General features: G+C 69.7%; 48 protein-coding genes and 1 pseudogene (1 of these 49 cut by a window edge). 20 read left to right on the forward strand and 29 right to left on the reverse strand.

Translation table 11 applies throughout. The features are described 5' to 3' along the window. Window positions 1-630 carry the 3' portion of a serine hydrolase domain-containing protein gene (locus tag ACIBG8_RS46040; RefSeq protein ID WP_397349608.1) on the forward strand. 225 nt of this gene lie to the left of the window's left edge, so only the last 630 of its 855 coding nucleotides appear in the window; its start codon lies beyond the left edge, outside the window; it ends in the stop codon at window positions 628-630. Here ACIBG8_RS46040 and ACIBG8_RS46045 read toward each other — a convergent pair. Next, window positions 576-1,448 carry a LysR substrate-binding domain-containing protein gene (locus ACIBG8_RS46045; RefSeq protein WP_397349609.1) on the reverse strand — a complete coding sequence of 291 codons (873 nt, stop codon included), beginning with the start codon at window positions 1,446-1,448 and terminating at the stop codon, window positions 576-578. The genes ACIBG8_RS46040 and ACIBG8_RS46045 overlap by 55 nt on opposite strands. A gap of 72 nt (window positions 1,449-1,520) precedes the next feature. On the opposite strand from ACIBG8_RS46045, the gene ACIBG8_RS46050 reads away from it, so the two are divergent. Further along, entirely contained in the window at window positions 1,521-2,375 is an 855-nt protein-coding gene (locus tag ACIBG8_RS46050; RefSeq protein WP_397349610.1) for a dihydrodipicolinate synthase family protein, read from the forward strand. Here ACIBG8_RS46050 and ACIBG8_RS46055 read toward each other — a convergent pair. Beyond that, window positions 2,304-2,990: an HAD family hydrolase gene (locus ACIBG8_RS46055; RefSeq protein WP_397349611.1), complete on the reverse strand. Its 687-nt coding sequence runs from the start codon at window positions 2,988-2,990 to the stop codon at window positions 2,304-2,306. The two genes, ACIBG8_RS46050 and ACIBG8_RS46055, sit on opposite strands and share 72 nt — an antisense overlap. 12 nt (window positions 2,991-3,002) lie before the next feature. Next, window positions 3,003-4,133 carry an FAD-dependent oxidoreductase gene (locus tag ACIBG8_RS46060; RefSeq protein ID WP_397349612.1) on the reverse strand — a complete coding sequence of 377 codons (1,131 nt, stop codon included), beginning with the start codon at window positions 4,131-4,133 and terminating at the stop codon, window positions 3,003-3,005. Window positions 4,134-4,189: 56 nt separating this feature from the next. Between ACIBG8_RS46060 and ACIBG8_RS46065 the strand changes: the two genes are divergently transcribed. The 6 genes and pseudogenes from ACIBG8_RS46065 (at window position 4,190) to ACIBG8_RS46090 (ending at window position 9,482) form a co-directional block, all read left to right on the forward strand. Next, a complete protein-coding gene (locus ACIBG8_RS46065; protein ID WP_397349613.1) occupies window positions 4,190-4,654 on the forward strand; it encodes a MarR family winged helix-turn-helix transcriptional regulator in 465 nt (154 codons plus the stop codon). 278 nt (window positions 4,655-4,932) lie between these two features. Then, the gene (locus ACIBG8_RS46070; RefSeq protein ID WP_397349264.1) at window positions 4,933-5,826 is read left to right on the forward strand and encodes a transposase; all 894 of its coding nucleotides are present in this window, start codon (window positions 4,933-4,935) and stop codon (window positions 5,824-5,826) included. Between the two features lie 315 nt (window positions 5,827-6,141). Next, window positions 6,142-7,155 (forward strand): annotated as a pseudogene (locus tag ACIBG8_RS46075) (ATP-binding cassette domain-containing protein); the annotation flags it as partial. A 261-nt stretch (window positions 7,156-7,416) separates the two neighbouring features. Beyond that, on the forward strand, window positions 7,417-8,169 hold the full coding sequence (locus ACIBG8_RS46080; RefSeq protein ID WP_397349754.1) for an ATP-binding cassette domain-containing protein: 753 nt from the start codon (window positions 7,417-7,419) through the stop codon (window positions 8,167-8,169). 95 nt (window positions 8,170-8,264) lie between these two features. After that, the gene (locus tag ACIBG8_RS46085) at window positions 8,265-8,819 is read left to right on the forward strand and encodes a hypothetical protein (protein ID WP_397349614.1); all 555 of its coding nucleotides are present in this window, start codon (window positions 8,265-8,267) and stop codon (window positions 8,817-8,819) included. 225 nt (window positions 8,820-9,044) lie between these two features. After that, on the forward strand, window positions 9,045-9,482 hold the full coding sequence (locus ACIBG8_RS46090; protein WP_397349615.1) for a hypothetical protein: 438 nt from the start codon (window positions 9,045-9,047) through the stop codon (window positions 9,480-9,482). 207 nt (window positions 9,483-9,689) lie between these two features. On the opposite strand, the gene ACIBG8_RS46095 is transcribed toward ACIBG8_RS46090, so the two are convergent. From ACIBG8_RS46095 to ACIBG8_RS46145, 11 genes are all read right to left on the reverse strand, one after another. Beyond that, complete coding sequence (locus ACIBG8_RS46095) at window positions 9,690-14,492, reverse strand: DNA repair ATPase (protein ID WP_397349616.1); 4,803 nt, start codon at window positions 14,490-14,492, stop codon at window positions 9,690-9,692. After that, window positions 14,492-16,588: an SPFH domain-containing protein gene (locus ACIBG8_RS46100; protein ID WP_397349617.1), complete on the reverse strand. Its 2,097-nt coding sequence runs from the start codon at window positions 16,586-16,588 to the stop codon at window positions 14,492-14,494. The genes ACIBG8_RS46095 and ACIBG8_RS46100 overlap by 1 nt, the downstream gene beginning before the upstream one ends. Next, window positions 16,588-17,133, reverse strand: coding sequence for a hypothetical protein (locus ACIBG8_RS46105; protein WP_397349618.1), 546 nt, complete (start codon window positions 17,131-17,133; stop codon window positions 16,588-16,590). The genes ACIBG8_RS46100 and ACIBG8_RS46105 overlap by 1 nt, the downstream gene beginning before the upstream one ends. Before the next feature lie 169 nt (window positions 17,134-17,302). Further along, the gene (locus tag ACIBG8_RS46110; RefSeq protein WP_397349620.1) at window positions 17,303-17,779 is read right to left on the reverse strand and encodes a hypothetical protein; all 477 of its coding nucleotides are present in this window, start codon (window positions 17,777-17,779) and stop codon (window positions 17,303-17,305) included. A gap of 52 nt (window positions 17,780-17,831) precedes the next feature. After that, on the reverse strand, window positions 17,832-21,368 hold the full coding sequence (locus ACIBG8_RS46115; RefSeq protein ID WP_397349621.1) for a protein kinase: 3,537 nt from the start codon (window positions 21,366-21,368) through the stop codon (window positions 17,832-17,834). Window positions 21,369-21,395: 27 nt separating this feature from the next. Beyond that, window positions 21,396-21,812, reverse strand: a complete 417-nt coding sequence (locus tag ACIBG8_RS46120) for a nuclear transport factor 2 family protein (protein WP_397349622.1) — start codon at window positions 21,810-21,812, stop codon at window positions 21,396-21,398. Window positions 21,813-21,814: 2 nt separating this feature from the next. Next, window positions 21,815-22,138 (reverse strand): SHOCT domain-containing protein, encoded by a 324-nt coding sequence (locus tag ACIBG8_RS46125; protein ID WP_397349623.1) that lies wholly within the window; start codon window positions 22,136-22,138, stop codon window positions 21,815-21,817. 6 nt (window positions 22,139-22,144) lie between these two features. Beyond that, window positions 22,145-22,639 carry a DUF1269 domain-containing protein gene (locus ACIBG8_RS46130; protein ID WP_397349624.1) on the reverse strand — a complete coding sequence of 165 codons (495 nt, stop codon included), beginning with the start codon at window positions 22,637-22,639 and terminating at the stop codon, window positions 22,145-22,147. A gap of 25 nt (window positions 22,640-22,664) precedes the next feature. Beyond that, on the reverse strand, window positions 22,665-23,291 hold the full coding sequence (locus tag ACIBG8_RS46135; protein WP_397349625.1) for a GAP family protein: 627 nt from the start codon (window positions 23,289-23,291) through the stop codon (window positions 22,665-22,667). Window positions 23,292-23,378: 87 nt separating this feature from the next. After that, entirely contained in the window at window positions 23,379-23,561 is a 183-nt protein-coding gene (locus tag ACIBG8_RS46140; protein WP_397349626.1) for a hypothetical protein, read from the reverse strand. Between the two features lie 58 nt (window positions 23,562-23,619). Further along, the gene (locus ACIBG8_RS46145) at window positions 23,620-27,225 is read right to left on the reverse strand and encodes a WD40 repeat domain-containing serine/threonine protein kinase (RefSeq protein WP_397349627.1); all 3,606 of its coding nucleotides are present in this window, start codon (window positions 27,223-27,225) and stop codon (window positions 23,620-23,622) included. A gap of 76 nt (window positions 27,226-27,301) precedes the next feature. On the opposite strand from ACIBG8_RS46145, the gene ACIBG8_RS46150 reads away from it, so the two are divergent. Continuing rightward, the gene (locus ACIBG8_RS46150; RefSeq protein ID WP_397349628.1) at window positions 27,302-28,177 is read left to right on the forward strand and encodes an NADP-dependent oxidoreductase; all 876 of its coding nucleotides are present in this window, start codon (window positions 27,302-27,304) and stop codon (window positions 28,175-28,177) included. 64 nt (window positions 28,178-28,241) lie between these two features. Continuing rightward, window positions 28,242-28,700, forward strand: coding sequence for a rhodanese-like domain-containing protein (locus ACIBG8_RS46155; protein WP_397349629.1), 459 nt, complete (start codon window positions 28,242-28,244; stop codon window positions 28,698-28,700). Window positions 28,701-28,768: 68 nt separating this feature from the next. Here the strand turns inward: ACIBG8_RS46155 and ACIBG8_RS46160 are convergent, their stop codons facing one another. Beyond that, window positions 28,769-29,260 carry a CGNR zinc finger domain-containing protein gene (locus ACIBG8_RS46160; RefSeq protein ID WP_397349630.1) on the reverse strand — a complete coding sequence of 164 codons (492 nt, stop codon included), beginning with the start codon at window positions 29,258-29,260 and terminating at the stop codon, window positions 28,769-28,771. Between the two features lie 93 nt (window positions 29,261-29,353). On the opposite strand from ACIBG8_RS46160, the gene ACIBG8_RS46165 reads away from it, so the two are divergent. Further along, on the forward strand, window positions 29,354-29,839 hold the full coding sequence (locus tag ACIBG8_RS46165) for an HPP family protein (protein ID WP_397349631.1): 486 nt from the start codon (window positions 29,354-29,356) through the stop codon (window positions 29,837-29,839). 96 nt (window positions 29,840-29,935) lie between these two features. Here the strand turns inward: ACIBG8_RS46165 and ACIBG8_RS46170 are convergent, their stop codons facing one another. Genes ACIBG8_RS46170 through ACIBG8_RS46180 form a run of 3 tightly spaced genes read right to left on the reverse strand, consistent with a single transcriptional unit; the run spans window position 29,936 to window position 32,262 of the window. Next, window positions 29,936-30,862, reverse strand: coding sequence for an aminoglycoside phosphotransferase family protein (locus ACIBG8_RS46170; protein ID WP_397349632.1), 927 nt, complete (start codon window positions 30,860-30,862; stop codon window positions 29,936-29,938). Beyond that, window positions 30,862-31,740 (reverse strand): 1,4-dihydroxy-2-naphthoyl-CoA synthase, encoded by an 879-nt coding sequence (locus ACIBG8_RS46175; RefSeq protein ID WP_397349633.1) that lies wholly within the window; start codon window positions 31,738-31,740, stop codon window positions 30,862-30,864. Before ACIBG8_RS46175 ends, ACIBG8_RS46170 begins: the two co-directional genes overlap by 1 nt. A 9-nt stretch (window positions 31,741-31,749) precedes the next feature. Next, window positions 31,750-32,262, reverse strand: a complete 513-nt coding sequence (locus ACIBG8_RS46180; protein ID WP_397349634.1) for a PadR family transcriptional regulator — start codon at window positions 32,260-32,262, stop codon at window positions 31,750-31,752. A gap of 80 nt (window positions 32,263-32,342) precedes the next feature. On the opposite strand from ACIBG8_RS46180, the gene ACIBG8_RS46185 reads away from it, so the two are divergent. Beyond that, window positions 32,343-32,909: a hypothetical protein gene (locus tag ACIBG8_RS46185; protein WP_397349635.1), complete on the forward strand. Its 567-nt coding sequence runs from the start codon at window positions 32,343-32,345 to the stop codon at window positions 32,907-32,909. Here the strand turns inward: ACIBG8_RS46185 and ACIBG8_RS46190 are convergent. Next, window positions 32,899-33,234 (reverse strand): ArsR/SmtB family transcription factor, encoded by a 336-nt coding sequence (locus ACIBG8_RS46190; RefSeq protein WP_397349636.1) that lies wholly within the window; start codon window positions 33,232-33,234, stop codon window positions 32,899-32,901. The two genes, ACIBG8_RS46185 and ACIBG8_RS46190, sit on opposite strands and share 11 nt — an antisense overlap. Before the next feature lie 86 nt (window positions 33,235-33,320). On the opposite strand from ACIBG8_RS46190, the gene ACIBG8_RS46195 reads away from it, so the two are divergent. Beyond that, window positions 33,321-33,491, forward strand: a complete 171-nt coding sequence (locus ACIBG8_RS46195) for a DUF3073 family protein (protein WP_397349637.1) — start codon at window positions 33,321-33,323, stop codon at window positions 33,489-33,491. On the opposite strand, the gene ACIBG8_RS46200 is transcribed toward ACIBG8_RS46195, so the two are convergent. Continuing rightward, window positions 33,484-34,353, reverse strand: a complete 870-nt coding sequence (locus tag ACIBG8_RS46200; RefSeq protein ID WP_397349638.1) for an alpha/beta fold hydrolase — start codon at window positions 34,351-34,353, stop codon at window positions 33,484-33,486. The two genes, ACIBG8_RS46195 and ACIBG8_RS46200, sit on opposite strands and share 8 nt — an antisense overlap. Before the next feature lie 3 nt (window positions 34,354-34,356). Further along, window positions 34,357-36,966, reverse strand: coding sequence for a LuxR C-terminal-related transcriptional regulator (locus tag ACIBG8_RS46205; protein ID WP_397349639.1), 2,610 nt, complete (start codon window positions 36,964-36,966; stop codon window positions 34,357-34,359). Window positions 36,967-37,008: 42 nt separating this feature from the next. Between ACIBG8_RS46205 and ACIBG8_RS46210 the strand changes: the two genes are divergently transcribed. Beyond that, window positions 37,009-39,249: an ATP-binding cassette domain-containing protein gene (locus ACIBG8_RS46210; RefSeq protein ID WP_397349640.1), complete on the forward strand. Its 2,241-nt coding sequence runs from the start codon at window positions 37,009-37,011 to the stop codon at window positions 39,247-39,249. Window positions 39,250-39,268: 19 nt separating this feature from the next. Here the strand turns inward: ACIBG8_RS46210 and ACIBG8_RS46215 are convergent, their stop codons facing one another. Further along, on the reverse strand, window positions 39,269-40,414 hold the full coding sequence (locus ACIBG8_RS46215; RefSeq protein WP_397349641.1) for a serine hydrolase domain-containing protein: 1,146 nt from the start codon (window positions 40,412-40,414) through the stop codon (window positions 39,269-39,271). Window positions 40,415-40,529: 115 nt separating this feature from the next. Here ACIBG8_RS46215 and ACIBG8_RS46220 point away from each other — a divergent pair, with 115 nt between their 5' ends. Further along, a complete protein-coding gene (locus ACIBG8_RS46220) occupies window positions 40,530-43,610 on the forward strand; it encodes a BTAD domain-containing putative transcriptional regulator (RefSeq protein WP_397349642.1) in 3,081 nt (1,026 codons plus the stop codon). Here ACIBG8_RS46220 and ACIBG8_RS46225 read toward each other — a convergent pair. Next, window positions 43,576-44,304 (reverse strand): ThuA domain-containing protein, encoded by a 729-nt coding sequence (locus tag ACIBG8_RS46225; RefSeq protein ID WP_397349643.1) that lies wholly within the window; start codon window positions 44,302-44,304, stop codon window positions 43,576-43,578. The genes ACIBG8_RS46220 and ACIBG8_RS46225 overlap by 35 nt on opposite strands. Window positions 44,305-44,354: 50 nt before the next feature. Here ACIBG8_RS46225 and ACIBG8_RS46230 point away from each other — a divergent pair, with 50 nt between their 5' ends. Together ACIBG8_RS46230 and ACIBG8_RS46235 are read left to right on the forward strand one after the other, a co-directional pair. Next, window positions 44,355-44,846, forward strand: coding sequence for a hypothetical protein (locus ACIBG8_RS46230; protein ID WP_397349645.1), 492 nt, complete (start codon window positions 44,355-44,357; stop codon window positions 44,844-44,846). 82 nt (window positions 44,847-44,928) lie between these two features. Further along, entirely contained in the window at window positions 44,929-46,089 is a 1,161-nt protein-coding gene (locus ACIBG8_RS46235) for an acyltransferase family protein (protein WP_397349646.1), read from the forward strand. Here the strand turns inward: ACIBG8_RS46235 and ACIBG8_RS46240 are convergent. The 5 genes from ACIBG8_RS46240 to ACIBG8_RS46260 form a co-directional block, all read right to left on the reverse strand. Then, complete coding sequence (locus ACIBG8_RS46240) at window positions 46,077-47,894, reverse strand: GTP-binding protein (protein ID WP_397349647.1); 1,818 nt, start codon at window positions 47,892-47,894, stop codon at window positions 46,077-46,079. The two genes, ACIBG8_RS46235 and ACIBG8_RS46240, sit on opposite strands and share 13 nt — an antisense overlap. Before the next feature lie 114 nt (window positions 47,895-48,008). Next, entirely contained in the window at window positions 48,009-48,782 is a 774-nt protein-coding gene (locus ACIBG8_RS46245; protein WP_397349648.1) for a CDP-alcohol phosphatidyltransferase family protein, read from the reverse strand. A 1-nt stretch (window position 48,783) separates the two neighbouring features. Continuing rightward, on the reverse strand, window positions 48,784-49,806 hold the full coding sequence (locus ACIBG8_RS46250; protein ID WP_397349650.1) for a CU044_5270 family protein: 1,023 nt from the start codon (window positions 49,804-49,806) through the stop codon (window positions 48,784-48,786). Beyond that, entirely contained in the window at window positions 49,799-50,137 is a 339-nt protein-coding gene (locus tag ACIBG8_RS46255) for an RNA polymerase sigma factor (protein ID WP_397349651.1), read from the reverse strand. The genes ACIBG8_RS46250 and ACIBG8_RS46255 overlap by 8 nt, the downstream gene beginning before the upstream one ends. Next, window positions 50,125-50,346, reverse strand: a complete 222-nt coding sequence (locus ACIBG8_RS46260) for an RNA polymerase sigma factor (protein ID WP_397349652.1) — start codon at window positions 50,344-50,346, stop codon at window positions 50,125-50,127. The genes ACIBG8_RS46255 and ACIBG8_RS46260 overlap by 13 nt, the downstream gene beginning before the upstream one ends. 107 nt (window positions 50,347-50,453) lie before the next feature. On the opposite strand from ACIBG8_RS46260, the gene ACIBG8_RS46265 reads away from it, so the two are divergent. Next, window positions 50,454-50,948, forward strand: coding sequence for a GNAT family N-acetyltransferase (locus ACIBG8_RS46265; RefSeq protein WP_397349654.1), 495 nt, complete (start codon window positions 50,454-50,456; stop codon window positions 50,946-50,948). On the opposite strand, the gene ACIBG8_RS46270 is transcribed toward ACIBG8_RS46265, so the two are convergent. Beyond that, complete coding sequence (locus tag ACIBG8_RS46270; protein WP_397349655.1) at window positions 50,917-51,987, reverse strand: LLM class flavin-dependent oxidoreductase; 1,071 nt, start codon at window positions 51,985-51,987, stop codon at window positions 50,917-50,919. The two genes, ACIBG8_RS46265 and ACIBG8_RS46270, sit on opposite strands and share 32 nt — an antisense overlap. 119 nt (window positions 51,988-52,106) lie before the next feature. Between ACIBG8_RS46270 and ACIBG8_RS46275 the strand changes: the two genes are divergently transcribed. Together ACIBG8_RS46275 and ACIBG8_RS46280 are read left to right on the forward strand one after the other, a co-directional pair. After that, entirely contained in the window at window positions 52,107-53,459 is a 1,353-nt protein-coding gene (locus tag ACIBG8_RS46275; RefSeq protein ID WP_397349657.1) for a hypothetical protein, read from the forward strand. A gap of 156 nt (window positions 53,460-53,615) precedes the next feature. Next, on the forward strand, window positions 53,616-53,898 hold a 283-nt coding region (locus ACIBG8_RS46280; RefSeq protein ID WP_397349659.1), incomplete at its 3' end, for a hypothetical protein.

Raw genomic sequence — 53,898 nt, forward strand, 5'->3', positions numbered from 1 at the left:
AGGCCTGAGCTGCTGGTCAGGCATGCCCTGACGATGACGCTGGGCATCGAGTGGGACGAGAGCGTGCCGTACACCAGCACGGCCAACAGCGAGATCGCCATGGAGATGGCCGACGACCGGTACGAGTTCATCCTGTCGCGGCCGCTGGTCGAGGAACCCGGGACGAGCTGGCACTACTGCGGCGGCGCGACCGCGCTGATCGGCAAGCTCATCGCCGACGGGACCGGGCTGACTTTGGAGGAGTTCGCCCGGTCACGGCTCTTCGCGCCGCTGGGCATTTCCGACTTTGTCTGGATGGCCGGGGACGACGGCATCGCCTCGCCCGCCTCCGGGCTGCGGCTACGCCCGCGCGACCTGGCGGCGATCGGGCAGCTCGTGCTCGACCAGGGGCGCGACATCGTCCCCGCCTCGTGGATCGCGGAGGCCACGCAGCCGAAGGTGGCCATCGACGAGGGGACTTCGTACGGTTACCAGTGGTGGGTCTGCGACGACTGGGTCGGCGGGTTCGGCAACGGCGGGCAGCGGCTCGTCGTGGTGCCGGGTAAGAGCCTGGTCATCGCGGTCAACGACGGCGCCTACGACGGGGACACCTCCGCCTCCCAATCGGTGATCGACGCCATACTGTCGTGAAATGCCCGGATCGCGGGATGCTCGCCGTACCCTCGCCTGAAGGCCATGAGGGTGCGGCGGCTGATCGGCAGCGCGGTCAGGGTGACGCCCCGGTGCGGCCGGGCGGCCAGTTTCGGGATCAGCGCCACGCCGAGGCCGTGCGCGGCGAAGGCGAGGACGGCGTCGAAGTCGTCCACGTGGTGGGCGACGCGCGGCTCGAACCCCGCCGCCTGGCAGGCCCTGATCGCCATGGTGTGGCAGAGGGTGCCCGGTTTGCTGAGGATCCAGGCGTCGTCCCTGGCCGCGTCGAGGCTGGGCCGGTTCGTCAGGTAGATCGGCTCGGTGAACAGCGCCTCGGTCTCGACGCTGCCGTCGGTCACGGCTGGCACGAAGTCGTACTCGTGGACCAGCGCGACGTCGAGCTCGCCCGCGCGTAGCGCCGCCGAGACGTCGGCGGGGTCGATCTCGTCGACCATCGGCTCCAGGCCCTGCCTGGCCAGCTCCCTGAGCGCGGGCGGGAGCAGCGTGCGCGCCGCCGTCGGGAAGGCGCCGATCCTGAACGGGCCGGACAGGTGGGTCTTCGTGGCGGCCATCGCGGCCGACGCGCGGTCGAGCTGTTCGAGTACGGCTCGCGCGTGCTCGACCAGCAGGTGCCCGGCCGGGGTCATGGTGACCGTGCGGCCGGTGCGCTCCAGCAGGGGGACGCCCGCCTCGCGTTCCAGGGCGGCGAGCTGCTGGGAGACGGCCGACGGGGTGAACGCCATCGCCTCGGCGACGGCGGCGATGGTCTTTCTCGCTGCCAGCTCGCGGAGGAGGCGGAGCTTGCGGGGGTCGAGCATCAGATCATCTTACGCTCGAAGTCAGAAATCGTCGCTGGACCTTCATGATGGGGGTGGGTCAGGCTGGGTCGCATGCTGACTGGGATCTACGTACCGCTGATCACGCCGTTCTCCCCCTCTGGATCGGTGGACCTTTCCGCTGTGGAGAAGCTGGCCCACCACGCGCTCGACGAGGGGGCTGCCGGGCTGGTGGCGCTCGGGACGACGGGCGAGGTCGGGGCGCTGACGTTCGACGAGCGGGCCTCGGTGATCTCCGTGTGCGAGCAGGTCTCGCGCGAGCGGGGCACGCCGTTGATCGTGGGCGCGCCCTTGCCGGAGGTTCCGGTTTCTGCCACTGCTCTGGTGACGGTGCCTGCTTTCGTGCGTCCTGGTGAGCGGGGGGTCGTGGCGCACTTCCAGGCGATGGCCGCGTCCTCGCCGGTGCCGATCGTGATCTACCACATTCCCTATCGGACCGGGCAGGCGTTGAGCGCTCGTGCGCTGGTGGAGCTGGCCGCGCACCCGCGGATCGTCGGGGTGAAGTACGCGACGGGCGGGGTCGACCAGGACGCCGTCGAGCTGCTGGGCGCCTCGCTTCCGGACTTTTCGGTTATGGGGGGCGACGACGTGGTCATCTCCCCCCTGCTCGGTCTGGGCGCCTCCGGGGGCATTCTCGCCTCGGCGCACCTGCGGACCAGGGACTTCGCCGAGCTGGCCCACGCGTGGCAGGCCGGGGACGTGGCTCGGGCGCGCGCTCTCGGGCACTCGCTGGCGCCGCTGTCCGCCGCGCTGTTCACCGAGCCGAACCCGACGGTGCTCAAGGGGGTGCTGCACGCTCTGGGGCTGATCCCGACGGCTTCCGTACGGCTGCCGCTGCTACCCGCCCAGCCGTCCTCCGTCGAGAAGGTCACCCAGCTGCTCGATCTCGGCGCCGGTCCAGACGCCTGAGTCGAACCGGTGGTTCTCGCCCTGGTCCTGGATCTTCAGCGCGGTCATGCCCGCCTTGGTCGCGCCGGCCAGCTCGTCGCTGCCGCCGTCTCCGACGTACAGGCAGTCTTCCGGCTGGACGCCGAGGGACTGGCAGGCCAGGGCGTAGATGCGCGGGTCCGGCTTCTTGACGCCGGCCACGTAGCTGAAGACCGGGCTGTCGATGTACGGCGCCGCCGGGCAGCCTGGCCACTCCTCCGGGAGGTCGTCGGTGCAGTCGCTGATCAGGCCGACGACCAGGCCTCGCTTCTGGAGGGCTTCCAGCGTGGTCAGCGTGTCCTCGCGCAGTCTCATGAACCTGCGCTCGTTGGCCTGGCGGATCTGTACGGCCTGGCCGACCTGCTCGTGGCTCGGGGTGACGTCGAGGCTCTGGGCCACGGTGCGCAGGGCTTCGGGGAAGGCGCCCATCTCGCCGACGCTCCGCTGGGACCAGCTGCCCCACCAGGCCTCGCGGAACGCGTCCGCCGGAGCGCCGATCGCGGCGGCGAGCTCGCCGACGGCCGTGACCCGGTGTGCGGCGGGGACCGACACGGTCAGGGTGCCGAAGAAGTCGAAAATCACCGCTTTATAGGCCATAAGGGCATTTTCTCAGAGCGCTAGGTGGTGGCGGTACATCCAGGACAGGTCGCTTGCCTCGCGCTTGAGGAAGATCGGCATCATCAGGTCGCGGAAGACCCTCCCGACCGGGCCTGCTGCCTTGCTGTTGCTGATCCTCCTGCTGTACTCCACCACGCGCTCCACCCGCGCGCGGCGCTGCTTCTCGAACTGGGCGAACGGGTCGCGGTCGTCGCGCAGACACCTGGCCAGGACGATCCCGTCCTCGATGGCCAGCGAGGCGCCCTGGCCGGAGCTGGGGGAGGTGGCGTGCGCGGCGTCGCCGGTGAGCACCACCCTGCCGCGGTGCCAGGTGGGGATCGGGGGGAGGTCGTGGATGGGGAGGGCGAGCTCCACCGGGCTGCGCTGGATGAGGTCGGCGGAGAAGTTGTCGTCGTGCTTGAAGGCGTCGACGAGGACGGGCTTCCAGTCGTCTGGGACGTCGCCCTCCTTTCTGGGGAGGTTGGCGAACCACCAGGTCTCGCCGCTCTCGGCGACGGTGTAGCCGAAGAAGGCGCGCTTGCCGAAGACCATGTTGTAGACGCCTGGCTCACCGGTGATGGTGGGGTCCTTGACGATGCCGCCGAAGCTGTAGAGGCCTGAGTACCTGGGTTTGGGGGCGTTCGGGTCGAGTTGGGTCCTGGTGCGGGAGTGGACGCCGTCGGCGGCGATGAGCAGGTCGGCGGTGGCTTCGGTGCCGTCTTCGAAGGTGGCGGTGACGCTCGTTTTGCCGTCGCTTACGGCTTGGAGCCGCTTGCCGTACTTGATAGGGATATTTCGGGATGTGGCCTCGTCGCGGATGATGCGGTAGAGGTCGGAGCGCAGGATCGTGTGGCTGACCGTGCCGTCTTCCAGGGGCATGCCGTTGTCGACCGCGCCCAGGCGCTTGCCTGTGCCGCTCCACATGACCATCTTGGGGGTGGGGATGCCGGCGGCCATGACCTGGCGGTGGGCGCCCAGGGTGCGGAGGGCGTCGAGGCCGTTGGAGGCGATGTTGAGGAACGAGCCGACGCCTTCTGCGGTGTCGTTGTGGGCTTCGTAGATCTCGGCTTCTATGCCGACCTTCTGGAGGGCCATGGCGGTGGCTGGTCCACCGATCCCGCATCCGACAATCAGAGCTTTCATCGTGTTATCCTTTCATTTCGTTCGGTCGAACGAAATATAGGCATGAGGAGGTCGCGGTGTCCAGAGATATTTCGGAGCAGCGAAAGAAACTTCTCGACGAGCTGGCGGTGGTGGGGCGGGAGAACAGCAACGCGGCCGTCATGTTCCACGCCGCGATCGGCGAACGCATCGGCCTGGGTGTGACCGAGGAGAAGACTTTGGACCTCCTCCAGCGCCATGGCCCCTTGACGGCTGGCGAGATCGGCCGCCTGACAGGCCTGGCCCCAGCCTCGGTGAGCGGCCTGATCGACCGGCTGGAGGCCAAGTGGTTCGTCCGCAGACTCCGCGACGTGAAGGACCGGCGGCGGGTGATCGTCGAGATCAACGAGGAGCGCCTGATGGGCTTCGGCGACCTCTTCGGCCCGTTGATGGCCGGTCTGGCGGACTTGTACTCCCGTTATACGGACGCGGAGTTGGAGCTCATCATCGACTTCATGCGCCAAGCCACCGAAATCCAACGCACCGCCACCCTGCACCTCTAAGCCCACGCACCCCCAACCCCACGCACCCCCAACCCCACGCACCCCCAACCCCACGCACCCCCAACCCCGCGCACCCCCAACCCCACGCACCCCCAACCCCGCGCACCCCCAACCCCACGCAGCGCTAACCCGACCAACCCCCGCCTTCTCCCGCGCGCTGCCGCCTCTAGCCCCACCCGCCTCTAGCCCCACGCGCCTCTGGACCACCCACCCCTAGATCGCTGATGTGAAATGCGTGATTGGCTGCGGACATGTCGAAGGGCGTCCATGGTCGGTGTGTGAGAACTGACCTAGACGCCCTTCTGATCGCACTCTACGTGCATCTGGACGATCACGTCATGCCTTCCCGGCAAGGCCCGCGACGGCGGGGCCGGCCGCCGGTGCTGACCCCGGCCGAAGCGGTGGTCGTGGCGGTGGCGCAGGTGCTGCTGCGCTGCGATCAAGAGCGCTACTGGCTGCGGACGGCCGCGGCCCGGATCGGTCATCTGTTCCCGCGGCTGCCGTCCCAGGCCGTCTACAACCGGCAATTGCGCGGCCTGGGCCCGCAGATGTCGGCGGCGGCGTTATGGCTGGCCCGCCAGATCCCGACCTGGCACGAACCACTCAGGCTGATGGACGGTACCCCGGTTCGCTGCGGCGCCTCACGAGTGACGGTCAACCGCTCCGCCCTGGGCGAGATCGCCGGATACGGCATGGACAAGTCCCACCACGCCTTCTACTGGGGCGCCAAACTGATGCTGATCACCACCGCCGACGGCGCGGTGACCGCCTTCAGCCTGGCCTGCCCCAAAGAACTCGACGAACGCAAACAGGCTCTTCACCTGCTGCACATCCACCCAATCGCGCCCGGGCCCTGCCCGATCGTCTGCGACAAGGGCTTCGCCGGCGCCGGCATCGAGAAAGCCGCCGCCGACCTGGGCCACCCGCTGATCCGGCCAACCCGTGACGACGAACCCGCCCATCGTCCGTTCCCCGGCTGGCTACGCCAACGCATCGAAGCGATCATCTGGACCCTGAAGAACCAACTCGGCCTCGAACGCCACAACGCCCGCCACACCGACGGCCTCTGGGCACGTATCAGCCAGCGCATCCTCGCCCTCAACACCGTCATCTGGCACAACTGGAACACCGGCGCACCCGTGAAACGGTCCCTGACCCCCTACGACCACTGACCCGAATTTCACATCAACGATCTAGCCCTCACCCCACCGCTTTTCCTCGCGCTCCCGCCCACCTCTAACCCCACCCCGCCGCGCGCTTCCCTCGCGCTCTCATACACCTCCGCGCCCAACCCCCGCGCCCACGCTCGTCGTGACGGGGTTCCCTTTGAGGTGACGGAGAGAAGACGAGACGGTCCGTCTTGACAGGTGCCACAAGGGCGCCTATCTTCATCCACATGTGCTCCATGTTCCTGTGATCGCCGAACGCGCGTTGAGCCCCGCTCCGCACGTAAGCCCTACTCACCACGAACAGGAGTTGACGCCCTCATGCGTACCGCCCAACTAACCCTCACCGAAGTCACCAAGCGCTACACCGCCGACCGAGTAGTCCTCGACCGCATCTCCCTGACCGTCAAACCAGGCGAAAAGGTAGGCGTGATCGGCGACAACGGCTCAGGCAAGTCCACCCTCCTCAAGCTCATCGCCGGCCGCGAAGCCCCCGACAACGGCGACCTCACAGTGACAGCCCCAGGAGGAACGGGCTACCTGCCCCAAACCCTCGACCTCCCCGGCCACGCCACCGTCCAGGACGCCATCGACCTGGCCATGACCGACCTCCGCGACCTCGAGACCCAGATGCGCACCGCGGAAGCCGACCTGACCGACCTGGAGGCGTACGGCAGGCTGATCGAGGCCTACGAAGCCCGCGGCGGCTACCAGGCGGACACCCGTCTTGAGGTAGCCCTGCACAACCTGGGCCTCCCCACCCTCAACCGCACAAGACGCCTCGACACCCTGTCCGGCGGCGAACGCTCCCGGCTCGCGCTGGCCGCCACCCTGGCGTCGTCCCCAGAACTGCTCCTCCTCGACGAACCCACCAACGACCTGGACGACCAGGCCGTCGGCTGGCTCGAAGACCACCTGCGCAGCCACCGCGGGACCGTGGTCGCCATCACTCACGACCGCGTGTTCCTCGAACGCATCACCTCGACGATCCTCGAGGTCGACCTGGGCAAGGTCCGCAGGTACGGCGACGGCTATCAGGGCTACCTGGCCGCCAAGGCCGCCGAACGCCAGGCCTGGATCCGCTCGTATGAGGAGTTCGTGCAGGAGGTGGGGCGACACGCGTCGCTGGTGACCGCGAACGCCGGACGGCTGGCGGCGATCCCCCGCAAGGTGGCCCAGGCGGGGATGGGCACGGGTGCGTGGCGCGCCCGCTCCTGCTCCCACGGCGCGATGAGCCGCATCAAACAGTCACACGCCCGCTTGGAGGCACTGCACGCCAACCCCATCCCACCCCCACCCACCCCACTGCGCTTCACCATCCCCACCCCGACGTCCGCACGACCCACATCCCCCCACACACCACCCACATCCACGACAACCGCCGCCACTCAAGAACCGACCACATCCACCCACAAGGTCCACGCACCCGCATTGGCACGACCCGCGCCGGGCGTATCCACGGCTGCGCGCGCGTCGGGCGGCCTCGCGTCGGCCGGATCCACGGGTGTGCGCGCGTCGGCCGAACGCGGGGCGGGCGGGTCGACGGGCGCGCTTCTGTCGGACGCGCCCGCGTCGGGCGGATCCGCGGGTGCGCGAATGTCGGGCGGAGGTGGGCCTGCGCGCGTGTCGGGCGGGGCTGCGCCTGCGCTCGTGGCGGGAGGGTCGGGAAGCGAGCACTCGGCCAGTGGAGCTGTGTGGGAAAGGGGCGGGTTGGGTTTGTCCGAGCCTTCTGCAGGGGTGGCTGTGCCGCCCACGGGTGATCGGGCGGTGGTTGCGGAGTTGGTGGGGGTTCGGGTGGAGGGGCGGTTGGTTGTTCCTCGGCTTGAAGTCCGGCAGGGAGAGCGGGTGCTGGTCACGGGGCACAACGGTGCTGGCAAGAGCACGCTCATGCAGGTCCTTGCCGGTGAGCTGGTTCCATCGTCCGGGACCGTACGGTTGCCTGAGCCTGCGCGGGTTGGGCATCTTCGGCAGCACGAGTGGCTGGCTCGGCCATACGAGACCGTCCTGGGGGCCTATGCCTACGGGCGGGAGGGGGCGGCTGAGGAGTATGTGGAGGAGCTTCTGTCGCTCGGGCTGTTCCGGCCTGCGGATCTGATGGTTCAGGTGGCGGATCTGTCGTATGGGCAGCGGCGCCGGGTTGAGTTGGCTCGGTTGGTCACCGCGCCGGTGGATCTGTTGCTGCTCGACGAGCCGACCAACCACTTCTCGCCTGCGCTGGTGGAGCAGTTGGAGGAGGCGCTGACCGTGTTTCAAGGGGCGTTGGTGGTGGTTACGCATGATCGGCGGATGCGGGCCGGTTTCGCTGGTACGCGTCTGGAGCTGTCTGAAGGGCAGGTTGTCCGGCGCTGACCTAGACGGCAGCTTAGGCAAGGTCCATCAATCGTCAACGGCTCGTTGGGATTCTCACCAGGCATCTACATCGTCCCTGGAAGGAATCCCGCATCGTGCGAAGCATCGTGATCACCGTGGCGTTGAGCATCGGCGTCTTGACTGCCTGCGGTGGTGGTCAGACCTCAGGCGCAGCCGTACCCGCTGGCCAACCCACCGCGCTTGCAGCTCAGTCCAGTTCCCCAGCTGACGCCAAGCCGTCAGCTGGGGGTGACGAGCAGTCGGACGCCGACGCCAAGACGACCTCGATGTTCGGCAAGGTCACCCTGATGGCTCCGGGGAAGCTCATGATCGACGAGGTGAAGACCGTCAAGGACGACAAGAGCGCCACCGGACCCGGCATCAAGCTGGTGCCGACCGGCGAGGCGCAGGCCGTCCTGATCTCAGAGGAGTCCAAGGTGCTCAGCTCGGGCTCGGGGTTGTGCCCGTCGAAGGACGGGGCGATCACCGCGGATGACGACGGTGCGGGCACGGGGCCGTGCACCATCGAGCAGCTCGAGTCGTACCTCGGGGACAAGAAGGGGCCGAAGGCCATCCTCGCCGAGGTGAGTTACGACGACGGCGGCATCGTCACGACGATCGTCGAGCACTATTCGGATGGCATTCTCTGACCCCGCGCGGGCGCTGCTGGAAGGGTTTGAGTGGTCAGGGCCTCTGGTGACGCGATGCCGGTCCGTGCGCGGGGCCTGATCGAGGCGCGCGGCTCTGGATCCAAAGGGGCCGCGGGAGGAGGTACGGCCGGGCGTCGGGTGATCTCGGCGGATCCTCAACGTAACCTCAACACGCCTGCGCCTACGTTCCTCGCATCGACTCGATGTTCGACGAAGGAGGAGCAGATGCGCACCCTGTCCACGCTCGTGCTGGCCGCCGCGGTCGCTGGTGGTGTCCTCGTCCCCGGCCTTCCGGCCGCCGCGGCCACCGGGCCGCTGCCGTGTGGCACCCAGGCCAAGTCCCCAGGTTCGCTCCACCTCAGCATGAAGTACTCCATCACCACGGTCATCGGCCGCAACGGCAACGGGCACCTCTTCAGCGGGACGACGCAGAAGGGGCGCGAGTACCTCTGGACGAAGGGCACCGGGTTGCGGGCGGACGATCAGATCTCGATCGACTGGTCGAAGGACCAGGGGGAGACGTACCACTCCTGCCGGGTCACGCTCGATTACGGTCGCAGCGTCGCCACCACCAAGGCCGTGGTGAGCAGGAAGGGGTACTACTACCGCTCGTGCGTGAAGACCGACAAGTGGGAGTGCAGTGAGTGGGTGGAGATCGGCTAGCGCCCGTCACCGTGGCTAGGAAGAGGAGCGTGACCAGGGATTCCGGGGGGTGACGGCGAGACGGCGAGCGAGGCAAAGAGGGGCTCAGGACAGTACGGCAAAGACCGTCGAGCTGGTGAGCGCGGCGCGGGGAGGGCAGCGTGTTCGGCGCCGCGAAGGCGTTGCGAGGGGGTGCCTCGCCCAGGGGGGCCTGGGCGAGGGTGGGGGTCAGCGTTCTGCGTGGCGGATGGCGGTGCCGATGTCGCTGACGCGGTCGGCCAGCAGGCCGATGGCGCCGACGGCGCGGGTCATCGGGTCGTCCTCCGCGCCGCCCAGCGCCCGCGTCCGCAGGTAGGCGGTCTTGACCTCCGCCCACCGGGCCTGCTGCTCCGGCGTCATCCTCCCGCGCAGCTCCGCGAGCTTGAGAAGGTTCGCCTCGGCCCCCGAGGTGAGCGTCTGGGCCTCACCCGTGTAGTGGTCGTCGATCACCGCCTCCAGCTCCTCGTCGTTCATCGCCGGAACGATGCGCTCGGCCAGCTTGTTCATGTTCCGATAAGACCCCTGCAGCTTGTACGGAGGCTCCGTACGTGAATCCTCCGACTGCGCCGCCGAGGCGATGTAAGCCTGGTTGTTGGCCAGCACCACCTCCTGCACCCTGACGAGCTTGCGCAACACGGCGAGGATCTGCTCCAACTCCACCTTCGAGTAGGGATGTTCCAGCTGGTCGGCCCGGACCGAGGAGTCGCCGCGCGCCAGCCGTACCAGCAGCTCGACGTCCCCACGAGCGCGCGTCGACAGGGGCGCGAGCACGGGGTTGGAGGTCAGCGCGTTGTCGATGTAGCTGAGCGCGAACAGCTCGTCGCGCCCGCTCAGCACGTCGCCCAGGTTCCACACGTCGGCCCGGTTGGCCAGCATGTCCGGGATGCGGAACCGCTGCCCCGACTCGGTGTACGGGTTGCCCGCCATGCACACGGCGAACCGCTTGCCGCGCATGTCGTAGGTGCGGGTGCGCCCGTTCCACACGCCTTCGATGCGCCGTTGCGCGTCGCAGAGCGAGATGAACTTCTGCAGCAGCTCCGGCGAGGTGTGCTGGATGTCGTCGAGGTAGAGCAGCGTGTTGTTGCCGGACTCCAGCGCGAACGAGATCTTCTCCACCTCCTGCCTGGCGGTCGCGTCGGGCGCCTCCTCAGGGTCGAGCGAGGTGACGCCGTGCCCCAGGGCGGGCCCGTTGACCTTGACGAAGACCAGGCCGAGGCGGCTGGCGACGTATTCCATCAGCGTGGTCTTGCCGTAGCCGGGCGGCGAGATGAGCAGCAGCAGGCCCATCTGGTCGGTGCGCTTGCCCTCACCTGCCGCGCCGACCTGCTTGGCCAGGTTGTCGCCGATGAGCGGCAGGTAGACCTCGTCGAGCAGGCGGTTGCGGACGAAGGCGCTCATGACCTTGGGCTTGTACTCGTCCAGCCGCAGCCGGGACCGCTCAGCGGCCACCAGCTCGCCGCGCTGCTTCTGGTAGGCGCGGTAGGCGGGCACCTGGTCCTCCGCGAACGAGCGGGTCCTGGTGAGGAACTCGTCGAGGCGGATCTCCAGCTTCCTGTCGGCGATCCGTGCGTGCGTGCCGAGCAGGCCGTCGACGGTGGCGACGAGCGAGGCGCTGGAGTCGTGGCGCGGCAGGTCACAGAGCTGCAGCGCCACCGCCTCGGGCAGCTCGGGCGCGTCCTCGAAGCCGCCCAGCCAGGCGTGGGCGAGTTGGAGGCGCTCGGGGAGGGGGAGCTGCTTGAGCTCCTCTTCGAACTCGCGCACCTTGACCGACCCCAGCGTCTGGCGGAAACGGTCGAGGAGCTGGCGGGCGGCGTTGCTGGTGACGAAGCCGAACGGCTTGGCCGCCAGCTCCTCGACGAGGTATTCGCCCGCGAGCGCGGTGTCTGGGGGACAGGTGCTGAGCGAAGCGTGGAAACCCGCGATCGTGGCGGCTGCTTCTGCGTAGAGCGGGGCCAGGGCGGAGGCGCCGAAGGTGTCGCGAGCGCGGGCCAGCGACACCGCTCTGGTGGTCAATGTTTTACGTGAAACGTCGTCCAAACCGAAGGCCCACAGCAGCTGAGCTGCGGCGCGAGCCGCCGGGGAGTAGCGCAGCAACCCCGCGCCCTCGCGCAGGCGCAGCACGGCGTCAAGGATCATCGCCGAGTCGTGGTCGTGCACGCCGCGCTCGTACCCCTCGTCGTAGCGCTCCTCGGCGGCCTGCCGTACGAGATCGGGAAGGGAGTCCCCGGCCCGCACCGACCCCAGCAACGACGCCGCCAGATGCTCCCCTCGATAGACGGAGGAAGACTCCGACACCACGAGCTGGTCCCAGAACGGCCGGGTCGCGCCGAAGGACGCGGGAGCGGGCGACCGGTAGTCGGTGCCGGTGATCGAGAAGTGCATCTCGCCGTCGTGCGGCACCAGCGTGAGGTCGATGGGCTGGGTGTTGACCGCGAACCGGTGCCGCCCCAGCCGCAACGTCTCGCCGCCGTCGGAGAACAGGTCGAGCCGGTCGCGCAGCGCCCGCCCCGCCTCCTGCTGCGCCGCCTTGATGCGCCCTTCGAGCTCCTCTGCCCGTACGGCGTCGCCGAGCCCGCGCAGCTCGTCGGCCACCGCACGCAGCTTGGACACCATCGAGTCGGTGGCGAAGTAGGTGTTGACCTCGTCGAGCGACCCCAGCGACGCCACCCGCCGCGAGATGCTCCCCAGGATGCGCTCGGCCGACTGGGTGATCCGGTCGGCCCGCCGCGCCCGCGCGTCGAGCAGCGACTGCTTGCGCGCGGAGAACGCCTCGTAGACGTCCTCCCGCTTGGTGGTCAGCTGCGCCACGAAGTCGTCGAACTCGCCGAAGCGCGACTCCAGGTTCTCCAGCTGCAGCATCAGCCGCCCGAGCTGCTCGTCGCACCGCTCAGGGGTGTCCGCGACGGCCAGCGCCCCGGTCACCGCCTGCCCGAGCAGCGCGAACTCCGCCGAGAAAGCGGCGCGCCCCTCGACGGACAGCAGCTCCTTGCGCCGCCCGTCGAGCACGGCGCGCGCCCGGTTGACCCCGCCGAGCACCTCGCCGATGCGCGACAGGATGGAGGTGCGCACGGTCGCGTCGGCGATGTCGAGCGACCCGACGACCTCGGTGACCACCCCCAGCCCCTCGGACTGGGTGGCCAGGCGCTCGGCCACCGGCGCCGCCTCGGCCACGGTGGCGATCGCGGAGGCGTCGGTGGCCAGCTGATCGACGGCCGCGTGATAGCCCGTGAAGGCGTCGGAACCGGACAGGAAGTCGACGGCCCGCCTGCCCACGGACGTCAGCTCGCCGGACAGCCGCTCCCCGAGCGCATCCAGCCGCGCCAGATCGATGTAGCGCACCTCGCGCAGGGTGACGAGGCGTCCCTGTGCCCTGCGCAACCCGGCCAGGAGCGCGATCCAGGCGTCGGCAGAAACCGGCGAGTCCGCGGCGGCCTGCCGTACCAGCGTCAGGGTCTCCTCGGAAGCCGTTTCCAGCGTCGACGCGGCCTGGAGGGTGAGCTGCTCGACGTTCTCGTACTCGTCGAGCACCTGCTCGGCGGTGGCCCGCACGTCGGCGAGCGGGCCGCGCAACCCCTGCTCGCCCAGCCAGTGGTAGTGGTCGAAGGCGCGCGTGCACGAGGCGATCAGCGCCTCGAACGTGCCCATGGAGGGCGCCATCTCCTCGACCATCCGCGCCACGGACAGGCAGTCGGAGATGCCGCGCACCAGCTCGGCGTTGCCGATGCGCTCCAGCGGCCCGGTGCCGGTCGGCTGCGCCGCCGCGTAGGTGTCGGAGACGTAGGGCGTCTGCCAGACCTGCATCGGGTGCACGCGCGTCGGCTCGTCGGAGGTGGCGCGGAAGACCACCATCGTGCCGTCGTCGAACAGCGAGAAGCCGTGGCACGGGATGGGGTTGGCCACCTCCTTCCTGATCACGTTGTACGGCAGGAGCAGCGAGCGGCCGTCGCCCTGGGCGTGGAAGACGTAGAGCACGTCCTCACCGTTGGGCGAGCGCACCACCCGCTCGAACTCCAGGTCGGCGACGTCGGTGTCGAACGTCTTGCTGATGCCGGTCGCCAGGTAGAAGCCGCCGGGGAAGATGATGCCCTGGTCCTCAGGCAGCCGCTGGCAGGCCTGGCCGATGCCGTCGAGCCTGGTCACGGACTTGGTGCGGGTGTTGAAGACCAGGTGGCGCCACTCGGTCTCCTTGTAGGGCTTGACCCGCAGCAGGATGAGCGGGCCGACCCTGGCGTGCTCGACGTCGGCGTCGGCCAGCGACTGCAGCGGCTCGGCCACCGGCTCGCGGTAGATGCCCTCGCCGGTCTCCGTGTTGTTCTCGATCTTGATGGTGAGGTCGCCGCCGACGGTCTCGACGAAGACCTCGCCCTCGATCGAGATGTGCGGATGGCGGCCGAGCACGTGGTCGTCGCGGGTGGTGACCGTCCACTCGAAGTCGTGCGACGGCGGGAAGACGTGGTCGCGCTCCCCGCGGTTGTCCTGGTATTTCGCGGCTCCGGTGGTGCTCACGCCCCAGCGCAGGACCCTCGTGTCCGAGGGCCCCGTCCTGAAGACGGCGAGGAGCTTGCCCTCGACCCGGCGCAGGGTCTGGAGGCGGGCCTCCTTGTAGTAGCGGTACAACTCGGCGAAGTCCTTCTGGAAGGCGGGGTCGGTGAGCGCCTCCCACTGTGCCGGGTCGAACCTGAACGCATCGTCGGTGCGGGCGAACCTGTGGACGGAGAACACGTCATCCACAGCCGTCTCCGGCTTGAGCCCGATGAACACGTTGTAGCCGAACAACATCCGGTCCCCCAGGGAGACGATGTCGCGCGGCACGCAGTTGTTCTCCGTACGGATGCGTTCCGTCCCCAGCAGCCGCAGCTCGGCGCCGCCGAAGACGGTCAGGCGCTTGGCGTTGACCGCCTCCGCCGCCGCGGCGAGCTCGCGCGCCTGCCCGATGAGCCGGTTCCTGAGGACCTCATAGGTTCCGGCCTCAAGGCCCTGATCCACGGACATCAGCCCTTTGCCGCCGTAAGGGCCGCGACCGACGAGTCGGCCACCCCGATGCGGCGCGCGTGCTCCAGCAGCTCGCCCAGCTTCGCCGACTCGGGTCCGCCCTGCTGCATCAGCTGCATGAGCAGCGCCGAGATCGTGAGGTTCTTGACGTCGGCGGTGTCGATCCCGCCGATGATCCGCCCGAGGTCCGCCGTCAGCGAGGCCGTCCCGTTGAGGTACGGCTCGGCCAGCGACTGCGCCACCGAGGAGTGCTCGACGAACCCGTCGACGACCTTGCCGGCGGTGATCGAGCCGACCACCTTGTCGAAGAACATCGTGTCGCCGCCGACGATGTCGATGTTCGCCTTCGCCAGGCCCGCTGCCAGCACGCTCGCCTGCGCGGAAGCGATCTCCCTGTTGACGTCGATCTGCTTGAGCTTGACCGACGTGTCGGCCTCCAGACGGAGCCGGAACTCCTCGTGCCCGCGCGACGCCTCGTCCAGCGCCGCCATCGCGGCCGCCTTCTCCGTCAGACCCTCGGCCTCTGCCTTGAGCTTCTCGCCCACCGCCGCGGCCTGCGCGAACGCCATCGCCTGCTCGCCCTCGGCCTGCGCCTTGAGCCTGTCGCCCTCGACCAGGGCCATCGACTTCGCGCCCTCGGCCTCGACCCTGAGCTTCTCGCCCAGGACCAGCGCCTCGGCGCGGCCGACCTTCTCGATCGCCTCCGCGTCCCGCTCGCGCACCTGGACCTCGGCCAGCCCGGTCGCCGCCGCCTCGGCCTGGATGCCCTCGGCGAGCCTGATCTTGGCCCGCGCGTCGAGGTCGGCCGTCTGCTGCCTGGCCTCGGCGAGGACGATCTCCTCGCGCGCCTTGAACTTGGAGGCCGCCTCCGCCGCCTCTGCCGCCTTGATGTCCTTGACCAGGTGCTCCTGGGCTTCCGCCTCGGCCGCGATGATCGTGGTCTGGCGCAGGCGCTCCGCCTCTTCGAGGGCGCGCAGCTTCTTGATCGACTCTTCCTGCTCGGCGACCGTGCGCTCGACCACGATCCGCTCGCGGATCACCTCGGCGATCGAGCGCTTCTCCGTCTCGAGCTCCTTGTCCTTGGAGATGCGCGACAGCTCGGTCTCGCGCTCGCGGGAGATGACCTCCAGCATGCGGTCCTTCTCGATGCGCTCGCTCTCGATGGCGATGACGCGTTCCTTGTTCTTCTCCGCCACGGCGACCTCACGTGCGCGGTTCTCGTGCTGGATGCCGAGCTGCTCGTCGGTCTTGATGTTGGCGGACGTGGCGCGCAGCCGCTCCTCGGCCTGCACGCGGGCGATCTCCGCCTCCTCGCGCGCCTTCATCGTCTCGATCTCGCGGCGCTGCTTGATCTCCGCGTCCGCCTGGCGGCGCTCCAGTTCGAGGATGGCCTCGCGGGCGTCCACGTTCTGGCGGGTGATCTCCTTCTCCTCGGCGCGGGTGAACTCGTTGGTCCGCACGTGCTCCAGAGCCGTCAGCTCGGTGATCTTACGGATGCCCTGGGCGTCCAGGATGTTGCTCTTGTCCAGGGAGAGCAGCGAGGTCTGCTCCAGGTAGTCGATCGCCGCGTCCTCGAGGCTGTAGCCGTTGAGGTCGGTGCCGATGAGGCGGACGATCTCGTCGCGGAACTCGTCGCGCTTGGTGTAGAGGTCGACGAAGTCGAGGTGCTTGCCGGCCGTCTTCAGCGCCTCGGAGAACTTGGCCGCGAACAGCTCCTGCAGCGTCTGCTCCGCGCTGGCCCGTACGGTGCCGATGGCCTGCGCGACCTTGATGACGTCTTCCGCCGTCTTGTTGACGCGGACGAAGAAGGTGATGCGGATGTCGGCCCTGATGTTGTCGCGGCAGATGAGGCCCTCACGGCCGGACCGGGCGATCTCGATGGTCTTCACCGAGATGTCCATGATCTCGGCCTTGTGGAAGACAGGTAAGACGACCGCGCCGGTGAACGTCACGTCGACTTTGTTGACCTTGGAGATGATCAGCGCCTGGCCCTGTTCGACCTTGCGGAAAAGGCGGCTGATGACGACGAGGAGGCCGACGATGACGATGAGGACGACCGCGAGCAGAATGCCGAAGCCGGTGGAGATGACACCCATCAGTGTTCCCTTTCATACGGCATGACGAAGAAGAACTCACCGTCTGCGTCGTATTCGAAGATGAGAGCGTTGTCGCCGCTCTTGAGGTGGTCCGTGCCGGTCGTCCGTACCTGGACGATGGCGGTGGAGCCGTCGGCGGCGGTGACTTCGGCCTGGCCGAAGTCAGTGGAGGCCTGACCTGTACGGATCACACAGTGGAGGCCGACGAAGTCGTGTCGGGAGGGTTGCCTGGTGTTGGGGAACAGCCTGCGCAAGGGGAGCGCGATCAGTCGCGCTCCCAGCCACCCCGCAAAGACAGCGACGGGCAGCACGAGCAGGCCAGGCAGTGACAGGGCGCCACCGGCCAGGCTGAAGAACCAGGCCAGAGCCACCATCAGGGAGACGGAGACCCCGGCGGGCACACCGCCGAGACCCAGCCACGGCAGGTCGTCGTCCAGGTCGGTGAGGCCGAAGATGACGAGAAGCCAGTAGGCGACGACGATGACGAGCAGGAAACTGAAGACCACAGCCGGAAAAGACAACACGGCGTCGATGAACTCGCCCATCGGCGTGTGGAATCCCCCTTGTTGCGGCCCCTGGGTGTGGGAGGCCGACTATATCCGCACGACTCATTGGTTATGAGTATTTATACGGACATTGCAGCCAACTTGCGATCTACTTGCCGTGCCGCAAAGGGGCCGCAATGGGGCCGCCGCGGGGCGGCCCCGGCGGCAATTAGCGGATCCCCATGAACTTGGAAGTGATCACGCTGGAGTTGTCCTTGATGTTCGCCTCCAGGCTGCTGCTCTTGGCCATCACCTTGAGCCGCTTGACGGGACCCGCCTTCTGCGCCGCCTTCAGGGTCAGCCTGATCGTCAGGTCCTGCGCGGCTGCCAGGGTCGGGAACGAGCAGCGGAAGCGCCGCCCCGACGGCTTGCAGGAGTCCGGCGTGGCGTGGACGAGCTTCACGAAGCTCGGCAGCGTACCGCTGACCACAACGTTCTCCGCCGTCGCCGGCCCGCCGTTGGTGAGCATGATCGCGTAGACACTGGTGCGCTTGCCCGGCCCCGCGCCCAGGTTGAGCCCGTTGACGCCGAGGTCGACCTCCTCGTCCAGGCCGGGCGGCGGCGGTTGCTGAGCGGCCGTGGCGGGCGTCGCCCCGACAGTGATCGCCAGCGCCGCCCACAGTGCGACGTGTGTCGTCTTCCTCATGATTCCCCCCGGAATTTGATCTTTCCCCCAGGGCGCATCTACCCCGTGCCGATCAACAGGAAAACCCGGCGACGGGCAGGTCATAGGCAGTGCGTTCGCCGGGGGTGAGGGCGCGCCCCGCCCTGGCGCACACGACGCCGACGGCCCGGTCGAGGGTGAGCGGGTGGAAGTGCACGCCGCCCCCCGCGTCCACGGAACGCAGGCCGTCCGCGCCGAAGGACAGCGCGACCACGTCGCCGCTGTGCCTGAACGGCAGCCCGATCTCCGTGCCGCTGCCCAGATCCCACAGCCTGACCGTCCCGTCGCGGCCCCCGGTGGCGATCCTGCTGCCGTCGGGGGAGAAGGCGGCGGCGATGGCCGCGCCGCCGGTGTGCCCGCGCAGGATCGGCCCGGCCAGGGCCTTGGCGCGCAGGTCCCACAGCGTCACGGAGCCGTCGTCCATGCCCAGCGCGACCCTGGTCCCGTCGGCCGACAGGCCCAGGTACCCGGTCAGGTATCCGGGCGTCTTGAAGCAGCCGGTCAGCCCGTTGACCAGGTCGAGCCCGCACATGCCGAGGTCCGGGTGCGCGCCGAGCAGCCCGCCTGGCACGTGCCGCACGGCGGTGGCGATCGCCCCTTCGAGCACCCTGGTCTGGCGTCCGGTGCGCACGTCCCAGACGCGGATGGCCGCTCCCTGCACGGCCCAGGTCGCCATCGTCAGCTCCGACCCGTCGGCGGAGAAGTCCATGGAGAAGACGTCGCCCACCCGCTGCTCCGGCACGGTCAAGGTCGTCCGTACGGCTCCCGCCGCCACGTCGACGACCATCGCCTCCACCCCGTTCCCGTTGACGGCGAGCAGGCTGCCGTCGCGCGAGAAGACCAGCGGCGAGGTGTTGGGATGCACGTCGAGCTGCCCCGACCAGAACGGCGAGACCCAGCCTCCGGTCAGCGTGTGCAGCACCCGCCCTGAGGCCACGTCGACCAGCCGCAGCCGCCGGTCGTCCATGACCGCCAGGACCCGCCCGTCCGGGCTGAACGCCGCCGACCTGACCGGGCCGAGGGAGAGCGGCGGGTGCGCGAAGGGGCTCGTGTCGGTGACCCGCAGCTCGCCGCCGCCGAGCACGGTCAGCAGTCCGCCGTCCGCGGTGAAGGCGAGGGCCGAGTTCATGGGTTGCTCGACGCTGGAGAGCAGCTCCAGCGGGACCGTCGCGGGCGGCCAGGAGTCGTCGTAGAAGGGGTTGCCCGTCCGCGTCTCGTCGTTGAACACGTTGCCCCAAAGCGTGACGAGCCCGCAGCGTTCGATGGCGAGAAGCGTTCCCGACGGGCTGAAGGCGAGCTGACCGCGCAGGCAGATGGTGCCCGATCCCCGCTTGGGGAAGTCGTACGAGGGCAGCTCGCCGCGGGCGACGAGCGCGGACAGGCGGCCGCCTTCCACCGACCACAGGTCGACGCCGGTGATCTCCTGCGGGTACCCGTGCGGGCCGGGGAACGCGCGCGTCCAGAGCGTGGCCAGCAGCCTGCCGTCCTGGCTCAGGTGGGCCAGATGGATGAGCCGGTCCTTCTCCGCGCGACGGGAGGAAAGGACCCTTCCCGTGCGCGCGTCGACCAGCCCGAACGTGTTCATGTCCTTGACGCAGGCCACCATCCTGCCCGGTGCCGGTTCCCCCGCGACGAGCGGCGAGGAGCCGCAGGTGGCGTCGCGGCGCAGCAGCGCCTGCCCGTCGAAGACCAGCGGGCCGCCCGGCGCCTCCATCGTCACCCGCTCACCGACCTGCTCGCCCGTCGCCACCCGCCGTACCGTCACCACCCTCGGGTCGAGGTCGCAGGCGTTGGGGTCCTGGCACGACTGGGTGGCCAGGAGGGAGCGGTCGGCCGACAGGTAGGCGAACCAGGCGGAGGAGTCCGCGCCGGGCACCCTGGCGAGCCGTTCGCGGGTGACCGCGTCGCTGATCGTCATGACGTCGTGCTCGGGCAGGATGAGCGTCCTGCCGTCGGCGCCGACGCCGATCGACGGGTCGCTGCGCCGTACGACGTCGGGCTGGGCCAGCGAGCCCAGGACGGCTCGCTCGGCGTCGGCGCCCGGGTCGGAGCGGGCGGCCGCCACGCTGAGCAGCAGCGCGGCCGCCGGGTCCGAGTCGCGCAGCGTCTCTGCCCTGGCCGCGAGGCCGCGCGCGGTGGCACGGCGCTCCGCCTGCTGGGCCGCCCTGCTGTTGATCTCCGAGAGCCCGGCGAGCGCCACCGCGGACACCGTCAGGACGACCAGGGCTGCGGTGAGCGCGCGGCGCCTTCTGGTCCTGCGTTGCACCAGTCCGGAGCTTCTGGCCAGGAAGTCGCGCTCGACCGGGTTCAGCGCGATCCTGCGCTCGTTCGCCGACGACCAGGCGAGCGCCTGCTCCAGCGCCACGCCCTGGTGGAGGTCGCCCTCCCTGCGCCCGTGCGCGTGCCAGTTGGCCGCTGCCGTCCTGAGCCGCTGGTAGGTCGCCAGCCCGCCGCGCTCGTTGGCCACCAGCACGCCGAGCCTGGGCCAGGCCCTGATGAGCGCCGCGTTGGTCAGCGTGAAGCCGCCTTGGGGTACCTCGTGGATGACGCCGCCGGCTTCCAGCGCCTCGATGACCGGCTCGACCGTGGTGTCCGCCATGCCGTCCAGCTCGTCGGGGCGCACGCCGACCAGGCCGTCGCCCGGCCCGACCATGCGCAGCAGCGCCTGGTCGGCCAGCTCCTGCTCCGCCGGGGAGAGCGACGCGAACGCGGCCTCGGCCCGCACCCCCAGAGCGGGTGCGGCGGAGCCGCCGGGCACCCCCGCGGCCTCCCTGCTGCCCGCGTCGAGCAGGTCGGGCTGCCCGCCGCCGAGCAGCCCGAGCAGCAGGTCGCGCGCGGACGGACGGGCGCTCGGAACCTTGGCGAGGGACGCGGCGACGAGCCCGCGCAAGGGCTCCTGCAGCGCGTCGAGGTTCACCTCGGCGCGTAACACGTCGTAGATCACCGCAGCCACGTGGGCCTTGGCGAACGGCGCCTTGCCGGTCGCGGCGAACACGATCACGGCGCCCCAGGCGAACACGTCGGACGCGGGACCGGGTGCGCCGCCGGAGAACAGCTCCGGCGCCATGTAGCCGGGCGTGCCCATCACGCCGCGGGCGGCGGTCAGGGAGTTGTCGACGACGCGGGCGATGCCGAAGTCGATGACGCGCGGCCCGTCCGGGCCGAGCAGCACGTTCTCCGGCTTGAGGTCGCAGTGCGCGACGCCCGCGTCGTGGATGGCGGCCATGGCCGTGGCGGTGCCGATCGCGAGCCTGCGCAGGTCGTCGCCCGTGTACGGCCCGCGCTCGTCCACCGCGGCGCGCAGGCTCGGCCCGGCCACGTACTCGCTGACGACGTACGGCTGCGCCCCGTCGAGCTCGGCGGCCACGATGCGCGCGGTGCAGAACGCGGCGACCCGGCGCGCCGCGTTCACCTCCTTGTCGAAGGGACGGCGCAGGGCGGCCTGCGGGTGCAGCACCTTGAGCGCCACCCGCTCGCCGGCCTGGCCGTACGCCTCGTAGACCACGCCCTGCCCGCCGCTGCCGAGACGGCGGGCGATCGCGTAGTCGCCGATCCGCTCAGGATCTCCCATACCTCAGGAAGATCCCACGAATGTCCCCTATTCGCCGAGCAAGCCCAGCTGTTCGAGCAGATCTGCTTCGTCCCAGTATTGGCGGAAGTTCTGGATCTGCCCGTCCTGGATCTCGGCGAACATGGCCCCGCGCAGGTCGAGCGGCCGGTGGGTGGCGGGAAGGGACAGGTCGTCGTCGAGGAACAGCGTTCCTGTGTGCACGGCCGTCATCCGCCACTCGGCCACCACCGAGCCGTCGGGCAGCTCGATGGGCGAGGCCTCCATCGTGATGTCCGACAGGCCCTCCCCGCGCCCCTCGGCCTCGGACAGCAGCTCGTCGCGCGACCCGATCGCCGTGCCGGCCGTCCAGCCCGTGCAGTCCTCGGCGTACAGCTCGGTGATGCGCTTGGTGTCGCCCGTGGCCGTCGCGTTGAGCGCGTCGAGCACGATCTGTGATGAGGTCATCGTCATCCTCCGATCAGCTTGGCCTTCATCGCGGCGAACTCCGCGTCGGTGAGGACACCCGATTCACGAAGCTTGGCCAGTCGCTCCAGCTCAGCCAACGGGTCGGACGCGGGGGCCGGGGCCGGGGCCTGTTGTGACGAAAGCGCGTTGATCTGGGCCTGGAGCTGAGCCTGCTGGTTCTGCGCCTCGGCGAGCGCCTCGTTCTGGTCCTGCTCGTTCGCCGAATTCTGCGCGCCCCTCTTGCCCGCGTTGTAGGCGACGGCTGCCGTGGTGGCCCCGGCGGCGAGCCGCATCAGCGGCCTGCGGGGGCGGAAGAAGATTCCCATGGCCCGCTACTTCTTCTGCGCGGCCTGGGCCGCCTCGCGGAGGTGGGCCTCGTCCTCGGCGCTGAGTGAGGTCTGCATGATGTGCCCGCCGTACTGCGCGATCTCCGGGATCACCTTGTCCGGGGTGCTGTTGACGATGAGCAGGAACAGCGCGGCGGAACCGGGCTCCAGCTTGTCGCCGAGCTGCTTCATGAAGTCGTCGTCGACGCCCACGTCGGTCATGGCGCCACCGGCGGCGCCGCCGGCCGCGCCGAGCGCCATGCCCAGCAGCGGCATGAAGAACAGCAGGCCGATGAGGCCGCCCCAGAGCGCGCCGCCCGCGGCGCCGATGCCGACCGTGCTGTTGACCTGGTGGAGCTTGATCTTGCCGTCCTGCTTGCGCTCGACGACCGCCGCGTCCTCCAGCGTGATCAGGTTCTCCTTCTGCATCTGGAACAGCCGGTCGCGCACCATGGTGGCGGTCTGGACGTCCGGGTAGGAGATGGCGACGAGGTTGCTCATGTTTCCCCCATAAGGTGTTCTTCCATCACAGGGCCTTGCCGATCAGCACGACCCCGAAGACCAGCAGCAGGACGCACATCACGGTGGCGTTGTTCTGCTCCAGCCAGGTCTTGAGACCGTCCAGCGGACCGCGCATCCGGTCGGCCGCGACGGCGTAGGCGATCACGGGGATGGCGACGGTGCACGCCGCGATCACCGTGAACACGACGACGAGCAGCACCTGGTGGCCGCCCTGGGCGATCGCGATGCCCGCGGCCACGCACAGGACCAGGTTCTTCGGGTTGACCGCGGACAGCAGCAGGCCGAGCACGGCGGCCTTGGCCGGGGTGACCTTGTCGATCGCCTTCATCCAGGCGGGCATCTCCGCGTCGTCGCGGGTGCGCCACTTCTTGACGGCCAGCACCAGCAGGACGACGCCGAGCAGCAGCTTGATCCACGACACCCCGCCCGAGGCGCCGCCCGCTGGGGTGAGACCGATGGTGTTCGCCAGGATCACGCAGATCGAACTGGCGAGGACGATCCCGGCCACCCAGCCCAGCAGGAACCCGCGGCTCGCCCCGCCCGCCTGGGGAGCGAGCAACATCAGGATCACCGCGATGATCGGAACAGGGCTTACGGCGACGCCCACGGCGTACGGCAGGATCTCGCCCATGTCAGGGCGCGACGATCGATCTCATGCGCCACCCCTACCCGCGGGCGAAGGCGGGAGATGGTGGGCAATGCACTCTTTGACCAGTCGTTACGCCTGGGATGCCTCCCACTCGTGGCACGGGCGGAGCGCGTGGTGATGGAAGATCACGCCGACCATCCTGCTGGTCGCCGAGTTGTGCACGCCCTGGCCGGTGGGGCCGCACATGCAGTCGTGCGACTCCTCGTGGCCGATGGCGTCGTCCAGGGGACGGACGTGAACGATCTTCTCCATGCTTGCCGCCTTACCGTGACCGGAGCTTGGCGCGTAGTTTAGGCGGTTTTTAGACCATTTATGTGCATATCTTGGTGATTGGTACCTCGTAGGCGGTCTGCTCGGCAGCACTGAGGTCGCGCCCGGCCTTCGCGCACACGGCCTTCAGCGCTCTGTCCACATCCAGTGGATAACTTCGCACCCCGCCGGCCACGTCGGTCGCGTAAAGGGTGCGGTCGTCGGGGCTGAAGCCGACGGCCAGCACCTCGCCCTGCTGCGGGAAGGGCAGCCCGATCTGGGTTCCCGCCGCGAGATCCCACAGCCTGACCAGGTGGTCGTCGCCGCCACCCGTCGCCAGCAGCTTGCCGTCGTGCGAGAAGGCGGCCGTGCTCACCCAACCGGCGTGCCCTCGCATGATCTTGCTCGCCAGCCTGCCCGTGGCCGGATCCCACAACGCCACGGTGCCGTCCGAGATGCGCAGGAGCACGTGCCTGTGGTCGGGGGAGAAGCCCATGGCCTTCGTGGCGAGGCCGGACAGGCGGAACCCGCTCCTGCCCTCCGGGCAGCTGGAGCGGGCCTTGGCCAGGTCCAGCGAGCAGACGCCGTCGTCGGGGTGGCCGGTGACCAGGCTCTTGCCGTCCGCGGTGAAGTGGAGGTCGTCGAAGAGCATCTCCGGGATGCGCCTGGTCATCCTGGCCGTACGGAGGTCCCACAGGGTGAAGCTGCTGCCGACCGCCTCCGCCTGGTCGTCGGCGACGTCGACCGCCATGGCGAAGGTGGAGTTGTCGGTGGAGAAAGCCATGGACAGGACGTCGCCGTTGGTGTTCGTCTGGTCGGGGGTGAGCTTGCCGCGCCGGTGCGGGACGGTCAGCTTCGTGCGCACGGAGGCGGTGGCGACGTCGATGATCACCGCTTCCGCGTCGTCGCCGTTGACCGCGAGCAGGGTGCTGTCAGGGGAGAACGCCATGGGCGGGGGCGGCTGGTCCTGGAGCGTTCTGGACGGCAGCGGGGAGACCCATGGGCCCTTCAGCGTGCTGACCCGGCCGGAGGCCAGGTCGACCAGGCGCAGCGAGGAGTCGTCCATCGCGGCCAGGGTCCTGCCGTCCGGGCTGACGGCCGCCAGCCTGATCGCGCCGTCAGAAGGCTCCGGGCGCAGCGTGGAGTCCGGTTGCGCCATCTCGGCCACCCGCAGGTCGCCGCCGCCGACCACGGTCAGCAGGCCGCCGTCGGCCGTCAGGGCGGGGATGGCGTCGAGGGGTTGCTCCATCCGGGCGAGCAGGGTCATCCCCATCACGCCTTCCGGCGCGTAGGTGTCCTCGTAGTCGGGCGGGCTCAGGCCGTACGGGTTGTTCTGCACGAAGTTCCACACCATCACCAGGCCGCAGTGGTTGACGGTCAGCAACCCGCCGAGGGTCAGCCGGGGCGCGGGGCAGGTGCCGTCCCAGTGACTGCCCGAGGCGTACGGTGTCCACGCCGGATAGAAGGCCCTGGCCAGATGGCGGCCCAGGCGGCGCCCCTCGACCGTCCAGACGTCGGCGCCCCACTCGATCTTGGTGGCGCGGGTCCACTGGACGGCGAGCAGCTTGCCGTCGGCGCTGAGCGTGGCGGCCTCCACGGTCCTGCCCTTGTCGATCCTGCGGGTGTCGACGGGCGCGCCGGAACCGTCCGCGAGGCCGAACGACGTGTCGTTGGTGCAGGCCATCAGCAGCGAGGCGTCGGGCGTGCCGAGCACCGCCGGGGACTTCCCGCAGGTGACGTGTTCGCGGAGAACCGTGTGGCCCTGGAAGGCGAGCCAGATCGGATCCGGGCTCCCGTCGGGGGAAAGGGTCTTGCTGTCGATCTTCTTCCCGGTGGCCGTGCTCCAGACGGTCAGCCGCTGCTCGTCGTCGCCGCACGCGATGTCCGGGCAGGCCATGAGCAGCAGCCGGGTGCGGTCGGCCGACAGGTAACCGGCCTTGGCGTCCTTCGGCACGCCGCGCACGGTGGCGACGTTCGCGCCGGTGACCGCGTCGGTGACGGTCGCGGTGCCGTTCTCCGCCTCGATCACGGTCCTGCCGTCAGCGCCGACGCCGATGGCCTGGCTGGCGTGCCGTACGACCTCGGACTGGGCCAGCGAGCCCACCAGCGCGCGCTGGGCGTCCGGCACCCGCTTGACGCGCGCGGCGGCGACGCTGAGCAGCAACGCGGCCGCCGGGTCCGACTGCCTGAGCGTCTCCGCCCTGGCGGCCAGCCCCTTGGCCACCGCCTCGTCCCTCTGGACGGCGATGGTGCCCCTGGCGTCCTGCGCCTCGCGCCGGTTGAGCTCGGCCAGCCCGGCCAGGCCGAGGGCGCCGACCAGCAGGACGGCCAGGATCCCTGAGAGCAGGCGACGGTTCCTGGCGCGCCGCCTGAGCGCGGCCGAGCTGCCGTTGAGGAAGTCGCGCTCGGCCGGGCTGAGCTCCAGGTGCCGCCTGGCCGTCGCCGCCCACGCCGTGGCCAGTTCCAGGGCCACGCCGTTGTAGAGGTCGCCCTCGCGGCGGCCGTGCCGTTCCCAGCTCCTGGCCGCCTCGCGTAATCGCTGGTACGTGGCCAGGCCCTGCCGCTCCTCCGCCACCAGCTCCCTGAGCCTGGGCCAGGCGTGGATGAGGGCGGGGCTGGCCATGCTCACCCCGGCCTCGTCGCCGCGGATCACGCCGCCGTCGGACAGCACGTCGAGCACCGGGTCCATGGTCGTCGCCGACAGCCAGGACAGCTCTGCAGGATCGACGCTGACCAGGGCGTCCCCGGTGTCTCCCGGCCTGACCATGCGCAGGAGGAGCTGCGAAACCAGCGCCTGCTCGGTCGGGCCGAGCTTCGCGTAGGCGCGCTCGGCCCGCTCGCCCAGGGGCGGCGTCGTGGAGCCGCCGGAGAGCTGGGACGCCGCGCGGCTGCCCTCGTCCAGCACGTCGCTGCCCAGCAGGCCGAGCAGGAGCTGACGCGCCGTGGGCCTGCCTGCGGGATCCTTGTTCAGCGACCTCGCCACCAGGCCCCTGAGCGGCTCGTCGAGCGCGTCCAGCTCCACCTCGGCGCTGAGCACCTGGTTGATCACGGCGGCGACGTGCATGCGGTCGAACGGCGCCCGGCCCGTCGCGGCGAACACCATCACCGCGCCCCAGGCGAACACGTCGGCCGCCGGTCCTGGAGGTGCGCCGTTGAACAGCTCGGGAGCCATGTAGCCGGGCGTGCCCACGACGCCTCGCGAAGCGGTCAGCGAGTTGTCGACGATGCGGGCGATGCCGAAGTCGATCACGCGCGGTCCGTCGGGGCCGAGCAGCACGTTGTCCGGCTTGAGGTCGCAGTGGGCGACGCCCGCGTCGTGGATGGCGGCCATCGCGGTGGCCGTGCCGATCGCGAGCCTGCGCAGGGCGTCGCCGGTGTAGGGGCCGTTCCTGTCGACGGCCGCGGCCAGGCTGGGGCCGTCGACGAACTCGCTCACGATGTACGGCCGGCCGTTGTCGAGCTCTGCGGCGAGGATGCGCGCCGTACAGAACGCCGCCACCCGCCTGGCGGCGACGACCTCCTTCTCGAACGGCCGGCGCAGGCCGTAGTCGGTGTGCAGCACCTTGACCGCGACGCGCTCGCCGGACGTGCTGTACCCCTCGTAGACGACGCCCTGCCCGCCGCTGCCGAGCTTTCGGGCGATCGCGTACTCGCCGACGTACTCCATGATCAGATAAGTCCCACAATTTCGGGTGGGTGGCAAGCTTGACCTCAAGTTATGTTGAGGTTGCAGAGTCAACGGTATGAGAGCTGCTGCGTTTTCCGAGTTCGGTGGGCCCGAGGTGCTGCGCGTGATGGAGGTGCCCACCCCGCAGGCGGGTCCCGGCCAGGTCAGGGTGCGGGTGAAGGCGGCCGGGGTCCAGCCCTACGACACCGCCGTGCGCGCCGGATGGACGCCGCCGGGCGTGACGGGCGGGTTGCCGCGCATTCCTGGCAACGAGTTCGCCGGGATCACCGACGACGGTGTGGAGGTGCTGGGGTTCTCCCAGCTCAACGCCTATGCCGAGTACATCGTGGTCAACGAGACCGACGTGACGCCCAAGCCCGCCGGGCTGCCGTGGGAGGTGGCCGGTGGGCTGACCGCCGGGGTGCAGACGGCTGAGCTGGCGCTGGACGGTCTCGCGGTGGGCGAGGGCGACACACTGCTGATCCACGGGGCGGCGGGCAACGTGGGCACGGCGGCGATCCAGATCGCGAGGCTGCGCGGGGCCACGGTGATCGGCACCGGGCGCGACCACGAGTACCTGCGCTCGCTGGGTGCGATCCCCGTGTCCTATGGCGAGGGGCTGGCCGACCGGGTGCGTGAGCTGGCGCCCGGCGGGGTGGACGCCGCGCTCGACGGCGCGGGCGGCGACGCGCTGGACGTCTCCCTTGCGCTGGTCAAGGACAGGGACAGGATCCTCACCCTGGTCGAGCACGGCCGGGCGGCCGACCTCGGGATCAGGGTGACCCAGGGCGTCCGTACGGCGGAGCGGCTCGGACGCTACGCGGCGCTGATCGCCGAGGGGTCGTTCCACTTCACCGTGCGCTCCACGTACCCGCTGGAGCGCGCGGCCGACGCGCACCGGGAGATGGAGGCCGGGCACGGCAACGGGAAGATCGTCATCACGGTGGCGTAATCTTAGCGGTAGGAGGCTTTCCTGCCACTGTTGTGGGGTTGGCCGTTCTTGGAGGATCTGTTCCATGTCCTCCATCACCGCTGTTCCCGCCGCTGACAACGCCGCCGCGCTCGCGCACTTCGCCGCCAGGCTGGCCTTCGAGACCGACGTGTCCGACGTCGCCGCCGACCTGGCCGCGGGTGCTCCCGGCGTGGTCGTGATCGACTCGCGCAGCCTGGAGAGCTGGAACCAGGGCCACATCGAAGGCGCCGTCCACCTGCCGACCGCCGAGATCGCCGCCCGCGCCGCCTCGATGATCCCTCGGGAGGTCACCGTGGTGACCTACTGCTGGGGGCCTGGCTGCAACGGCGCCACCAGGGCCGCGCTGGAGTTCGCCAAGCTGGGGTACCAGGTCAAGGAGATGCTCGGCGGGTTCGAGTACTGGGCCCGCGAGGGGTTCCCCGTGGAGACCGCGAGCGGCGTGACACGCGGGGCCGTCGACCCGCTGACGGCGCCCGTCTCCGGGATCGCGTGCGCCTGCTGAGCGTCTTTGGTGCCCCCGACGAACTGTTCTGTCGGGGGCATAGGGGTACCTACCCGTTGCGCGATCAGCTAGTCATGATCTTTGCGATGACGTTGGTGGAAGCGGCCCACCTTGGCCCGGTTGCCGCACTTCTCCATCGAGCACCACCGGCGGCTGCCGTTCTTGCTGATGTCCAGGAACCACAGCAGGCACTCAGGGTTGGCGCACTTGCGCACCCGGTCGGGGCGTTCGCCCATGAGCCTGACGAAGTCGGCCGCCACGACCCAGGCCGCGTGCCACGACGGGTCGTCCACGATCACCCGCTCGCCCCGCAGGCCGGGGCGCACCGACCCGTGCTCCAGGACCGCGTCGAGCGGCGCCTCGTCGCCTTGCAGGGCGGCGCGCAGGGCCTGGCGGGTCTCCACGAGGTGGTCCTCCTGGCCTGGAAGTCCGTGTTCGGCCAGCCATGACTCTGCTGCGCCCTCGTCGTCGAAGTAGTCGACCTGGGTGCCGTGGTCGTTCCACAGGGTGTCGACCAGGTCGAGGGGGAGGGGCTCGCCGAGCAGGGGTCTGGCTCTCATGCCTTCCATCTTAACCCCTGAAGTCGATTTGACTGGTTAGGTCTTGCGGGTCTATAACCATCAAAGAGACTTTGGGTGGTTAAGGAGATCGTGATGGCTGTTTCTGGAGCGCCGGCGCGGCCGTCGGCGAGGGTCGTCCTGGTGACTACCGGGGCGGCGTTGGCCGGGCTTCTGTTGCTGGCTGTAGTGACGAGCGTGAGCGGGCTGGCGTTGTTCGCGCTGCCTTTCGCGGCTACGGCGGGGATCGTGGCGATCGCGCCCGCCGCGCCGTTCGCCCAGCCGCGCAGCATCCTTCTGGGCCATCTCAGCGCCGCGGCACTTGCCCTCGTGGTGACCCTGCTCCTGGGCCCGTCATTGTGGACGGCCGCGATCGCCGCCGCATTGTCGACGGCGCCCATGCTGCTCCTACGCGCCCCGCACCCACCCGCCGGTGCGACGGCAGCACTCATCGGACTGACCGCCCCCGACCCGACCTACCTGCTCAGCCCGGTGCTGGTGGCAAGCGTCGTGGTCATCGCGGGCGGCGTGCTCCTGGGCAGGCTCCTCCCCGCCCACCACTACCCGGCCTACTGGCGGTAGCCCCCAACGCCTACCAACAACCCCTCAACCCCAACAACCCCTCAACCCTCACTTCGTTGAGTGGGGGTTGAGGGGTTGTTGATGTGACGGTTGGGGTCAGGGGCGGTGGAGGAGGGCGTCGGCGATGGCGAGTTGTTCCTCGTTCAGCCGTTCCTCGCCGTCCTTGATGTCCCACAACGCGTTCTGCAACACCCGCCCGAGGGTCCACCCCACCGCGCGCTGCCGGTCGAGCCCCAGCCCGTCGACCATCAGGTCGAACCGCACCCGTACGGCACGCGCCACGTCCCCCGTGGCCACCACGTCGTCCCACCGGTTGTCCAGCGCGGGCAGCAGGTCGAACCCCGGGTCGCCGGCCAGCGGCTTGGGGTCGATCGCCAGCCACGGCTCCCGCTCGGCGGCCAGCACGTTGTCGAAATGCAGGTCCCAGTGCAGCAACCGGTCACCAGGCTCGCCGACCAGCTCGCGCACGGCCCCGGCGCAGATGTCCAGCCAGCGCCGGTCGTCCGGATGAGCCTTCTCGAGAGCGTGGGGAACGTCGTCGAGCATCCCCTGGGCGATGTCGGCCAGCCGCCGCATCCCCGCCGGCGCCGGGTGGACGACCAGCCGCGCCAGCAGCGAGGTGAGGATCTTCATCGCCTCGAGGGTGTCCGGCACGGACTCCAGCGACCGCTCGCCGACCAGCCGTTCGAGCAGGAGCGCGTTGCCGTCGTGACCGGGCAGAGGCAGGGTGTCCTCGCGCAGGAGCCTGACGATGCCGTCGCCGTCCCACTGCCGCAGGCCGGGCCCCTCGGTGACGTTCTCCTCCGTGGCCGGCTGGAGCTTGAGCGCGGCATGAGAGCCGTCGGCCTGCCGTACGGGAAGGACGAGGGAGACGATGCCGTGCATGGACGGGCCCTCGACGCGGAGGTCCCACGCGTCGAGGAAATGCTGAGCGACCCCCGGCAGGGCCGCCGTCCACGAAGGGCCCGAGTCGTCGGGATATTTCAGGTGGTTGGCGGCCAGCTCACCAGGTACTTCGATCATCAGAAGTGCCAGGGGAACGGTGACCAGTCGGGCTCCCGCTTCTCCAGGAAGGAGTCGCGGCCCTCGGCCGCCTCGTCGGTCATGTAGGCCAGCCTGGTCGCCTCACCGGCGAACACCTGCTGCCCGACAAGTCCGTCGTCGATCAGGTTGAACGAATATTTCAGCATCCGCTGGGCCGTGGGCGACTTGCCGTTGATCTTCCGCGCCCACTCCAGCGCCGTGCTCTCCAGCTCGGCGTGCGGCACGACCTTGTTCACCATGCCCATCCGGTGCGCTTCCTCGGCCGTGTAGGTGTCGCCCAGGAAGAAGATCTCGCGGGCGAACTTCTGCCCCACCTGGCGGGCCAGGTAGGCGGAGCCGAACCCGCCGTCGAACGAGGCCACGTCGGCGTCCGTCTGCTTGAACCTGGCGTGCTCGGCCGAGGCCAGCGTCAGGTCGGCGACCACGTGGAGGCTGTGGCCGCCGCCCGCGGCCCAGCCGGGCACGACGCAGATCACGATCTTCGGCATGAACCTGATGAGCCGCTGCACCTCGAGGATGTGCAGGCGGCCCGTCGCCTTGGTGCCGTCGGCGTACTGGTAGCCGTCCTTGCCCCTGATGCGCTGGTCGCCGCCCGAGCAGAAGGCCCAGCCGCCGTCCTTGGGCGAGGGCCCGTTGCCGGTCAGCAGCACGCAGCCCACGTCAGTGGTCATACGGGCGTGGTCGAAGGCGCGGTAGAGCTCGTCGACGGTCTGCGGCCTGAACGCGTTGCGCACTTCGGGCCGGTTGAACGCGATGCGCACCGTGCCCTGGTCGACGGCCCGGTGGTAGGTGATGTCGGTGAAGTCGAAACCCTCGACGACCTGCCACGCCTTGGAATCGAACAGCTCGGAGACCATGCCGAGAGCCTAACGGATCTGCTTCTCCGCCCACTCTGCCCACTCGCGCTGCGTCGTGGTGAAGCGCAGCCCCCACTCCAGGGCCAGCCTGCCGTACACGGAGAGGTTGTCCTCGCCGCCCTCGACCAGCGGCAGGATGCCGGTCAGCATCTCGTGGTTCCGTACCGCCCGCTCCGCCTGCTCGCGCAGGTAGGTGCGGGCCTCGTCAGGGGAGAGCTGACCCAGGAAGAAGACGCGCAGCAGCACGTCGCTGCGCCCGATGGTGACCGGTGTCACCTCGGTGATCCAGTGGTGGAGCTCGGCGCGGCCGGCGTCGGTGATCGCGTACTCCTTGCGCCCGCGCGGACCCTCGGCGGCCACTTCCACCAACCCGGTGTCAGCCAGTTTGCCCAGCTCCGAGTACAACTGACTCTGCGTCGCCGGCCACACGTTGGCCAGCGAGATGTCGAACATCTTCATCAGGTCGTATCCGCTGGCAGAACCCTCTGCGAGCAAACCCAGGACGGCGTGTCGAAGACTCATACAACCATCCTACATTGACATGTCGACATAGGACCCTCTACATTCGACATGTCTACTTAGGAACGTCACAAGGAGCTCCCATGATCCGCGGCCTCATCGGCTTCCTCCCCTGGATCGTCTATGCCTTCGTCGCCACGAGCGACGAGTGGCGCTGGGGCGCCATCGTGGGCCTGGCCTGCGCCATCGTCATCGTCATCATCGAGCGGACCGGCGGGAAGACCTGGGACCAGGCGATCATCGCCCTGAGCGCCGTGGGCTTCTTCGCCGTGATCACCGTGTACTCGCTGATCCAGCCGGACTCGTCGCTGACCATGTACGGCCCGGCCCTCGTGAACGTGTGGCTGGGCATCACCGCCTGGGGCTCGCTGGCGATCCGCAAGCCGTTCACCATGGGCATGGCGAAGGCGATGGCGCCCAAGGAGATGTGGGACACCCCCGGGTTCTACAAGGTCAACGCGATCATCACGACCGCCTGGGCGGTCGCCTTCACCGTCGCTGCCATCTCGCTGACCTGGGTGCTCGCCGTGGACCAGCACGCGACCGCCCTCGTGATCACCATCAAGGTCGCCACGTTCGTGGCCCCCGCGCTCTTCACCGCGCGCTACACGAGGATGGCCAAGGCCCGCGCCCAGCAGATCAGCCAGTAGCCTCCGCCCGCAGTTCTGCGAGCAGTTCGCCCTGGTCGACCAGCATCTCGGTGAGAATGCGCCGCGCGGCGGTGAGCAGCTCAGCGACATCCTGGGTGGCCAGGGCGTACACGACTGTCGCCCCTTCGCGCGTCGCGCTCACGATCCCCGCTCTTCGAAGCACCGCGAGCTGCTGCGACAGGCTCGAAGGTTCGATGTCGATCTGTGCAAGGAGGTCCCGGACCGGCAGCGGCCCCTTCTGCAGAAGTTCCAGAACCTGTACGCGAGCTGGGTGGCCAAGCGTCCGGAAGAATTCAGCTTTGGCCTGGTAGAGCGGAACGGGCATGCGACCAGCGTAATATAGCGACTTGCATAATTCTTCAAGTCATAACGGCGTTGGTTAGGATGACGGTAGGGACGAGGGAGTAGCCAATGGGCCGAGGACGAGCCAAAGCGAAGCAGACCAAGGTCGCTCGCGAGCTGAAGTACAGCCACCAGCACCTCGACGTGGAGCGCCTGCGTGAGGAGCTCGGCTCCGACGCGCCGCGCGAGGACAGGGCCTCGACTGCGGCGCATGAGCCGGAGTCAGAGCACGCTAGCTAGCCGTGTGAGCGAGGATCGCCGTGGCGAGCTGCTCGTGCACCGGGGGAGGCAGCATGTGCCCCATTCCCTCGATCATCAGCAGCTCGGCCCCGGGGATCGCCGCGGCGATGAGGGCGCCGTGACCCGGCTTGACCGGTTCGTGGGTGCCCTCGACCACCAGGGTTCGAGCCTTCACCAGGTGGAGGCTGTCCGCCGGTTCCGCCTTCGGGTCGGCCGCGTGGGCGAGCCGGTGGTTCACGACTGACGCCGGGTCGACGGCGCGCTCCAGGATGCGCTCCTGCAGGCGCCGCTCGGCGTCTTCGTCGAACGGCTTCGCCGTACCGTGCAAAACCCTGGCCTCGGCGATCATGCGGTCGATCTGCTCGTCGCGGTCCTTGGGGGGCTCGGCCGCGATCACCTGCCGGAAATAGTCGACGAACTCCTGGGTGGGTGGGGGCAGGCTGCCCTCGGGCTGTGGCTGGCCCATCAGCGCCCGCATCAGCGTCTCGCCCTCCCCGCCGCCCAGTGGCGAGGAGCCGATCACCGTCAGCGTGCGCACCCGCTCCGGGTTCTCCACCGCGATCCACTGGGCCAGCAGGCCGCCGGCCGAGTGGCCGACGAGGTGGGCGCTCTCGATGCCGTACTCGTCGAGTACGGCCAGCGCGTCGTTCTTGATGTCCCGCCAGGTGTAGGGGTCCTTCTCGAAGTCCACGCTTGCCGACCTGCCGGTGTCGCGGTGGTCGTAGCGGATCACCCTGCGCCCCGCAGCGGCCAGGCGGCCGACGAACTCGTCGGGCCACAGGATCCCCTGCGACATCGACCCCATGATCAGCAGGATCGGCTCGTCGTTCTTGTCACCGAATTCTTCGCTCCACAGTTGCATGAGTCAGAGATTGCCCTCTGGCGCCACCGGTGCCATCCGTAGGACTACTAGGCGCGCCAACTCAGTACGGGACGTGACTCCCAGCTTCGGATAGATCTTGTACAGGTGGTACTCGACCGTGCGCGGGCTCAGGAACAGCTTGGCCGCCACCTCCTTGCTCGACGCCCCCTCGGCCACGAGCCTGGCGATGCGCAGCTCCTGAGGGGTGAGCATCGACAGCGCCCCGGGCTCCTCGGCGGCGACGTTCTCTCCCGCCGCGCGCAGCTCCTCCTGCGCGCGCCTGACCCACGGCTCGGCTCCCGCCCGCTGGAAGGTCTCCATGGCGGACCTCAGGTGCGGCCGCGCCTCCCCAGGCCGGTGCGTACGGCGGAGCCGCTCGCCGTGCAGCAGCGCCGTACGTGCTCGCTCGAACCCGTCGGCGTGCAGTTCCAGGGCCTCCTCGAAGCTCGCGTCCGCATCCACGAGCGCCCGGCAGCGGGCGACCAGCGCCCGCGTCTCGGCCGTCTCCGCGCTGGCCGACCACCGCTCGAAGTCGGCCAGCGTCCTCCTGGCCGCGTCGAGGTCGCCCGCGCCCACGGCGGCCTCGACCGCGTCCGGTGCGGAACGCCAGATCACCGACGGGTGCCCGGCGCCCGATCCGGCGGCCGCGATCGCGGCGAACCTGGACGTCGCCGACTCGAACCGGCCCAGCCCCAGGTCGAGCATGGCCAGCGCGTACTGCGCCACCCCGACCCTGAGGCCCAGCCGGTGCGGGATCGCGATCGCCAGCGCCTCCTGAGCGTGCTTCCTGCAGGCCTCCTCGTCGCCGCGCCAGGCCGCCACCGCTGCCAGGTTGGCCAGGTGGGCGGCGACCGAGTTCGGGTAACCCGCCTCCCTGGCCAGCCCCAGGCCCTCCTCCGCGATGGACTCGCTGACCGCCAGGTTGCCGTTGATCCGCTCGGCCGTGGCCACGAACTCCAGCACGACGGGGAGCTGGCCCACCATCCCGGACATCCTGGCCATCCGGCCCGCCCTGACGACCGCCTGCGCCGAGGTGTCCGCCTCGCCCAGGTAGGTGGCGGCGGCTGCCGCCCACATCCACTGCGCCGCGTCCGTCAGCGTGTGGGTGCGCGTCAGGGCCGAGCGCAGCGCCATCGCGCCCTTCTTGCGATCGCCCTCCAGGGTGGCGCCGATGCCGACGAGCACCTCGCGCTGGAACGACTCGGGGAACTCCTGCGCCCTGCGGCCGATCTCGACGATCGCCTCGACGTCGCCCACGTTCGAGGCCGCCTCCGACGCGTCGGCGAGCATCTCCAGGGTCTCGCCTCTCCGCAGGATGCGCAGGGCCTCGCTCGCGTCGCCCGTGTGCAGCTCGAACCGGCCCCTGAGCTGGTCGAGGCCCGGATCGGGGCCGAGCTCGCGGGCCTGCGCCAGGCAGCTCTCCGCCAGCCCTGGACGCCCGCCGAGCCAGGCCTTCTGCGCCGCCTCCTTGAGCCTCTTCTGCCTGCGCCCGGGGTCGTCGGTCAGCTGTGCTGCCCTGACCAGCGCCGTCGCCGCGTCCGCGTAACCGCCGCGCTCTCCCGCGTTCCTCGCCGACTTCTCCAGCTCGTGCGCCACGCGCTCGTCGGTGCCCACGGTGGCCGCCGCCAGGTGCCAGGCTCGACGGTCGCCCTCCAGGACCTCGGCGAGCGCCGCGTGGACGCCGCGCAGCCGTACGGAGCTGGCGTTGTCGTGAAATGCCGACCGGACCAGCGGGTGCCTGAACCGGATCACCGACCCCTCGCCGGACACCAGCCCGGCCTCCTCCACCTCGACGAGCGCGGCGGGATCCACGTCGAGGATCCGCGCGGCACGCATGATCACCGCGAGGTCGCCGCTGCCCTCGGCCGCCGCGACCAGCCCGGCGAGCCTGGCGTTGTCGCTCAGCGCCGCGACCTCCTCGCCGAACAGCAGCGCGCCGCCAGGCAGCGGGTCGGGCAGGGGCGCGCGGCCCTCGCGCTGGTCCTCGGTGAGCCTCCTGGCGATCTCGCGCAGCGCCAGCGGGTTGCCGCGGGTCTGCTCGACGAGAACCGCCCTGACCTGCGGCGCCGCGTCCGGGATCAGACTCTCGGCGCTCTCCCTGTCGAGGCCGCCGACGCTCAGCTCGGGCAGGCCGCGCACGTCCATGTCCCCGCGTACGGCCAGCAGCATGCCGACGCCGTCGTTGCGCAGCCGCCGCGCCGCGAACAGCAACGCGTCGGCCGACGCCTGGTCGATCCACTGGAAGTCGTCGACCAGCACCAGGCGCCCGGCCTCAGACAGCAGGGACAACACCGCTGCGGACACCAGGAAACGGTCGCCGCTGGGCTTCGCCAGGCCCAGCGCGCCGCTCAGGGCGTCGCGCTGGGGGTCGGGGAGGGCGTCCAGCAAATCGGTCACCGGGTGCAGGAGCTCGTGGAGCGCGGCATAGGCGAGACCGGTCTCCGCCTCGACGCCGCTCGCCCGCAGGGTCGGGGCTTTTGTCGCGGCCTGGTCGAGGAGCGCGGACTTGCCGACGCCCGCCTCGCCGCGCAGCACGAGCGCCTTGCCCTCGCCCGCTCGCATGGACGCGATCAGGTCGTCGATCGCGGCGGTCTCGTGGGCTCTGCCGTACAAATCTCATCCGTTTCTGTCGGTGGCGTTGGCTAGATTCTTCACGTGACAGACCACATCAGGATCATTGGTGCCAGAGAGCACAACCTCAAGGACGTCTCCCTCGACATCCCCAAGAACCAGATCACGGTCTTCACCGGGGTTTCCGGCTCGGGCAAGTCGTCCATCGTGTTCGACACCGTGGCCGTCGAGGCGCAGCGCCAGCTCAACGGTACTTTCAACTGGTTCATCCGCAACCAGCTGCCCAAGTTCGAGCGCCCGCACGCCGCCGCCATCGAGAACCTCACGACGGCCGTGATCGTCGACCAGAAGCCGCTCGGCGGCAACGCGCGCTCGACCGTCGGCACGATCACCGACATCCAGCCGATGATCCGCGGACTGTTCGCCCGCGAGGCCAACACCTCGGTCTCGCTGTTCTCCTTCAACGACCCGCAGGGCATGTGCCCGGAGTGCGACGGCCTGGGCAGGACCGTCGTGGCCGACGTCGACAAGATGCTCGACCGCGACAAGTCGCTCAACGAGGGCGCCATCCTGCTGCCCAACTACAAGGTCGGCGGCTTCGAGTGGCAGATGTACGGCAAGCACCCCAAGCTCGACGTCGACAAGAAGCTGGCCGACTACACCGAGGAGGAGTGGCACACCCTCCTCTACGGCACCGGCGAGAAGATCGAGCTGGTCATGAAGAACGGCGCGTGGAACGCCGAGTACGAAGGCCTGGTCGACAAGTTCACCAGGCAGGGCGTCAAGCGTGACCTGAGCGGCCTGAGCGAGCGCACCAGGGAGAACATCCAGCGCTTCATCACCGAGGGCGTCTGCCCGGCCTGCGAGGGCGCCAGGCTCAACCCGGCCGCGCTCGCCGTGCTGATCGACGGCCGCTCGATAGCCGACTGGTCGGCCATGCAGGTCAGCGACCTGCTCGACGTGCTGGCCGGGATGGACGACCAGCTCGCCAGGAGCATCGCCGTCGCGCTCGGCCGGGTGGCCGACATCGGCCTCGGCTACCTCAGTCTCGACCGCGCCTCCACCACCGTCTCCGGCGGCGAGGGACAGCGGCTCAAGCTGGTCAGGCACCTGGGCACCACGCTGACCGGGCTGACCTACATCTTCGACGAGCCGAGCACCGGCCTGCACCCGCGCGACGTGGGGCGGCTCAACAACCTGCTGCGGGCGCTGCGCGACCAGGGCAACACCGTGCTCGTCGTGGAGCACGACCCCGACGTGATCGAGGTCGCCGACCACATCGTCGACGTGGGCCCAGGCGCCGGGGTGCACGGCGGCTCGGTGGTCTTCGAGGGGTCCTACGAAGCCCTGCTCCAGGCGGACACGCCGACGGGCCGCGGGCTGCGCCGTACCTCCAGCCTGAAGGAGACGCCGCGCGTGGCCACCGGCTCGCTGCCGATCAGGGACGCGTCGCTGCACAACCTCAAGAAGGTCTCCGTCGACGTGCCCACCGGGGTGCTCACCGCGGTCACCGGGGTCGCCGGGTCGGGCAAGAGCAGCCTGATCGCCGAGGTGTTCCTGAAGGAATATCCCTCGACGATCTTCGTGGACCAGTCCGCGATCGCGGCCTCCTCCAGGTCGACGCCCGCGACGTACGTCGGCCTCATGGACCCGATCAGGCAGCTCTTTGCCAAGGCCGGTGGGGTGGCGCCGGGGTTGTTCAGCTTCAACTCGACCGGCGCCTGCGAGGAGTGCCAGGGGCGCGGGGTGATCATCACCGAGATGGCGTTCATGGACCCGGTCACCACGCACTGCGAGAGCTGCGACGGGCGGCGGTTCAAGGACGAGGTGCTGGTGCACAAGCTGCGCGGGCAGTCGATCGCCGACGTGCTGGAGATGTCGGTGGAGACGGCCTTCGAGTTCTTCACCGAGAAGGCGCTGCGCACGAAGCTGGGGTCCATGATCGACGTGGGGCTGCGCTATCTCAGTTTGGGCCAGCCGCTGTCCACCCTGTCCGGGGGCGAACGGCAGCGCATCAAGCTCGCCACCCAGTTGCAGCGGACGGGCAGCGTCTACGTGCTGGACGAGCCCACGACCGGCTTGCACATGTCGGATGTGGACACGTTGCTGGCGCTGATGAACCGGCTGGTGGACGACGGGAACACGGTGGTGGTGATCGAACACAACCTGGACGTGATCCAGCAGGCCGACTGGATCATCGACCTGGGGCCGGACGGGGGCAAGGACGGTGGCGAGGTGGTCTTCACCGGCACCGCCAAGGACCTCCTGTCCGCCCCTGGCTCCCTGACCGGCACCCACCTCCGCCACTACCGCACCACCCAGTGATCGGGTCGGCCCCACGTGGTCACGCGGTGATGGAGACGCCGAACTCGGCCTCGATGATTTTGAACATGGGGTCCCAGGACCGCCACTCGGTGTTGGTGTGCACCGCGACCGTGTGCTCGCCGTCGGGGGTGCCGACGGCGAAGAAGTAGGTCCCCCAGAAGCTGCCGCCGACGCCGCGCAGCGTCCGGCCGCCCGTGGCCCGCCTGTCGAACTCGAACAGGCCCAGGCCGTAGTTGGTGTGCGGCATCCAGTAGCTGCCCTCGGTGGAGACGGTGGTCCACATCTGCCGGTGCTGGTCGGGCGGCAGCAGCTCGCCGGTGGTCAACGCGTTGAGGAAGCGGATCATGTCCGACGTGGTGGAGACGACGTTGCCGGCGGCGTAGCCCAGCGAGGAGTTGAGCACGGTGGCGTCCATGAGCGGCAGGCCGGGCTCCTCCATCAGCGACTGCCAGTTCTCCGGGGTGACCGTGGCCGGGTCGGTGCCGTCCTTGAGGAACTGCTGGGTGTAGCCGTGCGGGTGCGGGGCCGGGTAGCCGGTGTCGGTGGTGGGGCGCACCCGGGTGTGGGCCAGGCCCAGCGGGCGGGCGACCCGGCGCTCGACCTCGTCGGCGTAGCTGTTGCCCGTGACCTTCTCGATGAGCGCGCCGGCGATGTAGAAGCCGCCGTTGGCGTACTCGAAACGCTCGCCCGGGGCGCCGACCGGCGGCTGGGACACCGCGATCCGCAGCAGCTCCTCAGTGCTGAAGGTGTCGAAGCGGTGCTGGTCGAACCCGGAGCGGGTGGCGTAGCGGTAGCTGACCTCCGGGGCCAGGCCGGTGGGGAACAGGCCGCTGGTGTTGCTGAGCAGGTGCCTCACGGTGATCTTGTCGCCGTCGTAGCCGTTGACGTCCAGCACGCCGGGCAGGTGGGCGTTGACCGCGTCGTCCAGGCTGAGGCGGCCCTCGGCCTCCAGCGACAGCAGCACGGCGGCGGTGAAGGCCTTGCCGCTGCTGCCGGTGTGGATGTGCTCGCCCGGCACGCGCGGGGAGCCGGTCTCGAGGTCGGCCACGCCCGCTGTGCCGAACCAGGTCCGGTCGCCGTCCTTGACCTCGGCGACGATGCCGGGGACGCCGACCTCGGCCACCGTCCAGTCGAGCACCTTCTGCACGTTCTCGTTCGCTGCCATGTCACTGCCTTTGAGCCGTTTCTTCGGTACGTCGTCCACGATGTCCGGCAGCTCTGACAGGCCCCTTATATCCCGCTTCCAACCGACTTCCAGGCCACCGGATAGCCTGTCCGGCATGCGGATTGAGGTGCTGGGACCGGTCCTGGCGTACGCCGACGACGGCGCGCCGATCGACCTCGGAGGCGCCAGGGTCCGCGCGCTACTGGCCCGGCTGGCGCTGGCCGGGGGCGAGGTGGTGTCGGCAGACGCGCTGCTCGACAGCCTGTGGACGTCCGGGGGCACCGTCAACGCGCTGCACGCGCTGGTGCACCGGCTGCGCAAGGCCCTGGGCGGGGCCGTGGAGACCGTGGCGGGCGGCTATCGCCTGCACGTAGAAGACGTGGACGCGGTCAGGTTCGAGGACCTGGCCAGGCGGGGCAGCCACGAGCTGGCCGCCGGCGCCGTCCAGCGCGCGTCCGCGCTGCTGGACGAGGCGCTGGCGCTGTGGCGAGGACCCGCGCTGGCCGACGTGCGCGACCTCCCCTTCGCAGGTACGGCAGGCGCGCGTCTGGACGAGTTGCGCGCCGGGGCCACGGAGGACCGCTTCGAGGCGGAGCTGCGGCTCGGGCGCCACGGCGAGATCCTGGCCGACGTGGAGGCGGCGGCCGCGGCGCACCCGCTGCGGGAACGGCTGGCCGCGCTGCGGATGCGCGCCCTGCACGCGGCGGGCCGCCAGTCCGACGCGCTGGCCGTGTTCGAGGAGGTCCGCAGCACGCTCGCCGACGAGCTGGGCGTCGACCCCTCGGCGGACCTGCGCGAGGCGCATCTCGCCGTGCTCAGGGGCGAGGTGGCGATCCCCGAGCCCGCGATGCCGCCTGGACGCCTGCCCGCCCCGCTGACCAGCTTCGTCGGCCGGGAGGAGGAGCTGAGGCTGCTGGCCGGGTTGCTGGAGACCTCCCGGCTGGTCACCGTGGTGGGGCCAGGAGGTGTGGGCAAGACCCGGCTGGCCGTGGAGGCGGTGAGCCGGCATCGGGCCCACCAGCGCGGGCGGGTCTGGCTCGTGCCCCTGGCCGCGGTCGACACGGCCGAGGGGCTGGCGGAGGCGGTGCTGGGCACGCTGCGCGCCGCCGAGGCTCTGCCGTCGGGGACGTCGCTGGAGCGGGTGGTCAATCTGCTCGCCGGTGACGAGGGCGTGCTGGTGCTGGACAACTGCGAGCAGATCTCCGGGCACGTGGCGGAGTTCGCCGGGCAGTTGCTGGAGCGCCAGCCGTACCTGACCATCCTGGCCACGAGCCGGGAGCCGCTGGACGTCATGGGGGAGACGCTCTGCCGGCTGAGCCCGCTGGATCTGCCTCCTGCCGACGCCGATGCCGTGCGTGCTCGCGAGTCCGCCGCTGTGCGGCTGTTCCTCGATAGGGCGGCAGCCGTACAGCCGGGGTTCGTGCTGGAGGAGGCGGTGGTGGACATCGTGCGGCGGCTGGACGGGCTGCCGCTGGCGCTGGAGCTGGCGGCGGCGCGGCTGCGGACGATGAGCGCCGGTCAGGTCGCCCGGCGGCTGGATGACCGCTTCCGTCTGCTCAGCACCGGCAACCGGAACGCCCTGCCCCGCCAGCAGACCCTCCTTGCGGTCATCGAGTGGAGCTGGGACCTGCTCACGCCGGAGGAGCGCACGCTGGCCCGGCGGATGTCGATATTTCCGGCTCGGACCGGGCTTGTGGCGATTGATGCGGTCTGTTCGGATCTGGCGTCGGAGGGGGTTCTGGACTCCCTGGTGGACAAGTCGATCGTGGAGCGGGTCGGTGACGGTTATCGGATGCTGGAGACGATCCGGGCGCATGCGGCGGAGAAGCTCCGGCTCGCGGGGGAGACCGAAGAGGTCCTGGGCAGGCTGACGCGGCACTTCGCCGACCTGGCCGAGGAGCACGAGCCGCTGCTGCGTTCCGAGAAGCAGGCGGAGTCGCTGGCGCTGTTCCAGGCGGAGTACGACAACCTGGTGTACGCCCTGCAGGCGGCCATCGACGGCGGCGACGCCGTGGTCGCCGCCCGGATCCTCGGGCCGCTGTACTGGTACTGGGTCATGCTCCGCTACGACGCTCGGGCCGACGCCTACGTCGCCAGGGTCGCCGAGTTCGGCGACGCGCTGCCTGCTGAAGCGCGGGCGGCCTTCACCGCGATCCACCTGGTGGGCGGGGCGATCGACGGTCCCGAGCAGTTGCGTGCGCACCTCGAGGAGTGCGTGCGCACGGGTGCGTTGCGCCGCTATCCGATGTTGCTGACGACGGTGCTGGTGATGGCGGTGGTGTTCGGGCTGGACGAGCTGCTCGACCGGGAGATCGCGCGGGTGCGCGGTGGCTCCGACCGGTGGGCGATCGCGTGCACCTTCATGATCGAAGCCATGCGGGACCGGTCGTCCGCCTCTTCTGCCATGTCGACCGCGCTGCGCATGTTCGAGGAGGAGGGGGATCGGTGGTGGGCGGCCAAGGCGTTGTACGGCCTGGCCCAGGTCCACGCCATCGGCGGTGACCACGAGCAGGCGATCACCGCCTACGAGCGCAGCGTCGCGATCGCGACCGAGCTGGGGTCGCAGGACGAGGTCTCCACCCGGCTCGGGCTGGCCACGGAACGCCTGCGCGCGGGTGACCTCGCCGGTGCTCGGCGCGACATCGACACCGCCGAGCGCGCTGTCCGGCAGCGGGGGCAGCCGGTGCTGGAGATCGAGGTCCTCGGCGTCCAGGCGGAGCTTTTCCGTCGCGCCGGGGAGGTCTCGCGGGCCGATCAGGCGCTTGACCGGATGGAGGTGCTCGCCCGCAAGCTGCCGCTTTCTTCGGGGATCACCGTCGATCGGACGCTTCCCGCGCGGGTGGCCAATCTGCTCGCTGCCGGGGACACGGTCCGCGCTCGTGAGCTGTTGCCGCGGGTGGTGGAGGTGGCGCAGCAGAACATGGACGCTCCGTTGGCTGCTCAGCTCCTGGCCAGGCTGCTGTTTCTGGAGGGCGACCCGGCTGGCGCCGCCACCGCGCTGGGCCTGAGCCAGGCTCTTCGCGGTGCGTTCGACGCTGGGGACAGCGAGCTGCGGTCGCTTGCGGAGGAGGTGGCGGGGTCGCTCGGCCGTACCGCCTATGACACCGCCTACCAGCGGGGCGCCGACCTGACGCCCCACGAGGCCACCGACCGGCTGACCGCTACGGCGAGGGGCGAGGGCGGTTGTGGTTGGTGAGCGGGGTGGTGACGGGGTGTTGCGGGGCTGCCCAGAGGACGGCGTTGGCCAGGACCTGCTGCACGTCCGGATGGTGATACACCGGATATGACTGATCCCCTGGGCTGAAGTAGAAGACCTTGCCCAGCCCCCGCCGGTAACAACACCCGCTGCGGAACACGTCGCCCCCGCTGAACGAGCTGACGAACACCAGCTCGTCCGGCGCCGGAATCCCGAACGGCTCGCCGTACGTCTCCTGCTGCTCGATCACCAGCGGCACGGGAACCCCGGCGGCGATGGGATGACCGGGCTCCACCGCCCACACCAGCTCACGCTCGCCGTCGTCGCGCCAGTTGACCGTGCAGGTGGTGCCCATGAGCGCGCGGAAGATCTTCGAGTAGTGCCCCGAGTGCAGCACCACGAGGCCCATCCCGGCCAGCACCCGCTCCTGCACCCGCCGTACCACCGCGTCGTCGACGTCCTCGTGCGCGAGATGCCCCCACCAGGTGAGCACGTCCGTGGCCGCCAGCACCTCGGCGGTGAGCCCGTGCGAGGGCGCCTCCAGCGTCGCCGTACCCACCTTGACCCGGTCACCGAGCACGCGCTCCAGCCCGGCGGCGATCGTGCCGTGCATGCCGTCGGGATAGCGCTCCCGGACGTCGGGCTCGCGCCGCTCGTGGACGTTCTCTCCCCAGACGGTCACGTTGACGACCACAGAAACACCTTCCCCGAGAACCTTCGCTCGGTTACGAGCGTAGGAGAGGGGTGAAGTGGTGGACGGCAGGCGCGGCCCTGCTCCTCGTGACCAGTTGCACAAGCGCACCCGGCACGACCCAGGTGCCCGCGAACGGACCTTCGAGTGGTACGGCGGAGCCGAGCACCCACGTGCCGGAGCCGCCCAAGCTGGTGCTCTCCGGGTGCGGGAAACGCGAGCATCCCGAGACCGGCGAGGTGCGGGCGGTGGCGAAGGACGCCGAGGTGTGGGCGCTGCTGTTCGCCATGGTCCCGTTCAGGCACGGGAGGGACGTGAAGATCGTCTGGCGGATGACCGGGGCCGGGCCGTTCAAGGTGACGGCCACGCTCCCGGACGGCACCCGCGCCAAGCGCACCTTCGGTCCTGAGGAGCACGGCGGCTCTACCTGGGAACGTCCGGGTGAGGAGTGGGGGACGGGGTTCAACTTTCCCCAACCCGGTTGCTGGCGTCTGACTGCCACCCGCACGGTGGGAAGCGGCTACATCGACCTACCCGTCAAGTAGTCCCGTATGGTCCCGTTTCTTCCGTGGGGAGTCACTAAGGGCGGGTCGGGTTTGGGGGGTGTGGGCGGGTAAGTTGGCTTCGGTGTCCGTCGTTGTGGCTCCGCCCAAGGCCCGCCTGGCGTGGCTCGACGCCCTGCGTGGGGTCGGGGCGCTGGCTGTCCTGGGCGAGCACCTGTTTCCCTGGGTGCTGCCCTGGCTCCGGCCGTACTGGTTCAATCTCGGGATCTACGGCGTCCTGGTGTTCTTCCTGGTCAGCGGCTACATCGTGCCCACCTCGCTGGAGCGGCGCGGGGATGTCGGCGGGTTCTGGGTGGGGCGGGTTTTCCGGCTCTACCCGCTCTATCTCGCCGTCGCCGCCCTCGTGCTGGTGATGGCCTGGTGGATGCCGGTGCGGGAGGCCGTGCCCCGGGACGGGTCGGCTGTGGCCGGGCATGTGACGATGTTGCTCGACGTGGTGGGCGTCGGCGGGGTCGCGGACACCATGTGGACCCTGTCGTACGAGATGGTCTTCTACCTGCTGGTCACGGGGTTGTTCCTGGCGGGGGCGCATCGGCGGAGCGGGGCCATCGCGGTGCTGTTCGGGGTGGCGGCCGTGGGGTGGGGTCTGCTGGTGGTCTCGTCGCCGGTCACCGGGGCCTGGCTGGCTTACGGGTCGGCTGTCGGGTTCTTCGTCGGGTTGGCTTGCGTGATCTCGGGGCGGTTCCGGCATACGGCGGCGTATGGACTGGCGCTCGGGGCGTTGGGGCTGCTGTTTCTCGGTGGGCGGATTCCCTGGTTCGGGGTGACGGTGCTGGCGGTGATGTTCGCCGGCACCGCCGTTCACCGTTGGGAGCGGGGGGAGGGGGCTCTCTGGCCGGTTCTGGTCACCGGGGTGCTGGTGGCGATCGTGCCGGTCTGGGCTCGGCAGCAGGTGGGGTGGTGGGCCGAGCCCAAGGTGTGGATCACGACGGTCGTGCTGGCCGGGGCGTCGTTCGGGGTGGCGATGGCCGTGCGGCACCGGCGGGTGCCCCGGGTGCTGGTGTGGTTGGGGTTGATCAGCTATTCGCTCTATCTGGTGCACCATCCGTTGTTGAGGTTGTTCGTGGAGATCACCGGGGATCTGCGGTGGTCGGCGGTGCACGTCCAGGTGGGGCTGGCGGTGGTCTTCACGGCTGCCATCCTGGGGGCCAGCTGGTTGAGCTACCGGTTCGTGGAGAAGCCCGCGCAGGAGTGGGGGCGTCGGGTCAAGGGCTACGTCTCCTGAGAGGGGGCGGGGCGATCGCCGCTGGGCTGGGACCACCAGACGGCCTGGCCGTGGGTCAGGCCGGGCAGGGTGAGCTCGAAGTCGTGGACGTTCCGCGCGGGGATGTCGCCCTTCACCAGCCACGTCTCGCCCGTCACGGTGGCTTCGTCGGTTGACGCGCCCAGCGCCGCCAGCCGGGTGGTGACCTGGCTGAGGGTGTCCAGCGGGGTTTCGAGCTCGAAACGGTGGACGGGTTCGAAGATCAGGGTTCCCGCTGCTCGCAGGGCTTCGGTCAGCACCTGCCGGGTTCTGGCGCGGAAGTCGCCTGCCGTACTCAGCGGGGGCTGGAAGGCCGTGTGGGTCAGGACGACCACGATGTCGGTCACCGGCCATCCCGCCGGGCCCCTGCGCAGCGTCGGTTCGAGGGTCTCCTCGATCGCGCGCTGGAACGCCAGCGGCAGCGAGCCCAGCTCCACCTCCAGGCGGTAGGTCAGGCCGGACCCCACGGGCCCTGGTTCGACGCGCAGTCCGACGGTGGCCCACAGGTGGTTGGGGCCGTGCCGGGTGACTTCGCCGAGCGCTGAACCCACACCGGCGGGCCGTTCCAGGTAGACGATGCTGCTCGGCTCGAAGTCGGCGAGGATCCCGTAGTCGCGCAGCAGCGTCTCGGCGATGACCTCCTTCTGCACCTCGCCGTAGAGCAGCACCGACGTCTGGCCGGAGTCCAGCGTCCTGGTGCCGATCAGCGGGTCCTGGTCGGCCAGGGCGGCGAGCGCGGCGTGCAGCTCGCCATGAGCGGCCGCCACCCGGGGCGTGACGACGGTTTCCAGGGTGGGCGGCGCGAAATACGCCTCCACGGGACCTGGGGCGAGGAACCGGTCGCCGACCCGGATGCCGGGCACGCCACCGACCCTGGCGATGTCCCCCGCGCGGGCCGTCCGCGCTCCGGAACCGACGACCTCGACCAGCGTGGGCCTGGCCTCGTAGGAGTCGTTGCGCCGGTAGACCTGGGCCGGGCGTCTGGCGGTCAGCTCGCCGGAGAACATCCGGACATAGGCCACCCCGGAGATCGCGAACACCGTCCCTCCGGTGCCGGAACGCCCGGCGGGCAGCATGGGCAGGGCCTCCAGCAATTCGGAGATCCCTTCGCCCGTCACCGCCGAGCCGAAGATCACCGGGTGCAGCACCCCGGCGGCGCACTGGTCCGCGACGGCCCGCCGTACCTGCTGGGAGGACGGGGAGCCGCCGTCGACGAGCGTCTCCAGCAGGTCGTAGGAGTGCTCGGCCAGCAGCTCGGCGGCCCCGGGCGACATGCCGGGCACCGCACGGGCCGCACGGGTGCCGAGGTCGGAAACAGCGTTCAAAGCCACGCTGTACGGCGAGAGCCACCGCTTGATGTCGTCGAGCAGCTCGGAGGAGCGCGCCCCAGCGCGGTCGATCTTGTTGGCGAAGATCAGCGTCGGTAGCCCGAGCCTGCGCAACGTCTTCATGAGCAACCGGGTGTGCGGCTGCACGCCCTCGACCGCCGACACCACCAGGATCGCCCCGTCGAGCACGCCGAGCGCCCGCTCGACCTCGGCGATGAAGTCGGCGTGCCCGGGGGTGTCGATCAGGTTGACCTGCAGGTCGCCGACGGTGAAAGTGGCGACAGCCGTACGGATGGTGATGCCGCGCCGGCGCTCGATCGCGCCGGTGTCGGTCTGGGTGTCGCCGCCGTCGACGCTGCCCAGCCGGCGGATGGCGCCGGTCTGGAACAGCAGCCGCTCAGTGAGGCTGGTCTTGCCCGCGTCCACGTGCGCGAGAATGCCGATGTTCAGGGTCTGCATGTGTGGTCTCGAGAGTGCTCGTGCGGATAGGGAGCTGAGAAATCTCGAAACCCCGCCGCATCGCCTTCTCCTCTTCGTTAGACCACGTCCATCTCATCACACGACGCAACCGGTTTATTTCGCCAGTGCCCGCATGAGGTCCCGCGAGGAAAGCTGCAGCTTGAACATGATGGCCAGCTCGAACACGAGCATGAGCACCGCAGCGCCGACCGTGACCGGGATGATCTGCCCGGTGAGCGGCCCGACGATGAAGACCGCCATCTGGAACTCGATCCCGCTCACCAGGTGCGTGCGGATGCGGTGGTCACGCAGCCAGTCGCGCAGCCCGATGTACCAGGAGAACTTGGTCCTGAACTCCTGCTGGAGATCGACCTCCTCAAGGGAGTCCTCGGGAAGGGTCCGCCGCATCTGGCGGCGGACCTTGGCCACCTGCAGCGCGTCCAGGTAGCGCAACATGTCCAGAAAGACGACCACGACGCCGAGCAGCAGGTAGACGCCCTGCCCGGTGATCGTGAACTGGCCCCACATCAGCGCCAGCGTGCAGGTGAGCACGCGGATGCGGTCGAAGACGTAGTCGAGCCAGCCGCCTAACACCGTCCCGGTCCCCTTGAGCCTGGCGATCTTGCCGTCCATGCAGTCGAGCACGAAGCTCAGGTGGTACAGCGCCGCACCGGCGACCAGCCAGGTCCAGTCGGCCATCAGGAAGCACCCGGCCGAGCCGAGGCCCAGGATGAAAGCGCCCCAGGTGAGCTGGTTGGGGGTCATCCTGGTGTGGTTGGCCACGAAGACCACCAACCGCCCGGCCAGCGGGTCCACCAGGAACACCGTCCACCACGCGTCCCTGGGCTTGTACGTCTGGGTACGGACGTCGTCGAGCGTGAAGGTCATCTCAGTTCCTCCGTGGCTGCTGATCGGTCCAGCCGATCTCCTCGAAAGCGGTGAACGAGCCGAGTTCGACGGCGCTGCCGTCGGTGAGCGCGCCCGCCAGCCTGACCTCCGTGGCCAGCGGCGACCCGCTCGCCACGTCGATCACCAGGCGGTCGTTGCGGTAGTCGAGCGCCTGTCCTGTACGGCCCAGCGGATCGGTGACCACGCCCTCGGCCCGCAGACCGGGCAGAGAGGCCAGAATCCGGTACGCGGAAGCCCGCACTGCAGGCGAAGCGGGCAACGAGGTCAGGAGCTCCACGCAGCTGGCGTACAACTCGTCGCCGCGGGCTTCGAGATACGCGCGCAGTCCCTGCTCGTCGCCCGGGACGGCGGCCAGTTCCGTCCAGGTGAGCCGCTTGCCCGCCAGGGTGCCTGGCGGGCTCTGCAGCCTGGTCGACACGGCCTTGCCCGCTGCGGACTCGACCCGTTCCGACGCGCTCACGTCGCCGAACCCCTCGACGTCCGCCGGATACCGCCACCGGATCGGGCGTCCTGCCGTGCGCCAGGCCTCCTCGTCCTTCGCGGTGACGGGCTTGGCGCCGAGCGGCTGGGTGATCCGCAGGTTGGGCACCCCCAGGCGGCGGGTCAGCCAGACCTCGCGCGAGGTGCTGCTGGAGATCACGTAGTGGCGGTCGGGGGACAGGAAGCGTCGCCCGGTGGTCGTCCTGGTTCGCCAGTACGCGCCGCCCGCCGGTGCTCCGGCCGCGGCGTCCGCTGCGTCGAGCAGGATCTGGCTGCTGGACGGCTGCGCCGCGGCCTGGTGGGGCGGGGGCTCAGGGGCGGCGAAGAACGAGCTGTCGAACCGGGTGACCGTCGTGACGATGGCGACGGTCGCCGCGGCGGCGGCGAGCACGGTGGACCATCTCCTGTTGATCTTTTTGGGTTTCGGCTCCTCGATGGCTGCGAAGAGCCTGGCCCTGCCCTTGGCGTACGCCTCGTAGGTGGGGTCGGGGGTCGACAGCAGCTTGCGAACCTCGTCATCCATGAAGGTCTCCCAGCGCCGCGCGGAGCTTCCTGCGCACCCGGTTCAGCCGGGACCCTACGGTGCCGTACGGAATGTCGAGGGTCTGCGCGACCTCCTCGTAACTGAGGTCGGCCAGCGCGACCAGCAGCAGGACGTCCCGGTCGCCGTCGGACAGGCTCCTCAACGCCGCCGCGAGCCGCCCCTGTGCGCCCGCGGCGACCAGCCTGGCGGCCACCCTGTCCTCGTGTCCGTCGTGTGAAGAGCTGTCGACGGGCGCCCGCTGGAACGCGAGCAACCGGCGCCGCTCGCTCCTGCGATGGTCGGCGACCAGGTTGGTGGCTATGCCGTACAACCAGGGCCGTACGGTCCCCGGTCGGCGTCGAACGTGTGGCGCTTGCGTAACGCGACGAGGAAGGTCTCCGCGGCGAGGTCGTCGGCGATCTGGGTGCCCAGGCGGCCGGCCACGTAGCGGTGGATCTCATCGAAATATCGGTCGTAAAGCACCGCGAAGAGCTCCGGGCGATGCAATGACTGGGCGATCAAGGTGCTGTCGTCAGTCATTGTCGGCACGTCCGGGGGAGCGGCCATCAGCATGATGTCCCTTCTGTGGTCTTACACCCCCTACTCCGTCGCAGCGCCGATTTCCCTTCACGGGATAATTTTTCGGTATGGAGGCCACTCTCGTCACTCGTCGCCTGCGGCTGCTGCCCTTGCAGGTCTCGCACGCGGAGGAGATGGCCGTCGTGCTGTCCGATCCCGCGTTGCACACGTTCATCGGCGGGACTCCTGCCACGGTCGAGGCGCTGCGCGCCCGATACACGCGCATGATCGCCGGATCGCCCGCTTGGTGCAACTGGGTGATCGAGTTGGACGGTCACCTCGTGGGGACCGTACAGGCGACGATCGGTCCTGACGACGCCGAGATCGCCTGGGTGGTGGGCACGCCGTGGCAGGGTCAGGGCATCGCCAAGGAGGCGGCCATGGCGCTGGTCGCCTGGCTGCGCGGGCAGGGGGCGGGCGTTATCACCGCCCATATCCACCCGGATCACCATGCGTCGGCCGCCGTCGCGGTGGCCGTCGGTCTTACCCCGACCGACGTCACGCACGACGGCGAGATCCTGTGGCGGTTCGTCAGCTCGCGGGAACCTGGCGAGGCGCCGTAGGGACCTCGGGCACCTCGCTCGGGCGGCCGATCGCGAACTCCTTGCGCAGCACGGGCACGACCTCCTCGCCCAGGATGTCGAGCTGCTCCAGGACCGTCTTCAGCGGCAGCCCCGCGTGGTCCATGAGGAACAGCTGGCGCTGGTAGTCGCCGAAGTGCTCGCGGAACTTCAGCGTCCGCTCGATGACCTGGTCGGGGCTGCCCACGGTGAGCGGGGTGTCGGCCATGAAGTCCTCAAGCGACGGCCCGTGCCCGTAGACGGGGGCGTTGTCGAAGTACGGGCGGAACTCGCGGATGGCGTCCTGGGAGTTCTTGCGCATGAACACCTGCCCGCCGAGCCCGACGATGGCCTGCTCCGGGGTGCCGTGCCCGTAATGGGCGTACCGCTGGCGGTAGAGCCCGATGAGCCGCTGGAAGTGCTCCTTGGGCCAGAAGATGTTGTTCGCGAAGAACCCGTCGCCGTAGAAGGCGGCCTGCTCGGCGATCTCGGGGCTCCTGATGGACCCGTGCCAGACGAACGGCGGCACGCCGTCCAGCGGGCGCGGCGTCGACGTGAAGCTCTGCAGCGGCGTGCGGTAGCGCCCCTCCCAGTCCACGACGTCCTCACGCCACAACCGGTGCAGCAACGCGTAGTTCTCGATGGCGAGGGGGATGCCGTCGCGGATGTCCTTGCCGAACCACGGATACACCGGCCCGGTGTTGCCACGCCCCATGACCAGGTCGACCCGGCCGTCGGCCAGGTGCTGGAGCATCGCGTAGTCCTCGGCGATCTTCACGGCGTCGTTGGTGGTGATCAACGTGGTCGCCGTGGAGAGCGTCAGCCTCTCGGTTCTGGCGGCGATGTAGCCGAGCATCGTCGTGGGCGAGGAGGGCACGAACGGCGGGTTGTGGTGCTCGCCGGTCGCGAAGACGTCGAGCCCGACCTCTTCTGCCTTGAGCGCGATGGCGACCATGGCCTTGATGCGCTCGTGCTCCGTGGGTGTCGTGCCGGTGGTGGGGTCGGTCGTCACGTCACCGACGCTGAAGATTCCGAACTGCATGATGCCCTCCCTCATTTAGTTGAAACTTAAACGGTACAGGCTTCAAATCTGTTCCCGATATTCCCCGGGCAAGCGTGTCGGTGTCGCTACTCACCGGGAGGTACTTGGGTTAATGCGGCATGCGGATTCCTGGGTGGAAGTTCGTGGCCGGCGTGGCGGGCGTATGCCTGGCCGTCGCCGCCTTCACCGTGGACGGCGTGGCCGTCCGCGCGTCCGGTACGGCCAGCAGCGTAGGCGTGCAGGTGACCATGCCCGCCATTCCCGCGCTCGGGCAGAGCGCCTTCTCCGGCTCGATCGGTACGGCCAAGACCGGGGCGTCCGGCGGGCAGTCGCAAGCCGACTACACCAACGATCCCGACGGGGTGAAGGACTTCGGCACCATCGCCAACCCGTCGGGCAGCACTCTGGGTGATTCCGGCGCCGGGTCGTGGGAGGCGGTCAGCGACCCGAACGTCCTGTCGCTGAGCCTGCGGCCCGGCGGCAGCCCCGTACTGCTCTCCATTCCGACCATGCACACCTATGCCAAGTGCCAGCCGCCCCACGCGCCCATCACGCAGAACTTCGTCACGGCGCCCACGGTCGCGGGTATCGCTATCACGGAGGGCACCACGACGATGACCGTCCCTGGGTCGGCCCTCGGCTACGCGGGGGTCGCGACCGGTGACCTCGTCGTGGTGATGAAGCAGATCCAGAAGGTGGATCCGAACATCGCGGCCGAGGCGCGGGTGGAGATCACGATCTCGGGGACGCTGAAGGACTCGAGCGGCAACGTCGTGTACACGGGCAAGCTCGCCGACTACGTGCTCGGCGACGTCCGCGTCAGGTGCGCCCCCGAGCCCACGCCGACCCCCACCCCCACACCCACGCCGACTCCCACGCCCGAGCCGACTCCGGACCCGGGGAAGATCGTCGTGGACAAGCAGGTGGACAAGCACCGGGCCAAGGTCGGGGACGTCGTGACGTACACGCTGGTCGCCACGAACGTCGGCGGCACCACGCTGGCCCCGGCGACGTTCAGGGACGACATGAGCGACGTGCTCAACCACTCCAGCTACAACGGCGACGTGTCCGCGACCACGGGGAAGGCCACGTTCAACCCGCCGGACCTGATCTGGGTGGGACGGCTGGAGCCGGGCGAGACCGTGACGGTGACGTTCAGCGTGACCGCCGAGAGCCCGGGGGTGATGCGCAACGTGGTGATCTGGCCAACCCCCAGCCCCAAACCAACCCCAACCCCAACCCCAACCCCAACCCCAACCCCAACTCCCACGCCAACTCCGACACCCACGCCAACCCCGACCCCCAGCCCAACGCCCACGCCCAGCCCGACTCCGACCCCCAAGCCCACACCAACCCCGAAACCGACGCCGAAGCCCACTCCGAAGCCGGACAAAACCAAGGACACCACCAAGACGCGCATCGTCCCGCGTCATGGCAAGGGCGTTCTCGGAAAGCACCACAAGCGACACTAGACTCCGCCTCGTGGGGGGATTAGACAGGCGAACGTTCCTCCAGCTCAGCGGCCTAGCCCTGGCTGGAGGAACAAAGAGCGACGCCGCCCCCACCCCACCGCGCGAGACAGCTCTGCAGCAAGCGACAGACGACGCTTTCACCACACTCCGCAGAAGATGGCGAGACGTCACAGCCACAGCGACACCATGGACGACCCCGCCCCCAGGGACAGCGACACCGCAGGGGACGGCAACGCCGCAGGGGACGGCGACACTGCCGGGGCCGACGCCGCCGCCGGGGACGGCAACCCCGCCAGAGACCGCGACGCCTCCCGGTGCGCCGACGCCATCGGGGACAGCGGCACCGCCCGGGATGGCCACACCGCCCGGGTCGACGGCGCTATCAGGGACGGCGACGTCCCTCGGGACGGTTACGCCATCGAGGACAGGAACACCGCCC

Source organism: Nonomuraea sp. NPDC050556 (genome assembly GCF_044457355.1).
In the GTDB taxonomy this organism is placed as follows: domain Bacteria; phylum Actinomycetota; class Actinomycetes; order Streptosporangiales; family Streptosporangiaceae; genus Nonomuraea.

Coding starts and splice junctions, on each gene's coding strand:
- ACIBG8_RS46145 (WP_397349627.1), bottom strand. CDS start 27,225: ATGGAGTACGTCGGCGAGTACGCGATCGCCCGAAAGCTCGGCAGCGGC.
- ACIBG8_RS46245 (WP_397349648.1), bottom strand. CDS start 48,782: ATGACCTTCACGCTCGACGACGTCCGTACCCAGACGTACAAGCCCAGG.
- ACIBG8_RS46055 (WP_397349611.1), bottom strand. CDS start 2,990: ATGGCCTATAAAGCGGTGATTTTCGACTTCTTCGGCACCCTGACCGTG.
- ACIBG8_RS46200 (WP_397349638.1), bottom strand. CDS start 34,353: ATGCAACTGTGGAGCGAAGAATTCGGTGACAAGAACGACGAGCCGATC.
- ACIBG8_RS46080 (WP_397349754.1), top strand. CDS start 7,417: ATGTCGGGCGGAGGTGGGCCTGCGCGCGTGTCGGGCGGGGCTGCGCCT.
- ACIBG8_RS46180 (WP_397349634.1), bottom strand. CDS start 32,262: ATGAGTCTTCGACACGCCGTCCTGGGTTTGCTCGCAGAGGGTTCTGCC.
- ACIBG8_RS46270 (WP_397349655.1), bottom strand. CDS start 51,987: ATGCAGTTCGGAATCTTCAGCGTCGGTGACGTGACGACCGACCCCACC.
- ACIBG8_RS46220 (WP_397349642.1), top strand. CDS start 40,530: ATGCGGATTGAGGTGCTGGGACCGGTCCTGGCGTACGCCGACGACGGC.
- ACIBG8_RS46120 (WP_397349622.1), bottom strand. CDS start 21,812: ATGACCTCATCACAGATCGTGCTCGACGCGCTCAACGCGACGGCCACG.
- ACIBG8_RS46095 (WP_397349616.1), bottom strand. CDS start 14,492: ATGTCCGTGGATCAGGGCCTTGAGGCCGGAACCTATGAGGTCCTCAGG.
- ACIBG8_RS46155 (WP_397349629.1), top strand. CDS start 28,242: ATGTCCTCCATCACCGCTGTTCCCGCCGCTGACAACGCCGCCGCGCTC.
- ACIBG8_RS46195 (WP_397349637.1), top strand. CDS start 33,321: ATGGGCCGAGGACGAGCCAAAGCGAAGCAGACCAAGGTCGCTCGCGAG.
- ACIBG8_RS46105 (WP_397349618.1), bottom strand. CDS start 17,133: ATGGGCGAGTTCATCGACGCCGTGTTGTCTTTTCCGGCTGTGGTCTTC.
- ACIBG8_RS46115 (WP_397349621.1), bottom strand. CDS start 21,368: ATGGGAGATCCTGAGCGGATCGGCGACTACGCGATCGCCCGCCGTCTC.
- ACIBG8_RS46240 (WP_397349647.1), bottom strand. CDS start 47,894: ATGCAGACCCTGAACATCGGCATTCTCGCGCACGTGGACGCGGGCAAG.
- ACIBG8_RS46275 (WP_397349657.1), top strand. CDS start 52,107: ATGCGGATTCCTGGGTGGAAGTTCGTGGCCGGCGTGGCGGGCGTATGC.
- ACIBG8_RS46170 (WP_397349632.1), bottom strand. CDS start 30,862: ATGATCGAAGTACCTGGTGAGCTGGCCGCCAACCACCTGAAATATCCC.
- ACIBG8_RS46060 (WP_397349612.1), bottom strand. CDS start 4,133: ATGAAAGCTCTGATTGTCGGATGCGGGATCGGTGGACCAGCCACCGCC.
- ACIBG8_RS46160 (WP_397349630.1), bottom strand. CDS start 29,260: ATGAGAGCCAGACCCCTGCTCGGCGAGCCCCTCCCCCTCGACCTGGTC.
- ACIBG8_RS46110 (WP_397349620.1), bottom strand. CDS start 17,779: ATGAGGAAGACGACACACGTCGCACTGTGGGCGGCGCTGGCGATCACT.
- ACIBG8_RS46130 (WP_397349624.1), bottom strand. CDS start 22,639: ATGAGCAACCTCGTCGCCATCTCCTACCCGGACGTCCAGACCGCCACC.
- ACIBG8_RS46140 (WP_397349626.1), bottom strand. CDS start 23,561: ATGGAGAAGATCGTTCACGTCCGTCCCCTGGACGACGCCATCGGCCAC.
- ACIBG8_RS46135 (WP_397349625.1), bottom strand. CDS start 23,291: ATGGGCGAGATCCTGCCGTACGCCGTGGGCGTCGCCGTAAGCCCTGTT.
- ACIBG8_RS46190 (WP_397349636.1), bottom strand. CDS start 33,234: ATGCCCGTTCCGCTCTACCAGGCCAAAGCTGAATTCTTCCGGACGCTT.
- ACIBG8_RS46100 (WP_397349617.1), bottom strand. CDS start 16,588: ATGGGTGTCATCTCCACCGGCTTCGGCATTCTGCTCGCGGTCGTCCTC.
- ACIBG8_RS46165 (WP_397349631.1), top strand. CDS start 29,354: ATGGCTGTTTCTGGAGCGCCGGCGCGGCCGTCGGCGAGGGTCGTCCTG.
- ACIBG8_RS46050 (WP_397349610.1), top strand. CDS start 1,521: ATGCTGACTGGGATCTACGTACCGCTGATCACGCCGTTCTCCCCCTCT.
- ACIBG8_RS46175 (WP_397349633.1), bottom strand. CDS start 31,740: ATGGTCTCCGAGCTGTTCGATTCCAAGGCGTGGCAGGTCGTCGAGGGT.
- ACIBG8_RS46185 (WP_397349635.1), top strand. CDS start 32,343: ATGATCCGCGGCCTCATCGGCTTCCTCCCCTGGATCGTCTATGCCTTC.
- ACIBG8_RS46045 (WP_397349609.1), bottom strand. CDS start 1,448: ATGCTCGACCCCCGCAAGCTCCGCCTCCTCCGCGAGCTGGCAGCGAGA.
- ACIBG8_RS46090 (WP_397349615.1), top strand. CDS start 9,045: ATGCGCACCCTGTCCACGCTCGTGCTGGCCGCCGCGGTCGCTGGTGGT.
- ACIBG8_RS46125 (WP_397349623.1), bottom strand. CDS start 22,138: ATGGGAATCTTCTTCCGCCCCCGCAGGCCGCTGATGCGGCTCGCCGCC.
- ACIBG8_RS46265 (WP_397349654.1), top strand. CDS start 50,454: ATGGAGGCCACTCTCGTCACTCGTCGCCTGCGGCTGCTGCCCTTGCAG.
- ACIBG8_RS46260 (WP_397349652.1), bottom strand. CDS start 50,346: ATGACTGACGACAGCACCTTGATCGCCCAGTCATTGCATCGCCCGGAG.
- ACIBG8_RS46215 (WP_397349641.1), bottom strand. CDS start 40,414: ATGGCAGCGAACGAGAACGTGCAGAAGGTGCTCGACTGGACGGTGGCC.
- ACIBG8_RS46250 (WP_397349650.1), bottom strand. CDS start 49,806: ATGGATGACGAGGTTCGCAAGCTGCTGTCGACCCCCGACCCCACCTAC.
- ACIBG8_RS46150 (WP_397349628.1), top strand. CDS start 27,302: ATGAGAGCTGCTGCGTTTTCCGAGTTCGGTGGGCCCGAGGTGCTGCGC.